This is a genomic window from Massilia sp. Root418 (assembly GCF_001425265.1).
GTDB lineage: Bacteria > Pseudomonadota > Gammaproteobacteria > Burkholderiales > Burkholderiaceae_D > Rugamonas.
In genome coordinates, this window is the sequence record NZ_LMEC01000022.1 from 1 (window position 1) to 57,671 (window position 57,671).

The 57,671-nt window shown below is 65.4% G+C and carries 47 protein-coding genes and 4 tRNA genes (1 of these 51 running past the window's edge); 22 read left to right on the forward strand and 29 right to left on the reverse strand.

Going from position 1 to position 57,671, the window contains the following annotated elements:
• The 9 genes from ASC94_RS20505 to ssb all read right to left on the reverse strand — a co-directional run.
• Positions 1-2,635: beta strand repeat-containing protein (locus ASC94_RS20505; RefSeq protein WP_373888130.1), on the reverse strand; the 2,635-nt coding region annotated here is incomplete at its 3' end.
• A 511-nt stretch (positions 2,636-3,146) separates the two neighbouring features.
• On the reverse strand, positions 3,147-4,286 hold the full coding sequence (locus ASC94_RS20510; protein WP_056399793.1) for a class I SAM-dependent methyltransferase: 1,140 nt from the start codon (positions 4,284-4,286) through the stop codon (positions 3,147-3,149).
• Between the two features lie 25 nt (positions 4,287-4,311).
• Positions 4,312-5,439, reverse strand: a complete 1,128-nt coding sequence (locus ASC94_RS20515) for a glycosyltransferase family 2 protein (protein ID WP_056399796.1) — start codon at positions 5,437-5,439, stop codon at positions 4,312-4,314.
• Between the two features lie 33 nt (positions 5,440-5,472).
• Entirely contained in the window at positions 5,473-7,041 is a 1,569-nt protein-coding gene (locus ASC94_RS20520) for a phosphotransferase (protein WP_200955799.1), read from the reverse strand.
• Positions 7,042-7,043: 2 nt separating this feature from the next.
• Positions 7,044-7,391 carry a cupin domain-containing protein gene (locus tag ASC94_RS20525; protein WP_056399801.1) on the reverse strand — a complete coding sequence of 116 codons (348 nt, stop codon included), beginning with the start codon at positions 7,389-7,391 and terminating at the stop codon, positions 7,044-7,046.
• 8 nt (positions 7,392-7,399) lie between these two features.
• Positions 7,400-8,224, reverse strand: coding sequence for a hypothetical protein (locus tag ASC94_RS20530; protein WP_056399804.1), 825 nt, complete (start codon positions 8,222-8,224; stop codon positions 7,400-7,402).
• Complete coding sequence (locus ASC94_RS20535; RefSeq protein ID WP_200955801.1) at positions 8,221-9,321, reverse strand: class II D-tagatose-bisphosphate aldolase non-catalytic subunit; 1,101 nt, start codon at positions 9,319-9,321, stop codon at positions 8,221-8,223. The genes ASC94_RS20530 and ASC94_RS20535 overlap by 4 nt, the downstream gene beginning before the upstream one ends.
• Positions 9,322-9,387: 66 nt before the next feature.
• Positions 9,388-9,909 carry a hypothetical protein gene (locus ASC94_RS20540; protein WP_056399809.1) on the reverse strand — a complete coding sequence of 174 codons (522 nt, stop codon included), beginning with the start codon at positions 9,907-9,909 and terminating at the stop codon, positions 9,388-9,390.
• A gap of 248 nt (positions 9,910-10,157) precedes the next feature.
• Positions 10,158-10,658: a single-stranded DNA-binding protein gene (ssb, locus tag ASC94_RS20545; protein ID WP_056399811.1), complete on the reverse strand. Its 501-nt coding sequence runs from the start codon at positions 10,656-10,658 to the stop codon at positions 10,158-10,160.
• Between the two features lie 257 nt (positions 10,659-10,915).
• Here ssb and uvrA point away from each other — a divergent pair, with 257 nt between their 5' ends.
• Both uvrA and ASC94_RS20555 read left to right on the forward strand, forming a co-directional pair.
• Positions 10,916-13,777, forward strand: coding sequence for an excinuclease ABC subunit UvrA (gene uvrA, locus ASC94_RS20550; RefSeq protein ID WP_056399813.1), 2,862 nt, complete (start codon positions 10,916-10,918; stop codon positions 13,775-13,777).
• Between the two features lie 6 nt (positions 13,778-13,783).
• The gene (locus ASC94_RS20555) at positions 13,784-14,719 is read left to right on the forward strand and encodes an AraC family transcriptional regulator (protein ID WP_200955802.1); all 936 of its coding nucleotides are present in this window, start codon (positions 13,784-13,786) and stop codon (positions 14,717-14,719) included.
• 78 nt (positions 14,720-14,797) lie between these two features.
• Here ASC94_RS20555 and ASC94_RS20560 read toward each other — a convergent pair whose 3' ends face one another.
• Positions 14,798-16,594 carry a DUF885 family protein gene (locus ASC94_RS20560; RefSeq protein ID WP_229417355.1) on the reverse strand — a complete coding sequence of 599 codons (1,797 nt, stop codon included), beginning with the start codon at positions 16,592-16,594 and terminating at the stop codon, positions 14,798-14,800.
• A gap of 229 nt (positions 16,595-16,823) precedes the next feature.
• Between ASC94_RS20560 and ASC94_RS20565 the strand changes: the two genes are divergently transcribed.
• Positions 16,824-18,257, forward strand: a complete 1,434-nt coding sequence (locus ASC94_RS20565) for an aldehyde dehydrogenase family protein (protein ID WP_056399815.1) — start codon at positions 16,824-16,826, stop codon at positions 18,255-18,257.
• 18 nt (positions 18,258-18,275) lie between these two features.
• On the opposite strand, the gene ASC94_RS20570 is transcribed toward ASC94_RS20565, so the two are convergent.
• From ASC94_RS20570 to ASC94_RS20580, 3 genes are all read right to left on the reverse strand, one after another.
• Entirely contained in the window at positions 18,276-18,953 is a 678-nt protein-coding gene (locus tag ASC94_RS20570) for a 2-hydroxychromene-2-carboxylate isomerase (RefSeq protein WP_157201536.1), read from the reverse strand.
• 199 nt (positions 18,954-19,152) lie between these two features.
• A complete protein-coding gene (locus ASC94_RS20575; protein ID WP_056399817.1) occupies positions 19,153-19,773 on the reverse strand; it encodes a TetR/AcrR family transcriptional regulator in 621 nt (206 codons plus the stop codon).
• 85 nt (positions 19,774-19,858) lie between these two features.
• On the reverse strand, positions 19,859-21,715 hold the full coding sequence (locus ASC94_RS20580; RefSeq protein WP_056399822.1) for a phosphoenolpyruvate carboxykinase (GTP): 1,857 nt from the start codon (positions 21,713-21,715) through the stop codon (positions 19,859-19,861).
• 343 nt (positions 21,716-22,058) lie between these two features.
• Here ASC94_RS20580 and ASC94_RS20585 point away from each other — a divergent pair, with 343 nt between their 5' ends.
• A complete protein-coding gene (locus ASC94_RS20585) occupies positions 22,059-23,063 on the forward strand; it encodes a D-2-hydroxyacid dehydrogenase family protein (protein WP_056399824.1) in 1,005 nt (334 codons plus the stop codon).
• 240 nt (positions 23,064-23,303) lie between these two features.
• Here the strand turns inward: ASC94_RS20585 and ASC94_RS20590 are convergent, their stop codons facing one another.
• Entirely contained in the window at positions 23,304-24,056 is a 753-nt protein-coding gene (locus ASC94_RS20590; protein WP_056399826.1) for a hypothetical protein, read from the reverse strand.
• Positions 24,057-24,186: 130 nt separating this feature from the next.
• Here ASC94_RS20590 and ASC94_RS20595 point away from each other — a divergent pair, with 130 nt between their 5' ends.
• Both ASC94_RS20595 and ASC94_RS20600 read left to right on the forward strand, forming a co-directional pair.
• Positions 24,187-24,672, forward strand: a complete 486-nt coding sequence (locus ASC94_RS20595) for an asparaginase domain-containing protein (protein ID WP_056399829.1) — start codon at positions 24,187-24,189, stop codon at positions 24,670-24,672.
• Positions 24,673-24,706: 34 nt separating this feature from the next.
• Positions 24,707-26,242: a class I SAM-dependent methyltransferase gene (locus ASC94_RS20600; RefSeq protein ID WP_056399831.1), complete on the forward strand. Its 1,536-nt coding sequence runs from the start codon at positions 24,707-24,709 to the stop codon at positions 26,240-26,242.
• A 45-nt stretch (positions 26,243-26,287) separates the two neighbouring features.
• Here the strand turns inward: ASC94_RS20600 and ASC94_RS20605 are convergent, their stop codons facing one another.
• The 6 genes from ASC94_RS20605 to ASC94_RS20630 all read right to left on the reverse strand — a co-directional run bounded on the left by ASC94_RS20605 (position 26,288) and on the right by ASC94_RS20630 (position 31,889).
• Positions 26,288-27,184: a recombination-associated protein RdgC gene (locus ASC94_RS20605; RefSeq protein ID WP_056399834.1), complete on the reverse strand. Its 897-nt coding sequence runs from the start codon at positions 27,182-27,184 to the stop codon at positions 26,288-26,290.
• A 59-nt stretch (positions 27,185-27,243) separates the two neighbouring features.
• Positions 27,244-28,410: a DNA polymerase IV gene (dinB, locus tag ASC94_RS20610; RefSeq protein WP_056399837.1), complete on the reverse strand. Its 1,167-nt coding sequence runs from the start codon at positions 28,408-28,410 to the stop codon at positions 27,244-27,246.
• A 45-nt stretch (positions 28,411-28,455) separates the two neighbouring features.
• Positions 28,456-29,295 carry a helix-turn-helix domain-containing protein gene (locus ASC94_RS20615; RefSeq protein WP_056399841.1) on the reverse strand — a complete coding sequence of 280 codons (840 nt, stop codon included), beginning with the start codon at positions 29,293-29,295 and terminating at the stop codon, positions 28,456-28,458.
• On the reverse strand, positions 29,292-30,140 hold the full coding sequence (locus tag ASC94_RS20620) for an alpha/beta fold hydrolase (RefSeq protein ID WP_056401413.1): 849 nt from the start codon (positions 30,138-30,140) through the stop codon (positions 29,292-29,294). The genes ASC94_RS20615 and ASC94_RS20620 overlap by 4 nt, the downstream gene beginning before the upstream one ends.
• A gap of 11 nt (positions 30,141-30,151) precedes the next feature.
• A complete protein-coding gene (locus ASC94_RS20625; RefSeq protein ID WP_056399844.1) occupies positions 30,152-30,520 on the reverse strand; it encodes a nuclear transport factor 2 family protein in 369 nt (122 codons plus the stop codon).
• 79 nt (positions 30,521-30,599) lie between these two features.
• Positions 30,600-31,889 carry an MFS transporter gene (locus ASC94_RS20630; RefSeq protein ID WP_229417356.1) on the reverse strand — a complete coding sequence of 430 codons (1,290 nt, stop codon included), beginning with the start codon at positions 31,887-31,889 and terminating at the stop codon, positions 30,600-30,602.
• 126 nt (positions 31,890-32,015) lie between these two features.
• Between ASC94_RS20630 and ASC94_RS20635 the strand changes: the two genes are divergently transcribed.
• From ASC94_RS20635 to ASC94_RS20695, 13 genes are all read left to right on the forward strand, one after another.
• Positions 32,016-33,107, forward strand: a complete 1,092-nt coding sequence (locus ASC94_RS20635) for an HAF repeat-containing PEP-CTERM protein (protein ID WP_082616712.1) — start codon at positions 32,016-32,018, stop codon at positions 33,105-33,107.
• Positions 33,108-33,165: 58 nt separating this feature from the next.
• On the forward strand, positions 33,166-34,278 hold the full coding sequence (locus ASC94_RS20640) for a DUF3466 family protein (protein WP_082616713.1): 1,113 nt from the start codon (positions 33,166-33,168) through the stop codon (positions 34,276-34,278).
• A 22-nt stretch (positions 34,279-34,300) separates the two neighbouring features.
• A complete protein-coding gene (locus ASC94_RS20645; protein ID WP_082616714.1) occupies positions 34,301-35,371 on the forward strand; it encodes a PEP-CTERM sorting domain-containing protein in 1,071 nt (356 codons plus the stop codon).
• 27 nt (positions 35,372-35,398) lie between these two features.
• A complete protein-coding gene (locus tag ASC94_RS20650) occupies positions 35,399-37,516 on the forward strand; it encodes a S9 family peptidase (protein ID WP_373888131.1) in 2,118 nt (705 codons plus the stop codon).
• A gap of 114 nt (positions 37,517-37,630) precedes the next feature.
• Complete coding sequence (locus tag ASC94_RS20655; protein ID WP_056399858.1) at positions 37,631-38,737, forward strand: HAF repeat-containing protein; 1,107 nt, start codon at positions 37,631-37,633, stop codon at positions 38,735-38,737.
• A 46-nt stretch (positions 38,738-38,783) separates the two neighbouring features.
• A tRNA-Val gene (locus ASC94_RS20660) sits at positions 38,784-38,859 on the forward strand.
• Between the two features lie 39 nt (positions 38,860-38,898).
• Positions 38,899-38,975 (forward strand) — tRNA-Asp (locus ASC94_RS20665).
• Between the two features lie 48 nt (positions 38,976-39,023).
• A tRNA-Val gene (locus tag ASC94_RS20670) sits at positions 39,024-39,099 on the forward strand.
• A 33-nt stretch (positions 39,100-39,132) separates the two neighbouring features.
• Positions 39,133-39,209, forward strand: a tRNA-Asp gene (locus ASC94_RS20675).
• A 55-nt stretch (positions 39,210-39,264) separates the two neighbouring features.
• The gene (locus ASC94_RS20680) at positions 39,265-40,473 is read left to right on the forward strand and encodes a hypothetical protein (protein ID WP_157201537.1); all 1,209 of its coding nucleotides are present in this window, start codon (positions 39,265-39,267) and stop codon (positions 40,471-40,473) included.
• Complete coding sequence (locus ASC94_RS20685) at positions 40,473-41,096, forward strand: ATP-binding cassette domain-containing protein (protein WP_056399864.1); 624 nt, start codon at positions 40,473-40,475, stop codon at positions 41,094-41,096. The genes ASC94_RS20680 and ASC94_RS20685 overlap by 1 nt, the downstream gene beginning before the upstream one ends.
• 95 nt (positions 41,097-41,191) lie before the next feature.
• Entirely contained in the window at positions 41,192-41,671 is a 480-nt protein-coding gene (locus ASC94_RS20690) for a cyclic nucleotide-binding domain-containing protein (RefSeq protein WP_056399868.1), read from the forward strand.
• The gene (locus ASC94_RS20695; RefSeq protein ID WP_056399871.1) at positions 41,671-42,804 is read left to right on the forward strand and encodes an AI-2E family transporter; all 1,134 of its coding nucleotides are present in this window, start codon (positions 41,671-41,673) and stop codon (positions 42,802-42,804) included. The genes ASC94_RS20690 and ASC94_RS20695 overlap by 1 nt, the downstream gene beginning before the upstream one ends.
• Positions 42,805-42,933: 129 nt before the next feature.
• On the opposite strand, the gene ahpF is transcribed toward ASC94_RS20695, so the two are convergent.
• The 5 genes from ahpF to ASC94_RS20720 form a co-directional block, all read right to left on the reverse strand.
• Positions 42,934-44,529 carry an alkyl hydroperoxide reductase subunit F gene (gene ahpF, locus ASC94_RS20700; RefSeq protein WP_056399873.1) on the reverse strand — a complete coding sequence of 532 codons (1,596 nt, stop codon included), beginning with the start codon at positions 44,527-44,529 and terminating at the stop codon, positions 42,934-42,936.
• An 83-nt stretch (positions 44,530-44,612) separates the two neighbouring features.
• Entirely contained in the window at positions 44,613-45,176 is a 564-nt protein-coding gene (ahpC, locus tag ASC94_RS20705; RefSeq protein WP_056399876.1) for an alkyl hydroperoxide reductase subunit C, read from the reverse strand.
• A gap of 189 nt (positions 45,177-45,365) precedes the next feature.
• The gene (locus ASC94_RS20710; RefSeq protein ID WP_157201538.1) at positions 45,366-45,971 is read right to left on the reverse strand and encodes a hypothetical protein; all 606 of its coding nucleotides are present in this window, start codon (positions 45,969-45,971) and stop codon (positions 45,366-45,368) included.
• A 115-nt stretch (positions 45,972-46,086) separates the two neighbouring features.
• Entirely contained in the window at positions 46,087-48,909 is a 2,823-nt protein-coding gene (locus ASC94_RS20715; protein ID WP_056399881.1) for an EAL domain-containing protein, read from the reverse strand.
• A gap of 88 nt (positions 48,910-48,997) precedes the next feature.
• Positions 48,998-51,295 (reverse strand): YgiQ family radical SAM protein, encoded by a 2,298-nt coding sequence (locus ASC94_RS20720; protein WP_056399884.1) that lies wholly within the window; start codon positions 51,293-51,295, stop codon positions 48,998-49,000.
• A gap of 262 nt (positions 51,296-51,557) precedes the next feature.
• On the opposite strand from ASC94_RS20720, the gene ASC94_RS20725 reads away from it, so the two are divergent.
• A complete protein-coding gene (locus ASC94_RS20725; RefSeq protein ID WP_229417358.1) occupies positions 51,558-52,070 on the forward strand; it encodes a DUF1269 domain-containing protein in 513 nt (170 codons plus the stop codon).
• Positions 52,071-52,167: 97 nt separating this feature from the next.
• On the opposite strand, the gene ASC94_RS20730 is transcribed toward ASC94_RS20725, so the two are convergent.
• The 3 genes from ASC94_RS20730 to ASC94_RS20740 form a co-directional block, all read right to left on the reverse strand.
• Positions 52,168-52,461: a DUF4404 family protein gene (locus ASC94_RS20730; RefSeq protein WP_056399887.1), complete on the reverse strand. Its 294-nt coding sequence runs from the start codon at positions 52,459-52,461 to the stop codon at positions 52,168-52,170.
• Between the two features lie 58 nt (positions 52,462-52,519).
• On the reverse strand, positions 52,520-53,140 hold the full coding sequence (locus ASC94_RS20735; protein WP_056399890.1) for a hypothetical protein: 621 nt from the start codon (positions 53,138-53,140) through the stop codon (positions 52,520-52,522).
• 104 nt (positions 53,141-53,244) lie between these two features.
• Positions 53,245-55,380: a M3 family metallopeptidase gene (locus ASC94_RS20740; RefSeq protein ID WP_056399891.1), complete on the reverse strand. Its 2,136-nt coding sequence runs from the start codon at positions 55,378-55,380 to the stop codon at positions 53,245-53,247.
• Positions 55,381-55,552: 172 nt separating this feature from the next.
• Between ASC94_RS20740 and ASC94_RS20745 the strand changes: the two genes are divergently transcribed.
• Positions 55,553-56,500, forward strand: coding sequence for a LysR family transcriptional regulator (locus tag ASC94_RS20745; protein ID WP_056401422.1), 948 nt, complete (start codon positions 55,553-55,555; stop codon positions 56,498-56,500).
• Positions 56,501-56,594: 94 nt separating this feature from the next.
• Here the strand turns inward: ASC94_RS20745 and ASC94_RS20750 are convergent, their stop codons facing one another.
• Positions 56,595-57,497, reverse strand: coding sequence for a LysR family transcriptional regulator (locus ASC94_RS20750; RefSeq protein WP_056399894.1), 903 nt, complete (start codon positions 57,495-57,497; stop codon positions 56,595-56,597).
• 105 nt (positions 57,498-57,602) lie between these two features.
• On the opposite strand from ASC94_RS20750, the gene ASC94_RS20755 reads away from it, so the two are divergent.
• Positions 57,603-57,671, forward strand: the 5' end (the start) of a protein-coding gene (locus tag ASC94_RS20755; RefSeq protein ID WP_056399900.1) for a pirin family protein. It continues 786 nt past the right edge of the window; the window shows 69 of its 855 coding nt (coding positions 1-69); its start codon is at positions 57,603-57,605; the stop codon falls past the right edge of the window.

Consider the following 57,671-nt stretch of genomic DNA (forward strand, 5'->3'; position numbering starts at 1 on the left):
GCGCGGCTACCTGGCTGGTGCCCAGCGCGGCGATCTGCGCGGTTTTCATGGCGGCCAGATCGGTGGTTTCGATGGCGATGATCTGGCTGGTGCCCAGCGCGCCGATCTGAGTGCTGTTCAGTGCGGTCACCTGGCCCGACTTCAGCGCGGCAACCTGGCTGGTGCCCAGCGCGATCAACTGGCTGGTGCCCAGCGCGGCGATGCCGGCGGTGCTGATTGCCTGCACCTGGCTGGTGCCCAGCGCGATCACGTCGGAGGTTTCCAGTGCGGCCACTTGTGCCGTTTTCAGCGCGGCCACATCGGCAGTTTCAATCGCGATGATCTGGCTGGTGCCCAGCGCCTGAATCTGGCTGGTGCTCAGCGAGGCCACCTGGCCCGAGGTCAGGCCAACGATCTGGCCGGTGGCCAGCGCGGCAACCTGGCTGGTGGTCAGCGCGCCGATCTGTGCCGTCTTCATGGCGGCCAGGTCGGTGGTTTCAATGGCGATGATCTGGCTGGTGCCCAGGGCAGCGATCTGGGTCGAGCCCAGTGCGGCGACCTGGCCCGACTTCAGCGCGGCAACCTGGCTGGTGCCCAGCGCGATGACCTGGCTGGTGCCCAGTGCGGCCACGCCGCCGGTGCTCAGCGCCTGCAGCTGGCTGGTGGTCAGCGCGGTCAGATCGGAGGTTTCCAGTGCGGCCACTTGCACGGTCTTCAGCGCGGCCACGTCGGCAGTTTCAATCGAGATGATCTGGCTGGTGCCCAGTGCCTGGATCTGGCTGGTGCCCAGGGAAGCCACCTGGGCGGTGCCCAGTGCTACCACTTGGCCGGTGGTCAGTGCGGCGACCTGGCTGGTGCCCATGGCGCCCAGTTGCGCGGTGCGCAGTGCCAGTACGTCGGAGGTTTCGATGGCGATGACTTGGCTGGTGCCCAGTGCAGCGATCTGGCTGGTGCCCAGTGCGGCAACCTGGCCCGACTTCAGGGCGGCGATCTGGCTGGTGCCCAGCGACACCACTTGGCTAGTGCCCAGTGCGGCCACGCCGCCGGTGCTCAGCGCCTGCACCTGGCTGGTGGTCAGCGCGGTCAGGTCGGACGTTTCCAGCGCGGCCACTTGCGCAGTCTTCAGCGAGGCAACGTCGGTGGTTTCAATGGCGATGATCTGGCTGGTGCCCAGCGCCTGGATCTGGCTGGTGCCCAGTGCGGCGACCTGGCCCGACTTCAGGGCGGCAATCTGGCTGGTGCCCAGGGCGATGATCTGGCTGGTGCCCAGCGCGGCGACGCCGCCGGTGGTCACAGCTTGCAACTGGCTGGTGGTCAGCGCCGACAGGTCGGACGTTTCCAGCGCGGCCACTTGCACGGTCTTCAGCGCAGCGATGTCAGCCGTTTCCAGCACGATGATCTGGCTGGTGCTCAGTGCCTGGATCGCGCTGGTGCCCAGCGAGGCCACTTGCGCGGTGCCCAGTGCCACGAGCTGGCCGGTGCTCAGTGCAGCGACCTGGCTGGTGCCCATGGCACCCAGCTGCGCGGTGCGCAGGGCCAGCACGTCGGAGGTTTCGATGGCGATGACCTGGCTGGTGCCCAGCGCGCTGATCTGGCTGGTGCCCAGTGCGGCAACCTGGCCCGACTTCAGGGCGGCGATCTGGCTGGTGCCCAGGGAGACCACCTGGGTGGTGCCCAGTGCGGCCACGCCGCCGGTGCTCAGCGCCTGCACCTGGCTGGTGGTCAACGCGGTCAGGTCGGACGTTTCCAGCGCGGCCACTTGCGCGGTCTTCAGCGAGGCGACGTCGGTGGTTTCGATGGCGATGATCTGGCTGGTGCCCAGCGCGACGATCTGGCTGGTGCCGAGGGCGGCAACCTGGCCCGATTTCAGCGCAGCAATCTGGCTGGTAGCCAGGGCGATGATCTGGCTGGTACCCAGGGCGGCGACAGCGCCGGTGCCCATGGCTTGCACCTGGCTGGTGGTGAGCGCCAGCACGTCGGAGGTTTCCAGCGCAGCCACCTGCGTGGTACGCAGGGCGGCAACGTCGGCGGTTTCGAATACGGCGATCTGGCTGGTGCCCAGGGCCTGGATCTGGCTGGTGCCCAGGGATGCGACTTGCGCGGTGCCCATGGCGACCACCTGGCCGGTGGTCAGCGCGACGACCTGGCTGGTGCCCAGCGCGGCGATCTGGGCCGTCTTCATGGCGGCCAGGTCGGCGGTTTCAATAGCGATGATCTGGCTGGTGCCGAGCGCGCCCATCTGCAGGGTGCTCAGTGCGGCGACCTGGGCCGTTTTGAGGGCGGCGAACTGGCTCGTGCCCAAGGCGGTGATCTGGGTGGTGCCCAGCGCAGAGACGGCGCCGGTGCCGAAAGCTTGAATCTGGCCGGTGGTCAGCGCGGCCACGTCGGACGTTTCCAGCGCGGCGATCTGCGAAGTTTTCAGTGCGGCCACGTCGCTCGTTTCCAAAGCGATGATCTGGCTCGTGCCCAGCGATTGGATCTGGCTGCTGCCCAGCGTCGCGATCTGTACCGTCTGCAACGCACCGATTTGCGACGTTAACAGCACCGAAATCTGAGTCGTGCTCAGCTCAGCGATCTCAGCCGTTGCAAGCGACGCAACCTGCGTAGTGGTCAGCGCGATGACCTGGCTGGTGGTAAGACTAGTGACGATGGTCATTTCCATTCTCCTTGGAACTACTATGTAGCGGAATATTCAGTGCAGCCGGACAGCACTTTTGGCATGCGGCGTGGTCTAGCATTGCTCCGGCTGTTCAAATCTTCCGCACCATAAAGCTTGCGAATCAGAGCGGCACGGCAAGAGCCTTCAACTTATTAACGACTGGCAATCTACGAACTTTAGACTGGGGGCAACAGTTTGGCGGGCTTCCAGCCCTGCCTTTTCCTCTGCCTGCCTACTGCAAGGCGACAGAAAAAGTTCCCGGATTAAATAAAAAAGTTGCCCACCGAAATCAGCGAGGCCGGGTGCGATGCGGCTGCGGGCCGGGCCTCTTTTCGTGTGGAAATTACTTTCCCAGAGTCATCAGTATAGCTCAACACTTGCCCGAGTGCATGATTTTTGCGCAGCGCCGTCGCCAAAAAACCGCAGTTAACTACTTGATCTCACAGGAAATTAGGGCTTTCCGGGGCGCAGGGGACGGTTGCCGTAAAGTAAACACAACACTTCGTGCTTATTCCCAGAATTCGACCGCGGGATGGATGTCGCGCAAGATGGCTTCCTTGATTTCCGCGTTGTAGACGCCGGCCTTGAGGATCACGCATGGGGATTGTTCATTTCGCAGCACCGCCGGCGACTGCACCGTCAGCCGAGTGCCGTACAGACGCTTGCCTTGCTTGCTGGCGTCATTGTCGAGCAGGCTGACGATGCGGCTTTGGTCCAGGCCATAGGCGATCAGCGACTGCGCGAAAATGTGGGCCCCGAACAGGTAGACCGGGCGCGAGCTGGCGCGCAGCTTGGCATTGAGCTCGGCAATCAGCCCGTCGTGGTAGGCGACGTAGTCCAGATAACTGCGCTTGTTTAGCTCGTACAGGGTGGCGGGCAGCGACGGGGCGGCCAGCGCAGCGGTAGAACGGACTGCGGCGTAGAAGATGCTGTGCTCTTCCATGAAATGCTGTTTCTTGACCAGTTCAAAGCCATGGGCGGCCAACATGTATTCCACGTAGTCCTCGGTGAGGAAGACGGTATGCTCGAAATTGATGCAGTTGGTGTAGCGGCGCGCCAGCCACGCTCGCAGGTTCGGCACGGAGAACAGCAGGTGCTGGCCCGGTTGCATATAGCCAGCCAGGTGACGCATGAACTTGGCCGGCTCGTACAAGTGCTCCCACAGGTGGGAATGGACCACGGTATCGGCCCGGCCGTCGAAACGGAAGTGGTCGTCGAAGAAGCCACGCACAAACGTGGCATTGCAGCCCTCGACCGGCGCGGGATTGGGCTCGACGATGGTCCACGGTATGGTGCCGAGCTGCTGGTAGGCGCGCGCCAGCAGCCCGCTCGCGCCGCCAACCTCCAGCACTGCGGACGGGGCGTACTGGTGCACGAACTCGGCGAAAGTGCTGTGGTGGCGGGCCCACAGACCGCCTACCGCACCGGCGTTGTGCGCGGCGGGATACAGAATCTCCAGCGGCAGCAGTTCGCGCAGCTGAATCAAGCCGGAGCTGCGGCTGATCCACCAGTTCATGTCGGCGTGCAGGTCTTCGCTCTCCGGATGATCGACGCAGCCCATGAAAATGGGGAAGCGGGGATGGTTGTACAGGGGCTCAAGGTCGGCTGCGCCCGTGACCGCACAGCGGTCGCGCACTATCATGTCCATAAGGTTTCCTCGTCGATTTGCGGAATTACAGTTTGGCGGGCAGCCAGGCCGGGATGGGTAGCCGGGGTTCGGCCAGCCGGACGGCGATCTCCTGACCGGAGTACTCCACCATCTTGTCCTGGCCCAGGCTTTGCAGCGTGCCGATCTGCTTGCAGACCGAGGTTTCGTTCTCGGTCTGGTCCATGCGCGACCATTTGTCGTTCTTGCTGTACAAGAAATTAATATCGAAGTATTTCAGATGTACCACGTAAAAGCCCGGCAGCGGTTCGCTGAACTCGGCGGCCATGTGGTTGCCGGCGGTCCAGGTGGTGGGCACGCGGCTGATGATGGGGCGCAGCAACAGGTCGGTGCCGCGGATGAAATGCTGGCGTTGAGCGAACACGCCCTGATCGAAGTCAAACTGGGGTTCGGCTTTCCAATCGTGCAGTACTTCCACTGCCACGTCTGGACGGTAAGTGGCGCCCGGCAGCGCGGCCAGTGTCTCAGCCATGTCGCCTTCGCACACGAGGAACTCGTCAGTATCGACCTTGACGACCCAGTCGTAGCGCATCAAGAGAAAACGCTGGAAGTGGCTCTGCGACTGCGCGAAATGCTCGTGGTCTACCGGTCCGGTGGGCATGTTGATGACGTTGGTTTTCGGATGCAGGCGCTCGCAACTGCCGTCGGTACTGCCATTGTTGAGCACGTACAGGTTTTCGTAGCCGACCAGCTTGCCGTAGTAACGCTCCCAGTACAGCAGCATCTCGCCTTCGTTGAAGGTTTGCGTCATGACGGCCAGGCGGGCGAACTTCTGCTCCATCTTGACGTAGCTGGTGTACAGCTTGAGGGGGTCGTACAGCCGGTTCAGCAACTCCGAGGAAAAAATGACGGGTTCGCCACAGACGAACTGGCCGTCCTCGACGAAGCCGACGCGGGTCCTGCCCGGATCGCGCATCACCAGCTCCACGAATTTCTCCGGGCGCACGCGCGGCACAATGCGGTCGCCCGCCTTTAACTTCACCCAGTCCTGGCCAAGCACCATATAAATGAACTCGCCGTGTTCGTTATTGGCCAGCAGGGTCACGCGCTCGGAGTGCAGCAGACGGTCCGGGATCACCTGGTCGAACAGCAGGGTGGGACGGCGGACATCGAAATCTACTTCTAGCAAAGCCATAGTCTATCCAGGAAAACGTTGGTTGTTCAATATTCAAGCTGGCTGGGCCAGCACGCCATGCAGCATGTCCTTGCCCAGCGCATACAGCAGGTGGCTGTAGGGGTCGTGGTGCAGGGCGGCGATGTTCAAGTAGATCAGTGCGGTCAGTGTGCGCACCTTGCGCACGCTGTAGCCCTGCTGCGCCAGCCACAGGTCGAAATGGCGCTCGCAGGCCACCAGCATCTGCTTGCGGTGGAAGTCGTAGCGGATGGCGCCGCCGGACCGTTCGCTATGGTAATGGCCATCGGCGATCAGCTCGTGGCTGACAATCAGGCCGTGCAGCAGCTTGGCCAGGTCGTAATAGATATCGCCCACGGTCAGCGAACCGCCGAAGTCCTGGCGCCAGTCAAGGAAGGTGAAGGCCTGTTCGCTGCCGTTCCACAGGATGTTCTCGAAGTGGAAATCGCCGTGGAAGCGGCCCGGCAAGCCTTGCGCCAGTTCATCCCAATCGACCTGCTGCAGCAGGGCGGCCAGGGTGGGCATGGCCACGCCATTGATGCTTTCGCAACCGTCCTCGGTGCCGAAGGTGCGGTAATACAGCGCTACCCGCTCCAACGTCTTGCGGTGGTAAAAGGTGCGGCACTGGGCCTGGAAGGCGTCGCGCGCGGCGTCGTCGAGCGCTGCTTCGCGCCAGAAGCCGCTGCAATGTTCGAGCAGGCGCGCGAACAGCGGCAGGTCCACCGCCTCCGACATCACCTCGCCCTGCACATTGCGGTAGCTGTACATGTTGGGACGCACGCCGGTCAAACGCGGCACATAGTCCTGGATCTCGGCGGCGCGCCTGGCGCGGTTGGCGATGAAGGACAGGTCGTCCGAAAACTTGACCACCTGCTCGCCGACAAACCAGATCGCCTCGTTGGCCTTGGGCAGGATGTTGGGCGCGCCCGCTTCGGCGTAGGCCGCGCGCGCCGCGTCCAGCGCGGGCGGGTTGCCAGTGTCGAACCAGGTGAAGGCGTGGGCGGCAACGTGGCCGGCCAGCAGCGGGCGCAGGCCGAAGGCTTCGCCGCCGTCGACGGCGGCGGCACCACCGGCTTCCATCGCATCCCAGAACTGCGCGTAATCGACGATGCCGGCCAGGCCGATATAGGGGAAGTGCGTGCCGGGGCGGCCCTCGCCTTTTTCGCACAGCGCGCCGGCGCGGCCGCCGGCCACCTGCAGCGTACGGTAGGCGGCCAGGTCGTCGCGCTCGGCGTAGGCCACCCAGTTGCCATCCAGCGCGGGCAGCGGCTCGCGCACCAGCGTGTCGCAAGACAGGAATATGAAGGGCTGCTGCAGGTGGGGCTTGCATTGCAGCAGGCTGTAGCCCAGGCCGGAGCCCGGGCCCTCGTAGCGGTCCACTTCCACGAAGATGAAGGTGCGCTCGGGATAAGCCAGTTCCAGGAACTGGCGCACCAGCGCGCCTTTATGGCCCAGCGCGATGACGAACTCGGCGTCCGCCGGGCACTGCTCGATCTGGTGCGACAAGGTGGGCCGGTTTGCAATGCTGACCAGCGACTTGTTCAGAAAGGCGGTCAGTTCCCCCAGCCGCGAGCCGGTGCCCGCGGTGGGTATGCAAACCCGCACCGTCACGCCTGGGCTCGCTGGTAGTCGTCCGACAGGCGCACCACGTCTTCCATCTCGGGCGTGCTCGCTTCCAGGTAGACACTGTCGGTTACCGCTTCCATGCGGTGCACCACGCCCGGTTCAATGGTGATGCTGTCGCCGGCCGTGTAGATGCGCGCCTCGACGGTTTCCTGGGTGGGGCCGGCGTAGATGCGCAGGTCGCCGCTCAGGACGTAGATGGTTTCGCGCTTGATGTTGTGGTACTGCATGCTGCAGCGGTGGCCCTGCCACATGGTGAGTTTCTTCATCATGTAGCGTTCGTTGATTTCGATGACTTCTTCTTTACCCCAGGGCTTGTCGATCACGCGCATGGCTGGCCTTAAATTTTGTAGGATTGATATTCCGGGTGGAAGTCGAAAAAGTGGTCATAAAACCCTTTGACGTACTGCTGCATCGACCAGCGGCTGTTGAAACCGTATTTTTTGCGCATCCAGCGGAGGCCCTCTGCCACGTAGAGGCGCAGGTTGTCCTCATAGGCCTCGGTCTTGATCAGGTCGGCCTTGGTCAGCAAGTGGGTTTCATTCTCCGACGCCAGCACCTTGGTGGTAATGGCCGCTGCCCAGTCATTGGCGTAGGCCTTGGCGATCAATTCGCTCTCGGCGCCGTAACCGCGGAAATTGTCCCCATCGAACAGGAAGCTCATGGCGTCGGCCTGCTCGCTGTCCATGATGGCTTCAACGAACTCGCGCCGCAGCAGGAAGGCGTTGTTATGGATGAACCAGAAATACTTGGTGGCTTCCTCGTTCAGCAGCAGCTTCTCGCCCCAGCGCTCCGAGCACGGCGACAAAATGCCCACGCGCGGATGCTCGTCCAGCACCGTCATCAGCGGCGCCACTACCGGCTGTTGCGGGAATTCGGTGTCGTTGGTGAGCAGGAAAAAAGCGTCGTACTGGGCGAATTTGCCTTCGCGCCACAGTTGGCTCAGGCCGAAGTTCATGCCGCGGCAATAGCGCAAGCCTTGCTGGCGCGCCTCCGGCCAGTCGGCGTGCCAACTCACGTCGCGCGCGAGCTGGTCGCGGTCGGAACCGGCCTCAACCACGAAAACATCGGTCAGTTCGCCGTCGTAGCGCCGCAGTTGGTCCACCAGGGCGTTGGTGATCTCGGGCAGGTTGCGGTTGAGGACGATGGTGGCGACGCGCTTCATGCGGTCACCAGGCGGAAATTGGTCAGATAGCGCAAGATGCTGCGCTTGACTTGATGCTTCAAATGTTCCTCCAGTTCTATCCCTTTGCGGCGCAGTATGCTGGCCGCCGTGGCCTTGATCTCATGGCATTCCGGCGTAGCGAACACGTAGTGGCCGGCAATCACTGCGCGGTCGCGGTCGCTTGCTTCGGTACCCCTGATCATCCATTTGTCCCACTTGCGCGAGCCGTAGGACAAGCGCATGAAATCGTCGGCGAGGTTGCCGCAGCCGTTCTGCTCCATCACATCCAGCAGCGCCACGGTTTCCGCCACGCCGAATTCGGGGGCCACATTGGCGGCGTGGATGCCGAGGCGCGGGTGCCATTGCAACGCTTCATCGGACACGTAGTCGGTGTTGTGCTCCTTCATGAAGATGCCGTAGCGATTGCAAATCTCGATCATCTTCGGCAGCTGGATTTCCGCCGGGATTTCTTCCGCAACGCGGATCGGGCTGTCGAAAGAACCCACGTTTCGCTTCTCCATCACGCGCGTACCGGCCTGGATCACCACGAAGGACGGCTGCGGCAGGCGGTTTTTGGTGCAGAACTGCTGCATCGCGTTCAACGTATAGTTGAGTTCTTCCTGCGAGTTGGTGCTGCCGCTTTGCTCTTCTGTGCCGATCTCGAAGATGACTTCCTGCCCCAGGCGCTGTGCCTGGCTCCAGCAATATTCATACAGTTCAAATACGCGGTTCAACACCTCGTCGACCGGAGGCTGGCCGTGGATGTCGACGCTGGGGTCGATGTGCAGCACCTGGAAGCCAGCCTCCAGGTCGGCCAAGTAGGAGGCCTTGGCTGAATCCATGGCGCGCCGCAAGCTCAGGCCCTGTTCTTTTTCGCGGGTGTTCTGCCAAGGACCACCATGGTCGCGCGCCAGCAGGACCTTGCCTTTTTTGTCATGGTCGATGACATAATCGGCAAATTGCGCGGTGGTCCAGTTGTTCACATAACCACCACCGAATTCCTCGGAGTCGATCTGGCGCCGGCTGGCGATCAGCATCATCGGGATTTCATGCTCATTGGCCAGTTCGATCGCCGCGTCCACACAGTTGACGCTCATGGGGCCGACACCCAGCAACGTGCAGCGCTTACTCTTTAGAAACGTGTCCAGGCGCTGATGTATCATTTAAGCCCAATCTCCTAACTGTTTGTTTTGCGCATCCGGACGGTGTTGCGGATTGAATGGGACAAAATAACGCTCCATCAAGTGCAGGCAGGCCTCGGCCACTGCGCGATCGCCACCGGCGCGTGCGGTCACGAAGTCCGCGCTCTGCGCAGCCAGCGCATCCGCATTGGCGGGGGCAATGGAATACGCTACCTGCTTCATCACGTAATGGTCGAAAATGCCGTCGCCCATATAAATGACACGCGACGTGTCATAGCGCTCGGCGATCCAGTCGATGCGCTTGTGGGTGCTGACCAGGTCGAGCGCAAAACCCATGTCTTCCACGATGCGCTTCTGGCTGATGGGGAAGCCCTTTTTATCGCCGGTGATGAAGCGGATTTCAATGTGGGGCTGCAACAGCCCGAGTGCGTCGTTGTCGTCGGGGCCGAAGACTTTCATCGCCTTGCCCTCGGCCGTATAGAGGAACTGACCGGTGGTCATGACACCGTCCACGTCCAGAATGAATACCAGAGGCTTTTCCATGTTTTAAACTGTTGAGTGCGCAATTAACAAAGCAACGGCGACCCTGGTGGCTGCTGAAAAATGGCAGGATATCCGATAACTTGCGCATCAGCAAATTTTGCACAAGGCAACTTTTACCGTAGTGTGATGGATTTTTTAGTTTTAGAATCTATCAAATAATCACTTTTCGGAAACTTTGCGTCTACGCAAGAAAAAAGCCCCGCAAATCGGGGATCTGCGGGGCTTTCATACAACAACTGACCGGGAACTCAGAACGGAATGTCGTCATCCATATCCGAGAAGTTCGGCGCCGGGCGCGGGGCCGGACGCGGCGCCGGGGCCGGCGCAGGGGCTGGACGCGGGGCCGGCGCCTGGCGCGGGGCCGGGGCGTCGTAGCCGCCGCCGTCGTCCATGCCGGCGTCGCCGCCCATGCCCTGGCGGCCGCCCAGCATTTGCATCTGCTCGGCGATGATGTCGGTGGCGTACTTCTCGACGCCGTCCTTGTCGGTGTACTTGCGGGTCTGCAGGCGGCCTTCCACGTAGACCGAGGAACCTTTTTTCAGGTACTGGCCAACGATTTCAGCCAGGCGGCCGAAGAAGGAAATACGGTGCCACTCGGTTTGCTCTTTCTGCTCGCCGGTGTTGCGGTCCTTCGACTTGTACGAGGTCGCAACGGCAATGTTGGCGATCGCATCACCGCTGGGCATGTAGCGAATTTCCGGATCGCGGCCCAGATTGCCCACGATGATGACTTTGTTGACTGATGCCATGTATAACTCCTGTTGAACTGCGGCCGCACGTAGCGGGCGGTTAGATCGAAACAGCGATTATATGCCAACAGCACCGCGCCAAGACGTCGTTTTTTTAGGCGGCAAGCTGAGCCTAAAAGCGCAGATACTGGTATTATATACAGTATTACTGTCCAGCCGTGTTGATCTGTCTCAAACAGCGCAAGGCGGCGCGGACCAAACCCCGCTATAGTAACGGGTTCACCCCGCTTTGCCCTCCTTTACCCAAGGCTCAGACAATGGAACAGATCCGCATCCGCGGCGCACGTACGCACAACCTCAAGAACATCAACCTCGATCTGCCGCGCAACAAGCTGATCGTGATTACCGGCCTGTCCGGTTCCGGCAAGTCCTCGCTGGCGTTCGACACGCTGTACGCCGAGGGCCAGCGCCGCTATGTGGAATCGCTGTCGGCCTACGCGCGCCAGTTCCTGCAACTGATGGAGAAGCCGGACGTCGACCTGATCGAAGGCCTGTCCCCCGCCATCTCCATCGAGCAGAAAGCCACCTCGCACAACCCGCGCTCCACGGTGGGCACGGTGACCGAGATTCACGATTACCTGCGACTGCTGTTCGCGCGCGTCGGCACGCCGTACTGCATCAACCACCCCACCCACGCGCTGGCCGCGCAGACCGTGTCGCAAATGGTGGACGCGGTGCTGGCCATGCCCGAGGGCACCAAACTGATGATTCTGGCGCCGGTGGTGGCCAACCGCAAGGGCGAGCACGTGGACCTGTTCGAGCAGATGCAGGCCCAGGGCTTCGTCAGGTTCCGCGTGCAAAGCGGTACGCATGACGCAAAAATCTACGAAGTGGACGACCTGCCCAAGCTGAAGAAGACGGAAAAGCACACCATCGACGTGGTGATCGACCGCGTGAAGGTAAACCCGGAGATCAAGCAGCGCCTGGCGGAGAGCTTCGAGACCGCGCTGCGCCTGGCCGACGGACGCGCCGTGGCCTATGAAATGGACACCGCCCAGGAGCATGTCTATTCCAACAAGTTTGCCTGCAACGAATGCGGCTACTCGCTGCAGGAACTGGAACCGCGCCTGTTCTCGTTCAACAATCCGATGGGCGCCTGTCCGGAGTGCGATGGCCTGGGCCATATCGAGTTCTTCGATCCGAAGCGCATCGTGGCCTTCCCCAACCTGTCGCTGGCCTCCGGCGCCGTGAAGGGCTGGGACCGCCGCAACCAGTTCTACTTCCAGATGCTGACCGCGCTGGCTGCCTACTACGGGTTCGACCTGGACACGCCGTTCGAGCAGCTGCCGAAAGCCGCGCAGGAAGCCGTGCTGCACGGCTCGGGCAAGCAGGCCATCCCCTTCGCCTATATCAATGAGCGCGGCCGCACCGTGGTCAAGGAGCACACCTTCGAAGGCGTGGTGAACAACCTGTCGCGCCGCTACCGCGAAACCGATTCGATGGCGGTGAAAGAGGAACTGGCCAAGTTCATCAACGAAAAAGAGTGCCCGTCCTGCGCCGGCGCGCGCCTGCGCACGGAAGCGCGCTACGTGAAGGTGGGCACCGGCAAGCAGCAGCGCGCGATCTTCGAGCTGTCGCGCAAGCCGCTGCGCGACTCGCTGGAATACTTCGAGACCCTGAAGCTGACCGGCGCCAAGCGCGAGATCGCCGACCGCGTGGTCAAGGAGATCATCTCGCGCCTGAAGTTCCTCAACAACGTGGGCCTGGACTACCTGTCGCTGGACCGCAGCGCCGACACCCTATCCGGCGGCGAGGCGCAGCGCATCCGCCTGGCTTCGCAGATCGGCTCCGGCCTGACCGGCGTGATGTACGTGCTGGACGAGCCGTCCATCGGCCTGCACCAGCGCGACAACGACCGCCTGATCGACACCCTGAAGCACCTGCGCGACATCGGCAACAGCGTGCTGGTGGTGGAGCACGACGAGGACGCGATCCGCACCGCCGACTATATTGTCGACATGGGCAAGGGCGCCGGCGTGCACGGCGGCGACGTGATCGCCTCCGGCTCGCTGAAGGACATCCTGAAGAACAAGGACTCGCTGACCTCGCAGTACCTGAGCGGCGCGAAGCGCATCGAAGTGCCGAAGCAGCGCCACCCCTTCGACGAGGAGCGCCAGCTGGTGATCACCGGCGCCACCGGCAACAACCTGAAGAACGTCACCCTGCAGCTGCCGGTCGGCCTGATGACCTGCATCACCGGCGTGTCCGGCTCCGGCAAGTCCTCGCTGATCAACGACACGCTCTACCCCGCCCTGTCGCGCCACCTGTACGGTTCGCAGACCGAACCGTCGCCGCACGACACCATCAGCGGCCTGGAACACTTCGACAAGGTGATCGCGGTGGACCAGGCGCCGATCGGCCGCACCCCGCGCTCGAATCCGGCCACCTACACCGGCCTGTTCACGCCGATCCGCGACCTGTTCGCCACCGTACCGACCGCGAAAGAGCGCGGCTACAGCGCCGGCCGTTTCTCCTTCAACGTGAAGGGCGGCCGCTGCGAAGCCTGCCAGGGCGACGGCGTGATCAAGGTGGAGATGCACTTCCTGCCGGACGTGTACGTGCCGTGCGACGTCTGCCACGGCAAGCGCTACAACCGCGAAACGCTGGAAGTGCACTACAAGGGCAAAAGCATCACCGAAGTGCTGGACATGACGGTGGAGGACGCGTACGAGTTCTTCAAGCCGGTGCCGGTGATCGCGCGCAAGCTGCACACCTTGCTGGACGTGGGCCTGGGCTACATCAAGCTGGGACAGAGCGCCACCACCCTGTCCGGCGGCGAGGCGCAGCGCGTGAAGCTGTCGCTGGAGCTGTCCAAGCGCGACACGGGCCGCACCTTGTACATCCTGGACGAGCCGACCACCGGCCTGCACTTCCACGACATCGACCTGCTGCTGAAGGTGATCCACCGCCTGCGCGACCAGGGCAATACGCTGGCCATCATCGAGCACAACCTGGACGTGATCAAGACTGCGGACTGGATCGTGGACCTGGGGCCGGAAGGCGGCGCGGGCGGCGGCCAGATCATCGCCGCCGGTTCGCCGGAAGACGTGGCGGCCAATCCGGCCAGCGTGACGGGCAAGTATTTGATCCCGCTGCTCAAGCCGGCGAAGAAAAAGTAAGACGCCATGCATGCGGACCAAGCGCCCGGCAGCGCCGCCGAGCCGCCGGCCCAGCCGGACCGGCTGGGCCGCATGGCAGCCGCCGTGGGGCGCCTGCTGCCGCACGACGGCAGGCTGGAGACAGCCGTGCCCTTCCTGTCGCTGCTGCGCGCATCGCAGCCCACGCCGGTCACGCGCGGCGTGCTCAAACCCTCGTGCTGCGTGATCCTGCAAGGGAACAAGCGGGTGCACCTGGCCAGCGAGGTGCTGGACTACGGGCCGGGCCAGTATCTGGCGGTGTCGGTGGACCTGCCGGCGTCGGGCCAGGTGGTCAACGCCACGCCGGCGCTGCCTTACCTGCTGCTGAACATTGAATTCGAGCCGGCGGAAATCGCCGCCGTGGTGGCGGAAGCGCGCATCGACCTGAACGACGGCGCGCAGCCGGTGCGCGGCGCGTTTGTCGGCAGCACCGATGCGTCTTTGCAGGAAGCCTTGTGCAAGCTGGTGGCGCTGCTGGATGCGCCGCCGCAGGAAGCGGTCTTCCTGGCGGTGGGGATCAAGCGGGAAATCATCTACCGCCTGCTGACCGGCCCGCACGGCCGCCAGCTGTACCAGAACGTGGTGCTGGACCAGCAGGACCGCGGCATCGGCAAGGCCATCGCGTGGCTGAAGGAACGCTACAACCAGCCGGTGCGGGTGGAGGAGCTGGCGCAGGCCACCAATATGAGCGTCTCCACCCTGCACCACCGCTTCAAGGCAGTAACCACGATGGGGCCGATGCAGTACCAGAAGCAGCTGCGCCTGCAGCAGGCGCGCGCCCTGCTGCTGAACGGCGGTACGGACGCCGCCACGGCGGCCTACCAGGTGGGCTACGAGAGCCAGTCGCAGTTCAGCCGCGAGTACCGGCGTCTGTTTGGGGCGCCGCCAATGCAGGATGTGAAGCGGCTGCGGGCGGCGGTGTGATGGCGGGTCGCGGGGCGGATCACGCAGCGGCGGGTTACGCGCTGGCGCGCTAACCCGCCCTACCGCCCTATCCGCCCCCTACCCGGCAACGCGGGTGGCGCCCTTCTTCTCGGTTTCCACCCATTGCTTGATGTGCGATTCCAGCACGTCCATCGGCAGGGCGCCCGCGCCCAGCACCTGGTCGTGGAATTTGCGGATGTCGAACTGGCTGCCCAGCTCCTTCTTCGCGTAGTCGCGCAGCGACAGGATCTTCAGCTGGCCGATCTTGTAGCCCAGCGCCTGGCCCGGCCACACGATATAGCGGTCGGTCTCGCTCTGCACGTCCACTTCCTCGATGCCGGAATGGTCGTGGAAGAAGTCCACCACCTGCTGGCGGCTCCACTTCTTGTAGTGCAGGCCGGTGTCCACCACCAGGCGGATGGCGCGCAGCATTTCATCCTGCAGGTGGCCGTAGTAGCTGTACGGGTCCTTGAAGAAGCCCAGCTCTTCGCCCAGGCGTTCCGAATACAGCGCCCAGCCTTCCACGTAGGCCGTGTAATGACCCTGCTGGCGGAAGCTCGGCAGCGCTTCGATTTCCTGCGCAATGGCGATCTGCATGTGGTGGCCCGGCACGCCTTCGTGCAGCGCCGTGGTTTCAATGCCAATGATGGAGCGCTTGGCAAAGTCGCCGGTGTTGACCATCACGCGGCCGGCGCGCTTGCCGTCCGGCGACCCCTGCATATAGGAAGCGGCCGCCTCGCCCTTCTCGCGGAATTGCTCCACCTGGCGGATTTCAACCGTGCCCTTGGGCAGCACGCCGAACTGCTGCGGCAGCTGGGCGTACATCTGGTCCGTGTATTTCTGGTACAGGTCCACGATCTCCTGGCGCGATTTCGGGTGCAGCTTGGGATTGGCGGCCAGCGCCTTGTTAAAGCTCTTCAGATCCTGGTAGCCCAGCTTTTGCGCCACGCCCAGCATCTGCGCTTCGATGCGCGCCACTTCCTTCAGGCCCAGCTGGTGGATCTCCTCCGGCGCCATCTCGGTGGTGGTGGAAGACTTGGCCTTGAAGCTGTAGCGCGCCGCGCCGTCCGGCAGTGACCACATGCCCACTTCGCTGCGGCCGTGCGGCTGGTAACGGGTCTTCACGTACACGGCCAGTTTCTTGTACGAGGGCGCCACGTCCTTCTGGATGGCGGCCAGGATCTCCTTGCTCAGGCGGGCCTTGTCGGCGGCGGAGAAGTCTTTCGGGAATTTCTTCAGCGGCTCGGCGAACGGCGAAGCGCCGGCCTTCATGGCTGCCACGGACTCGCACTGCTTGACGATTTTCGGGATCAGGAACTTGGGCGGCACCAGGCCGTCGCGCACGCCGTTTTCCATCTGCGCGCGGGTCTCGTCGAACAGCTTGGGCAGGGTGCGCAGGCGCTTGACGTAGTCCTCGTAATCCTTGACGGTGTCGAACGGCAGCGCCGACACGATTTGCGGCAGGTCGATGTGGACGCCGGAATTCTGCGCCAGCGGCATTTCCCAGTCCTTGAAGCGCGCCGCTTCGGCAGACTCGCGCAACTGGCGCAGCATCAGCTCATGATTCAGCTTCTCCTGCAGCGGGAAGCCGGAACTGTCGATGGCCTCGAAGCGCTTGAGGAAGTCCAGCGTGGCCATGGCGTCGGCATCGATGGCGGCCTGCGAGAAATCGGACCACTTGTCGTTGTAGCGCTTGTCGCCCAGCAGCGAAGCCCATTCCGGGCTGTTGCGCATGGTGTACTCCCATTGTTCCTTGATCAGGCTGTTCAGCGCGGCACGGCGCGCTTCCAGGTCGGGCGCCTGGGCGTGGACCGGGCCGAGGATCAGGGAAAACAGCAGCGCGCTGGCGGCGCCGAAGCGGGTCATTTTGGTCATGGTGGACTAGGATAAAAAAGGGTGAGCCTGCACTGTATGCGCGCGCGCGGCAGGGCGGGGCCGGATTGTGATGAAACGTTAAAACAAAGGCATGGATTGCGCAAGGGACGGACAAACGGATAGGCAGAATGAGGCAAACATCGGGCAGGAACAGCCCTGCCGCGCGCGGCCGGCGTTTCCTAGAATGGCTCTACACCATTCACCATTCACCATCCCAGGAGCGAACAGCATGCGCATCATCGACCAGATCTACATCAACGGCCAGTTCATCACCCCGCACGGCACCGAGCTGGCGGACCTCGTCAACCCGTCCACCGGCCAGCTGGCGGGCCAGGTCCGCCTGGGCGACGTGGAGGACACGCGGCGCGCCATCGCCGCCGCCAAGGCGGCATTCCCCGCCTACTCCCGCAGCAGCATCGCGCAGCGCGGCCTGTATCTGCAGCGCCTGCACGACGCGGTGCTGGCGCGCGCGGACGACGCGGCCGCCGCGCTGGTGGAGGAATACGGCGGCACCTGCGCCACCAGCGTAGCGCGCTCGCAATACACGGCCAGGATGTTCCTGGACGTGAAGCGGGTGATGGAGGAACACGCTTTCAGCAAGACCGTGGGCAAGTCCAGGGTGGTGCTGGAGCCGGTGGGGGTGGTGGGCGTGATCACGCCGTGGAATTCCAGCGCGTGGTTCGTGGCCAACAAGCTGGCCACGGCGCTGGCCGCCGGCTGCACGCTGGTGATCAAGCCCAGTGAACTGAGCGCGCTGCAGACGCAGATCCTGACCGAATGCCTGCACGAGGCTGGGCTGCCGCCGGGCGTGTTCAACATCGTCAACGGGCGCGGCGACGTGGTGGGCGCCGAGATCAGCGCGCACCCGGACATCAACAAGATTTCCTTCACCGGCTCCACCGCCGTGGGCAAGGCCATCGCGCGCACCGCCGTGGACACCATGAAGCGCGTGACGCTGGAACTGGGCGGCAAAAGCGCCAACCTGCTGCTGGACGACGCCGACTTCGAGAAGGCGGTGCCGACGGCGATCCAGGCCTGCTATATGAACAACGGCCAGGCCTGCATCGCCGGCTCGCGCCTGCTGGTGCCCGCGCACCGGCTGGCGCAGGTGAAGCAGCTGGCCAAGGCCGCCGCCGAGGCGGTGCTGGTGGGCGACCCGCGCGACCCCGCCGTGACGCTGGGGCCGATGGTCACGCGCAGGCAGTTCGAGCGCGTGCAGCACTACATCCGCACCGGCATCGAGGAAGGCGCCGAGCTGCTGACGGGCGGCCCGGGCCGGCCTGCGGGCCTGGAGCAAGGCTGGTTCGTCCAGCCCACGGTGTTCGCCGGCGTGACGCCCGGCATGACCATCGCGCGCGAAGAGATCTTCGGGCCGGTGCTGTCCATCCTCAGCTACGAAACCGAGGAGGAAGCCATCGCCATGGCCAACGACACGCCCTACGGCCTGCAAGCCTACGTCAGCTCCACCGACCTGGCGCGCGCCAACCGCGTGGCGTCGCAGCTGGTTGCAGGCCGGGTGCACATCAACGGCGTGCACGACGACCTGATCGCGCCGTTCGGCGGCTTCAAGCAGTCCGGCATCGGCCGCGAGTTCGGGCCGTACGGGCTGGAATCCTACCTGGAGCCCAAGGCCATCCTGGGCGGATCGGCGCAGTACGCCTGAAGCCAAGCGGCCGGCGCGTCAGGCCTGCACGCGCGGCGCGGTGCGGTGGCCCAGGCTGGACACGATCTTCGGCTTGCGCGCCCAGTAGCTCCAGGACACGCCGCCGCCGGCCAGCCACGCCTCCAGCTGGCCGAAGCGGTCGAAGCCCCAGAACGGCTCCTTGTCCGCGATGACGAAGGGCGACCCGAACACGCCGCGCGCCAGCGCCGCCGAGGTTTCCTGCTTGAGCAGTTCCTTCACTTCGCGGGTGCGGATGGCGGCCAGCAATGCCGCCGCCGGCACGCCCAGGCCGGCGGCGATCCCGCCCAGCACCTCGTCGTCCGCCAGGTCCACGCGGTCGGCGAAATAGGCGTGCAGGCAGCGCTTGGCAAACCGCACCGCCAGTTCCTCGCCGTATTCCTGCCGCAGCCACAGCATGGCGCGCGGGGCGCCCAGCAGCAGTTGCGGGAAGGTGGCCGGCTGGCGGTAGACGATGCCGTGCTGGCGCGCGGTGCGGTCGATATCGTGCAGCACATAGTTGCCCTTGACGGGCACCATGGGCAGCGGCATGCCGCCGGTGGTTTCAAACACCGCCGCCATCATGATGGGATGCCAGCGCACCGTGCGCCGGTGGCGCGCCGCCAGCTCATCGATGCAGGTGGCGGCGAAGTAGCCGTAGGGCGAGGCGAAGTCGAAGTAGAAATCGATCGGTTCCATGCCGGGCCTTTCAGCAGAGGCCGAATTCGTCGTTGCTGTCGGGCAGGGAGCGCAGGGTCTGCGCCAGGCGCGGACTCAGCAACAGCGTGCAGGCCAGCGCCAGCAGGAACAGTACTTTGGTCATGATAAACTCCTTTTCGCACAGGTGTGCGAAATTAGCGTCAAAAAAATGCCGCACGCGGCGGCGCCACTTCCCTTCCTAAGCCGGATACGTAAAGCTCTTGTACGTGGAAATCAGCCGGTTAAAGGCGATCTGCATGCGCTTGACCGAACTCGGGTCGCGCATGAAGCGCGCATCATGCAGCAGGCCCACGATCAGGCAGTAAATCTCGAACACCAGTTGCTCGGGGTCGGTATCGGGCCGCAGCTGGCCCAGTTCCAGCGCCTGCAGGACCGTCCTGCGCAGCGACGCGCGCCAGCGTCCGATGCCCTGCTGCAGGCGCTCGCGCAGCGGACTGTCGCCCAGGTCGTCATATTCGAAGGCGCCGGCCGTGTACAGGCAGCCGGTGCGCGGCCCCAGCGTACAGGAGCGCTGCAGCCACTGGTTCACTTGCGCCATCAGGCGCGGCAGGCCCGGCGGCAGCTTCAGCGACGGCATGAATACCTCGGCCGCGAAACGGCGGTCGTACTCGTCCAGCACCGCGCTCTGCAGCGCTTCCAGCGAGCCGACCCGCGAAAACACGCCGCTCTTGCTGAGCTCCAGCCGCTTGGCGATCTCGCCCAGCGACAGCTTGCCGATGCCGTCGGCCAGCGCCATGTCCAGCGCGGTCTCAATGATGGCGGCGTAGGTGGCTTCGCTTTTGGCGGTCAGGGTATCCATGAACAGAACTTTAGCACACCTGTGCGAAATGTCCATAAAAAAATGGCGCGTCCGCGACGCGCCATTTTTACCGGATGCTGCCTGCTCAGTTGGCCAGGCGCTTCTCGATCTCAGCCTTGGTGGCCACCAGTTCCTGCGGCAGGTGGTAGGCCAGCTTCTCGAACAGCTCGGCGTGCAGTGTCAGTTCTTCGGTCCAGGCAGCCTTGTCGATCGAGGTGATCTGCTGGAACTGCTCTTGCGTGAAGTTCAGGCCGTCCCAGTTCAGGTCCTTGAATTCCGGGGTCACGCCGAACACGTTTTCCACGCCGCCGGCCTGGCCGTCGATGCGTTCCAGCATCCACTTCAGCACGCGCATATTGTCGCCGAAGCCGGGCCACACGAACTTGCCTTCCGCGTCGGTGCGGAACCAGTTCACGCAGTAGATCTTCGGTGCCTGGGCGCCGACTTTTTGGCCCAGGTTGAGCCAGTGCTGGAAGTAGTCGCTCATGTTGTAGCCGATGAAGGGCAGCATGGCAAACGGGTCGCGGCGCACCACGCCCATCTGGCCGGCGGCGGCGGCGGTGGTTTCGGAGCCCATGGTCGCTGCCATGTAGACGCCTTCCACCCAGTTGCGCGCTTCAGTGACCAGCGGCACGGTGGTGGAGCGGCGGCCGCCGAAGATGAAGGCCGAGATCGGCACGCCGGCCGGGTCGTCCCAGGCCTGGTCGATGACCGGGTTCTGGGTGGCGGCCACGGTGAAGCGCGCGTTCGGGTGGGCGGCCTTGGTGCCGGACGCCGGGGTCCAGTCCTTGCCCTGCCAGTCGATCAGGTGCGCTGGCGCTTCCTTGGTCAGGCCTTCCCACCAGACATCGCCCTCGTCGGTCAGCGCGACGTTGGTGAAGATGGTGTTCTCGCCCAGGCAAGCCATGCAGTTCGAGTTGGTCTTGGTGTTGGTGCCCGGCGCCACGCCGAAGTAGCCCGCTTCCGGGTTGATGGCGTACAGGCGGCCGTCCGCGCCCGGCTTGATCCAGGCGATATCGTCGCCGATGGTGGTCACTTTCCAGCCGTTGAAGCTGGCCGGCGGAATCAGCATGGCGAAGTTGGTCTTGCCGCAGGCCGAGGGGAAGGCGGCTGCGACGTAGTGCTTCTTGCCTTCCGGCGATTCCACGCCCAGGATCAGCATGTGCTCGGCCAGCCAGCCGGCGCCCTGGCCGGACTGCGCTTCCTGGAAGCCCATGTTGGAGGCGATGCGCAGCGCGAAGCATTTCTTGCCCAGCAGCGCGTTGCCGCCGTAGCCGGAACCGTAGGACCAGATTTCGCGGGTTTCCGGGAAATGCACGATGTACTTGGTGGCGTTGCATGGCCAGGCCACGTCCTGCTGGCCTTCGGCCAGTGGCGCGCCCACGGTGTGGATGGCCGGCACGAAGTCGCCGTCGCTGCCCAGCACGTCGTACACGGCCTTGCCCATGCGCGTCATGATGCGCATGTTCACCGCCACGTAGGGCGAATCGGACAGTTCCACGCCGATGTGGGCGATCGGCGAGCCCAGCGGACCCATCGAGAACGGCACCACGTACAGCGTGCGGCCGGCCATGCAGCCGTCGAACAGGCCGTTCAGGGTGGTGCGCATTTCAGCCGGGGCCATCCAGTTGTTGGTCGGGCCGGCCTCTTCCTTGGTTTTCGAGCAGATGAAGGTGCGGTCTTCCACGCGTGCCACGTCGGTCGGGTCGGAGCAGGCCAGGTAGGAATTGGGACGCAATTCCTGGTTCAGCTTTTTCATCGTGCCGGCGGCCACCATTTCGCCGCACAGGCGGTCATACTCTTCCTGCGAACCGTCGCACCAGTAGATGCGGGCCGGACGGGTCAGCGCGGCAACTTCCGCCACCCAGTCGATGAGTTTCTGGTGTTTGATGTAAGCTGGGACGTTCAGTGCTGCAACGCCAGTCATAACGGGCTGATTCATAGTACCTCCAATGCCAATAAAGAATTCTTGTCTTGTCCCGGCACGGCAGATCGTCGTCAGCTTGTGGCTTGCGCTCGGAAAGGCATTCTTTAATGCTTCGGCGGTACGGCGGTCATGTCGGTGCACCCTACACGGGGCGCGCAGCACAATTATGTAGCTGTGCTGATGGAACGTATTGCGGGAACCCACTGTCGGGCCCCAAAGTGCTGGGGATTGTACACCCGAGCCCCCGCGATTCAGTCGAAATTGTAGGAAAATTGGTTGAGTAAAGTAGTAAGCTATTCCCGAAATTATCAAAGCCGTTATTTCGCTACGAAACCCTGTCAAAATCACTTGAACAAATATGAAAATAGCAATTCTTGACGATTACCAGGATGCAACTCGCAATCTGGACTGCTTCCGTTTGCTGGACGGCCATGAAGTCAAAGTGTTCACCAATTCCAGCCGCGGCGTGGGCCAGCTGGCGGCCCGGCTGGCGCCGTTCGAGGCCCTGGTGCTGATACGCGAACGCACGGAATTCCCGCGCGCGCTGCTGGCCAAGCTGCCGAACCTGAAGCTGATTTCGCAGACCGGCAAGGTTAGCGGCCACATCGACGTGGCCGCGGCAACCGAGCTGGGCATTGCGATTGCCGAAGGCGTCGGCTCGCCCACCGCTCCGGCCGAGCTGGCCTGGGCGCTGATCATGGCGGCGCAGCGCAAGATCGTGCCGTACGCGGCCAATTTGCGGGCCGGGCTATGGCAGACCGTGTCCAACCTGCCGGAATACAACACACTCGGCACGGTGCTGAAGGGCCGCACCCTGGCTATCTGGAGCTACGGCAAGATCGGCAAGCTGATCGCCGGCTACGGCAAGGCCTTCGGCATGAACGTGATGGTGTGGGGCGGGCAAGCCAGCCGCGAGGCGGCGGTGGCGGACGGCTACACGGCGGCCGCGTCGCGCGAGCAATTCTTTGCCGCAGCGGACGTGCTCAGCCTGCACCTGCGGCTGGCCGAGGGCACGCGCGGCATCGTCACGGCGGACGACCTGGCACGCATGAAGCCAAGTGCGCTGTTCGTCAACACCAGCCGTGCCGAGCTGGTGGCGGATGGCGCGCTGGAGGCGGCGCTGAAGCTGGGCGCACCGGGCGGCGCCGCGCTGGACGTGTTCCTGAACGAGCCGCTGCCGCAGGACAACCCGCTGCTGCGCCTGCCCAATGTGCTGGCCACGCCGCATCTCGGCTACGTGGAAAAAGACAGCTACGAGCTGTACTTCCGGCACGCCTTCCAGAACCTGGCCGATTTCGCCGCCGGCAACTGCCAAACCATCCTCAACCCCGGCTACGCCGCCCATCCCCGCCAAGCGAGCTAAGCCGCATTTTCACCACATCGGGGTCAGACCCCGATGTGGGGCAAATGCGGCTCAGGCTGCTTGTAGGGGACGGCTGATGGCTGTCAGGTTTTGGCATAGCTGTGAGAGCGGCTCAGCCAACCGTGCAGGGGCGCCAGGGGGCTGGGCGACCCCGACCGAACTGAGCCGCACCTTCGGGGTCAGACCCCGGGGTGGGGGGAAATGCGGCTCAGGCCGGTTGTGGGAATAGGCCGGGGGATGTCAGAGTTCGGGGATGCCGGTGAGCTTGGGACGGGGGGCGGGCAGGACGTGGACTTTGGTCCAAAGGCCGGCCCAGCCGGGCGGCCAGGCGAGGTCGGGGCCGCTGTACGGGGGCAAGGTGGCGCGCACCGGGATTACCGGCACCGGCGGCATGTCCGTCAGCGGGCCGCCGTCGGGACGCGCCATGTCCAGGCTGTACATATAGCCGGGCAGCAGCGCGTCGCACACCTGGGCGAACCAGGCGGCGTGGTCTTCGTCGCGCCCCAGCGCCTGCGCCAGGCCCTGCGGGTCGAAACGGGCCAGCGCGTCGATCAGCTCGTTGGTGCTGGCGCCGGGCGAGTCGCCCCAGCCCATCACGGGATTGACGTTGTAGTCCGCGCCCGAGCCATACCAGCCTTCGCGCCAGGAGCGCTGCATCCAGTCGCGCGGGCCCGTGAACAGATGCCAGCGCCAGTGCAGGCCGGACGGCTTGGGCCAGGAGTACAGGTAGAGCTTCTGGTAGCCGGCCCGGTGCAGCTCGCGCACCATGGCCATCAGCCGCGCGTGCGGCATGCGGTCCGGCGGCGCGCGCCGGAACAGGATGGCTTCGCCGTCGGCAAATTGCACCTCGTCGGTGGACAGGTTCAGGTCCAGCGTGCGCGACTCGCTGCCGAAACGCGCGGCAATCCAGCCGGTGAGCAGGTTGACGGCCGTGATTACGCCATAGCCGCGATGGCGGTGGAAAATAACAGTACCGGGTGCGAGCGCTTTCATGGGGAGCTACCAAACAAAAGAAACCAGTGTAGTCGCAGTATGCCGAAGTTTCCAGATGAGTGTCGATCAAGTTATCATGCGCCCATACTCTGGCCCCTACTCTCGCCTATAATCTTTTTTGGATTCCATCATGACCCTGCGCATCATCGCCACCGGCGGCACTTTCGACAAGCATTACAACGAACTGAACGGCACCCTGGCCTTCGCCGACAGCCACCTGCCGCAGGCCATCGCCCAGTCGCGCATGACGGTGGACGCCACCCTGGAGCAGCTGCCCCTGCTCGACTCCCTGGACATGCAGGACGAGGACCGCGCGCGCGTGCTGGCCTCCTGCCGCGCCGCTGCCGAAGCCGCCATCGTCATCGTGCACGGCACCGACACCATGAAGGAAACCGCCGCCGTGCTGGGCGCGGCCGCCCTGCAGCAGACCATCGTGCTGACCGGCGCCATGATCCCGTATGAAATCGCCAACTCGGACGCGCTGTTCAACCTCGGCTTTGCCTGCGGCGTGGCGCAAACCCTGCCGGCCGGCGTCTACGTGGCCATGAACGGCCGCATCTTCAGCTGGGACAACGTGCAGAAGAACCGTGCGGCCGGCGTGTTCCAGCCTCTGTAAAATACCCGTTATTACTCTATCACCAGGAACCCTAATGTCTGATTGGTCTTCCGGCTATGTGTCCAACATCGGCTATACCTATGGCCTGTACACGGAACTGAATCCGCTGCGCGTGAAGCTGGCCTTCCTCAACGCCGGCCTGGCCTTCCCCGAAGTGGGCACGGCGTGCGAACTGGGCTTCGGCCAGGGCGTCAGTATCAATATGCATGCCGCCGCTTCCGTCACCGAATGGCACGGCACCGACTTCAATCCCTCGCAGGCGGCCTTCGCGCAGGAGCTGGCCACCGCCTCCGACGCGCACGCCCAGCTGCACGACCAGTCCTTCGCCGAATTCTGCGCCCGCCCCAACCTGCCGGACTTCGATTTCATCGGCCTGCACGGCATCTGGAGCTGGATTTCGGAGGCGAACCGCGCCGTCATCGTGGACTTCGTGCGCCGCAAGCTCAAGCCGGGCGGCGTGCTCTACATCAGCTACAACACCCAGCCGGGCTGGGCAGCGATGGCGCCGGTGCGCGACCTGCTCACCGAGCACAGCCACGTGATGGGCAGCCTGGGCAAGGGCATCGTGCCGCGCATCGACGAATCCATCGCGTTTGTGGAAAAGCTGTTTGCCACCCAGCCCGGCTTCCTGCAGCAGAACCCCGGCGTGGCCGAGCGCATCACGCGCCTGAAGGGCATGAACCGCAACTATGTGGCGCACGAGTACTTCAACCGCGACTGGGTGCCGATGCCGTTTGCCGCCATGGCCGAGCAGCTGGAAGAAGCCAAGCTGAGTTTTGCCTGCTCGGCGCACTACCTGGACCACATGGACATGCTGAGCCTGACCGGCGAACAGCAAGCCTTCCTGAAGGACATTCCCGATCCGGTATTCCGCGAAACCGTGCGCGATTTCATGGTGAACCAGCAGTTCCGGCGCGACTACTGGGTGCGCGGCCCGCGCCGCCTGAGCGAGCCGGCCCGCATGGGGCTGCTGCGCGGGCAGCAGGTGCTGCTGACCGTGCCGCGCAAGGACGCCGCGCTCAAGGTGGCCGGCCCGCTGGGCGAGGTGGAGCTGCAGCAAAACGTGTACGGCCCGGTGCTGGACGTGCTGGCGGCGCACCAGCCGCGCTCGATTGCCGAGATTGAGGCGGCGTGCGCGCCGCAGGGGCTGAACATCGCGCAGATCACGCAGGCGGTGTTCATCCTGGCCGGCTACGGCTATGTGCAGGCGGTGCAGGACGAGGTGGCCATTGCCGGCGCGCGCCCGCAGACCGAGCGCCTGAACCGCCACCTGTGCATGCTGGCGGTGACCGGCACCGACGTCAACTTCCTGGCCGCGCCGGTGACCGGCGGCGGCTTTACCGTGGACCGCTTCGGCCAGCTGTTCCTGCTGGCCCGCCAGCACGGCCACTCCCAGCCGGGCGACTGGGTGACGTATGCCAACGAGATCCTGCTCAGCCAGAACCAGCGGCTGCAAAAGGACGGCGCGCCGATGACGGCGGACGAACAGGCTGCCGAACTGCGCCGCCTGGCCGACAAGTTCGCCGAGTACACCCTGCCCATCCTGCAGGGACTGGGCATCGCCGCGTAACCCGCAAGGCCAAAAAAAAGACCCGCAGCTGCGGGTCTTTTACCATCAGGCCTTGGCTTCGCCGCCCAGGGCTTCGACCACGTCGGCCATCATCTTGCTCAGTTCGCCGGTCATCAGCATGAAGTCGCCGTCGAAGCGTTCGTCGTCGTTGCGCGTGCTCGATTCGGTTTCCTTCAACACGTCCAGCGGCTTGATGCCTTTCAGCGCCAGCGACTCGGTCAGGGTGAAGGAGATCTTGCTTTCCCAGGTCATGGCCAGGCGGGTGCACTGCTTGCCGGCGGCGATGTGGCGGCGCACCTCGTCCGCTTCCAGCGTGTGGCGCACGTAGCGCACGGCGGCCTTGCTCTCGCCGGTGGCGCGCAGCTCGGTGTCCATGTCCACCGTGAAGCCCACCGGCGAATCGTCGGCCTGCAGCCATTCGGTCATCACGCCCACCGGCGAGCGCTGCACGCGCAGGCTTTCCAGCGGCATGCGGTCCACTGCTTTCAGCAGCAGCTTGATCACTTCATCGGCCTTGGCCGGGCTGGCCGCGTCCACCACCAGCCAGCCGTTGACCGGGTCGATCCAGGTCCACACATTGCCGCGGATGGAGAAGGCGCGCGGCAGCAGCTCGTCGGCCACGCGTTCCTTCAGTTCTTTCATGGCTTTCTTGCCTGGAGCAAAACCTTGCGCTTCTTCCATCTCAGCTGCGCGGGCCTTGGCCACCTGGTTGATGACGGTGGCCGGCAGCAGCTTTTTCTCGGTGCCCAGCAGGATCAGCATCTGGTTGTTGACCACGTGTACCAGGCCGCCGTTCGGACGCGGCTTGTCCCAGCCCTGGCGCAGCAATTCATTGCTGCTGGCCGGCGAAAACGCGTTGGTGCTCAGGGCGGCTTCGAGTTGTTCTGGAGTAAATGCCCAGGGCGCGGGCAGACGGTAGATTTGCAGATTCTTGAACCACATATGTGAGTTTGCCTTTGTTTCAACTAAATTCTGGGGGAACGACATTTTACACGCGTGCGTTACAGGTCCGCGAAAAGATCGCCTTGCTGCGGCTTGGGTGTTGCGGATTGGTCCGGCCCGGCCTCGTCCATGCTGGACAGGGCGCTCATCTTCACGCCCAGCAGGCGCAGGCGCTGGTCCAGCGGCACCCGCCGCAGGCATTCGCCGGCCGCGCGCCGGATGGCGGCCGCGTCCGCCGTGGGCGCCGGCAGGGTCACGTCGCGCGTGACGCGGCTGAAGTCCGAATAGCGCAGCTTGATGCCCACCGTGCGGCCCACGTAGCGCTTGCGCGCCAGGTCCTCGCCCAGGCGCTGGCACAGCCGGGTAAAGATTTCCGACAGCGCGTCCCGGTCGTGCCTGGCGTGCAGGTCGCGCTCGAAGGTGGTTTCGCGGCTGATGGACTTGGGCTCGTGGCTGGTGACCACGGCGCGCTCGTCCAGCCCGTGCGCGACGCGCTTGAGCCAGGTGGCGTAGTTCAGGCCGAAGTGCTCCTGCAGCAGCGCATCGTCGGCGGCCGCCACCTGGCCCACGGTGTCGATGCCGAGCGCGGCCAGCTTGGCGTCCGCCTTGGGGCCGATGCCGTTCACCTTGCGCACCGCCAGCGGCCAGATGCGGGTGGGCACGTCGTCGTGCGAGACGATGGTCAGGCCGTTGGGCTTTTCCAGGTCGGAACAGATCTTGGCCAGCAGCTTGTTGGGCGCGATGCCGATCGAGCAGGACAGGCCGGTGGCGTCCTTCACGGCCTGCTTGATGCGCAGCGCCAGCGCCCGCGTCTCTTCCTCGTGTTCGCTCAGGTCGATATAGATTTCATCGATGCCCCGGTCTTCGATGTGGGGCGCGATCTCCGCCACGGCGGCCTTGAACAGGCGCGACAGGCGGCGGTAGGAGTCGAAATCGGTGGGCAGCAGCACCGCGTCCGGCGCCAGCGCGGCCGCCTTCATGGTGCCCATGGCGGAAAACACGCCCAGCGCACGCGCCTCGTAGGTGGAGGTGGTGACCACGCCCCGGCCCACGTAGTCGCGCAGGCGCGAAAACTTGCGGGTGCCGTCCGGCTGCAGCACCGGCTGGTGGCGCGCGCCGCCGCCGATGACCACCGGCTGGCCGCGCAGTTCCGGATAGCGCAGCAGCTCCACGGACGCGTAGAACGCATCCATGTCGAGGTGGGCAATGCGGCGCGTTTCGGCCATGGCGGGACAGGACAGGTATTGTGATACTGTAATTATATACAGTAATCACCGCCCGCGAAACCACGCCGCGCTTGCTTCGTCGGCGGGGAAGAAGGCTTCCACCCGCAGTTCGTGCACGGTGACGTCGTGCGGGGTGCCCAGGGTGGTGATGGTGGTGAACAGGTTCAGTTCCACGCCGTCCTTGCGCACGGTGAGCGGCAGGAAGGGCAAGGCGCGGCGGTCGAGGTTGGGGGCCAGGCCGGCAGCCTCGGCACCGGCGCCCGGCAGGTCCGCCAGTGCGCGCAATTCGGCCAGCAGCGTGCTGGCCTCGCTGCCGGGGCCGTCGCTCATGGCTTCGCGCTGTATCCAGTGCAGCAGGTCGGCGCCCACCTCTTCCCAGTTGCGCAGATAGGGGCGCAGGCCGTCGGGCGCCAGGGTCAGCTTGATCACGTTGATGCTGCCGTCGCGCGGGATGGGCGCGTCCTCCGGCATGCCGAGCAGCCATTTGAAAAAGCGGTTGGCCGGCTCGTTGCTCATCACCAGGTTCCACAGGCGGTCCACCACCAGGGCCGGATAGGGCGCCTGCTGGGCCAGCATGAAATCGAGCGCCTGCTTGACGGCGCGCAGTTCGGGGTCGTCCATCTTGCGCTCCTGGTAGGCGGGCGCGAACCCGGCCGCCAGCAGCATCACATTGCGCTCGCGCAGCGGGATGTCGAGCGCCACGCCCAGCTTCAGTATCATCTCGCGGCTCGGCTGCGAACGCCCGCTTTCGAGAAAGCTGAGGTGGCGCTGCGAGATGCCGCTGTCCGTGGCCAGCCGCAGCTGGCTGTGGCCGCGCTTGCCGCGCCAGTAGCGCAGCGCGGCCGCAAAGTCGCTGAAGTACTGGCCGGGCATGGCGGCGCTCATGCGGGCTCCGAGATGAATTCGATCAGGTCGCCGTTCACCCGTCCCATGTGGGTGATGAACATGCCGTGCGGCGCGCCGGCGTAGACCTTCAGGCGCGCGTTCGGCAGCAGCGCCGCCGTGCGCCGCGCGGTCAGTTCCAGCGGCGCGCTGACGTCCATGTCGCCGGCGATCAGCAGCACCGGCAAGTCGATGCGGGCCAGCTCGGCGCGGAAATCCGTCTCGGTCACCGCGCGGTTGCATTCGCGTAGCGCCAGCGCCGAGGTGCCCAGCGCCAGCTGCTTGAGCCAGCCGGCGATGGCGGGCGAGGTTTCCGGCGTCAGGAAGGGGCCGGTATTGTCGTCCAGCCATTGCGGGAAGTCCTTGCCCAGCAGCTCGTTGCGGAAGTAGTCGAACAGGGCCGGGTCGAAGCCGTCCGGATTGTCCGGCAGGCGCTTGACTACCGGCGTCATGGTGCCCAGCAGGGCCACCCGGCGCACGCGGGCGCTGCCGTGGCGGCTCAGGCAGCGCACGATTTCATTGCAGCCCATCGAGTGTCCCACCAGGGTCACGCCGTGCAGGTCCAGCGCTTCCATGACGGCGGCGATGTCGTCGGCCAGGGTGTCGAAATCGTAGCCGCGTCCAGGATCGCTGGAGCGGCCGTGGCCGCGCCGGTCGAAGGCGATCACGCGCAGGCCCTGGTCGTGCAGCGCCAGCATCTGATAATTCCAGGCGTCGGACGGCAGCGACCAGCCGCCGACCAGCAGCACCGGCGCGCCGCCGGGCTGGTCCCAGTCGCGGTAGAACAGGTCCACGCCGTCGGCGGTGCGGATGAAGCCGGGTGCGGCGATATGGGGGGCGTGACGCATGATCATCTCCTTCAAGCCTGGTTCAGGAAGCCGGTCACTTTCACCAGCCGGCCGTCGTCGCTGACGGTGGCCACGTCGGTGCCGCGCGCTACCGGTTCCGCGCCGGGCAGGCCGAGCGACCACGAGAAGCGCACCACGTCGTTGTGGCCGTCGGGCGTACCGTCCAGCGCGAACTGCATGCCTGGGAAGTGGTCTTGCGCCGCGCCTATCATGGCGTCGATGCCGGTGTGGCCATTGCCGCGCATCATGGGATCGAGGTAGCTGGCGTCCAGCGTGAAGGTGCTGGCCACCTTGGCGCGGCGCACGGCGGCGTCGCGCTCGTTCCAGGTGGACAGGTATTGTTTGGCGATGCGGGTGGCGTCATGGGTAGCATTTTGCATGGTGATCTCCTGTGGCTTAGGTGGTTGTGTATGTCGTTGTCGACAGAACCATTGTCCCGAAAGCGCATGCGCGCGGCGATTACGTGCCAGGTAATCGTGGTGGAGATGGCGGCGGAGAGACCGCCAGCACCAGCAGCCCGCCCGCCGCCAGGCTGGCCGCCACCAGGTAGATGCCGATGGCGGGACTGCCGGTGGCGTCTTTCACCGCGCCCACCAGGTAGGGACTGACGAAGCCGGCCAGGTTGCCCACCGAGTTGATCAACGCAATGCCGGCCGCCGCCGCCGCGCCGCCCAGCATGCCGGTCGGCAGGCTCCAGAAGATGGGGAAGGTGCTCAGGATGCCGGCCGTGGCCAGGCTCAGCGCCAGCATGGCCAGCAGGGTGTCGTGGCCGTACCGGGTGCACAGCGCCAGCCCGGCCGCGCCGAGGAAGGCGGCAATGGCGGCGTGCCAGCGGCGCTCGCCGCTGCGGTCGGAATGGCGCGCGGCCAGCACCATGGCGACCGCCGCCACGCCGTAGGGAATGGCGGTGAGCAGGCCGACCTGGAACACGTCCTGCACGCCGGTGTTGCGCACCAGCTGCGGCAGCCAGAAGCTTACGCCGTACAAGCCCATCACGAACAGGAAGTAGACCAGCGCCAGCAGCCAGACCCTGGCGCTGGCGAACAGCCGGCCCAGCGGCAGGCGCGCCTTGCCGCTGGCGTCCTCGGCGATGGCGCGCTCCAGGTACTGCTTCTCAGCTTCGCCCAGCCAGCGCGCGCTGCGGACGCCGTCGTCCAGGTAGAACAGCGTCCACACGCCCAGCAGCACGGAAGGGATGCCCTCCAGCAGGAACAGCCACTGCCAGCCCTTCAGGCCCAGGTTGCCGTCGAAGGCGCGCATGATCCCGCCCGACAGCGGCCCGCCCACCACGCCCGCCACCGCCACCCCGCTCATGAACAGCGCCACGATGCGGGCGCGGCGGCCGGCCGGATACCAGTAGGTCAGGTACAGGATGATGCCGGGGAAAAAGCCGGCCTCGGCCACGCCGAGCAGGAAGCGCAGCACATAGAAGCTGGCCGGGCCGGCGGCGAACATCAGGGCCGCGGAAATCAGCCCCCAGCTGATCATGATGCGGGCGATCCAGATGCGCGCCCCCACCTTCGCCATCAGCAGGTTGGACGGCACCTCGAACAGGAAATAGCCGATGAAGAAGATGCCGGCGCCCAGGCCGTACACGGTGTCCGAATACTGCAGGTCGGCCTGCATGCCCAGCTTGGCGAAACCCACGTTCACGCGGTCCAGGTAGGCGGCCACGTAGCACAGGAACAGGAAGGGAACGAGGCGCAGGCTGACCTTGCGGTACAGGGCGTCGGGGGCGATTTTATCCATGAGCAATGATGGCATATTCCGCATGGTTGCGTTAAGTCAGCGTGGCGCTGGACAGCCGGATTCAGGTCTAGCATCAAGCTGCCGGGCGTCCGTCCGGCGCGAACTCCATCCGCCACGAGGCTTATCATGCAACTACCAAAAGGATTGCTACTGCTACTGCTTTGCCCGTTGTGCGCCGCGCCCGCCCTGGCCGCCGCGCCGCTCTACAAGATGACGCTGCTGGCCAGCGGCACCAGCGACACCCGCTACCTCATCAACACCCGCATCAACAACGACGGCCTGGTGGCCGGTGCGCAGTTCGATCCGGTCAGCAATGCGGTGCGCAGCTACCTGTGGAAAGACGGCGTCTACACCATGCTCGACACGCCCATCAACCACGTCAGCGCCATCAGCGCCAATGGCCGGATCGCCGGCGAGGTGATCGACTACAGCTCGGAAAGCTATTACGCGCAGCCGGCGGTGTATGCGAACGGCAGCACCACCGCGGTGCCGCCGCCCATCCTGCCGGCGGAGCAGCAGAACTACCTGAGCGGCATCAACAGCGCCGGCAAGGTGGCGGGCACCCAGTACGTCAACAACGAAGGCTATGCCTACACCTCGGTCAACGGCGTGACCACGCTGCTGGGCGCGCTGGGCGGCGTCCACAGTTATGTGGGCGGCATGAACGAGGCCGGCGTGGTGGTGGGCGCGGCGGAAACCGCCAGCGGCGACTGGCATATGTTCCGCCACGACGGCGGCGGCATGGTGGACCTGGGCGCCCTCAGCGACGGCCGCTACATTGCTGCCAGGGACATCAACGACGACGGCGTGGTGGTCGGCGGCGACCTGGCCGGCCCCGATTCAAACGGCTACTCGCGCGCGCTGATTTACCAGGACGGCGAGCTGCTGCCGCTGGGCACCTTCGCGCCCGGCGAGAACAGCTTTGCAGTCGGCATCAACAACCTGGGCCAGGTGATCGGCAACGGCAGTTACAGTTTCCTGGTGAGCGACGGCGTGACCTACAAGCTGAGCGACCTGCTGACGGCCAACAACGGTTTCCGCATCGACGCGGTGCACGACATCAATGACAGCGGCCAGATCACCGGCACCGCCTGCGCAGTGGGTGCCGGCTGCTTCGGCATGCTGCTCAGTCCGGTTCCCGAACCGGGCACCGCCCTGATGCTGCTGGCCGGGCTGGGCCTGCTGTTCCGCTTGCGCCGGCCTGCGCAAGACGTCTAGACGCACCGAGACTCCGCGCATCCGCCCGGCGTCAATCCCATCCGATACGAGACTGATCATGCAACGACCACATTTATTGCCGCTGCTCCTGCTGTGCCCCTTGTTTTGCGCGCCCGCCCTGGCCGCCGCGCCGCAATACAAACTGACGCTGCTTGGCAAAGCCAACAGCATCAACGCCATCAACACCCGCATCACCAACGACGGCCTGGTGGTTGGCGTGCTGGTGGATCCGGTCACCAATGCGCTGCGCACCTACCAGTGGAAAGACGGCGTGCACACCATGCTCGACACGCCTATCAACCGCGTGGGGGCGGTCAGCCGCAACGGCACGATTGCCGGCGAAGTGATCGACTTCGGCTACGAATACTACCTGGCGCAGCCGGCGATCTACGCCAACGGCGTGACCACCATGGTGCCGTCGCCGATTACGCCGGCCAGCAGATACAACTACCTGAGCGGCATCAACAACGCCGGCAAGGTAACGGGCACCCAGTATTTTAGCGGCGAGCCCTACGCCTACACCTCGGTCAACGGCGTCAGCACGCTGCTGGGCGCGCTGGGCGGCACCCACAGCTACGTGGGCGCGATGAACGAAGCCGGCGTGGTGGTGGGCGCGGCGCAAACCGCCGACGGCGACTACCACATGTTCCGCCACGACGGCAGCGGCATGGTGGACCTGGGCGTCCTCAGCGGCGGCCACTCCGGCGCCGCCAATGACATCAACGACGCCGGGGTGGTGGTTGGCTCCTACCTGACGGGCGAGGATGCGTCCGCGCTACAGCGCGCCGTCATCTACAAGGACGGGGTCGTGCAGCCCCTGGGCACCTTCGCGCCGGGCGTGCACAGCTGGGCGGTGGCCATCAACAATCACGACCAGGTGGTCGGCAACGGCAATTTCAGCTTCCTGGTCAGCGACGGCGTCACCTACAACCTGGACAAGCTGCTGCCGGCCAACAGCGGCCTGTACGTGAGTACGGTCTACGACATCGACGACCGCGCGCAGATCACCGGCACCGTCTGCGGCGCGGGCCAGGGCTGCTTCGGCATGCTGCTCAGTCCGGTTCCCGAGCCGGAAAGCGCCCTGATGCTGCTGGCCGGCCTCGGCTTGCTGTACCGCCTGCGCAAGCCGCTGCGGCCCGCCCGCGAGCGGTCCCGCCACGCGGCCATCTGACACCGGCATCGGGAGGCAGACCATGACACCATCCAGATGCGTGCTGGCGCTACTGTCTTGTCCGCTGCTGGCGGCGCCCGCGCTGGCCGAGGGCCCGCGCTACAGCATGACCAGGCTGAGCGCGGACGGCGGCTCCGCCAACGTGATCAACAACGCCGGCCAGGTGGCCGGCATGACGCGCGATCCGGCCAGCGGCGCCATGCGCGCCTATCTGTGGCGGGACGGCGTCCAGACCCTGCTCGACACGCCCATCAACGTGGTCCAGGCCCTCAGCGCGGACGGTAAAATCGCCGGCAATATCTCCAGCTTCGACCCCGAGGATTTCCAGACCCGGCCGGCGATCTACGCCCACGGCGCCACCACTTTCCTGCCGCCGCTGGCGGGCACGCCAATGAGCGGCTATGCGGAAGGCATCAATACCGCAGGCATGGTGGCCGGCAGCCAAACCATCAACGGCCACAGCATGGCCTACCTCTCGCACAATGGCGTCAGCACCGCGCTGGGCACGCTGGGCGGCGCCTACAGCTATGCCAGGGGCATGAACGAGGCCGGCATGGTGGTGGGCGGGTCGGCCCCGGCCAGCGGCAAGGCGCACGCCTTCCTGTACCACGGCGGCACCATGGTGGACCTGGGCACGCTGGACCCGGACGGCACCGCGGCGGCCGAGGCCGTCAACGCATCCGGGGTGGCGGTGGGCTATTCCTGGCTCACCTCGGTGGAGCGCTACCGCGCCACGATTTTCCAGAACGGCACGGCCGCGCCGCTAGGCGAATTCGGCGATTACGAGCACAGCCTGGCGCTGGACATCAACGATGCCGGGCAGGTGATCGGCGCGGGCGACAACGGCGACACCTTCCTGTACCAGGACGGGGTCACCTACGACCTGGCCACCCTGGTACCGGGCGATGCCGGCTACCGCCTGACCAGCGTGAGCAGCATCAACAACAGCGGCCAGATCGCCGGCACGGCATGCGGCAGCTCCGCGTGCTTCGGCGTGCTGCTCAGCCCGGTCCCCGAGCCGGGCAGCATCGCGCTGCTGCTGGCCGGCCTGGGCCTGCTGTACGGCTTACGCAGAAGGGCGCCGCCCGTGTAAAATCCTTGCACAAATAACCACAAAGGAGTGACCTTGAAACTGTCCCGCATCCTGCCGGCCTGCGCGCTTGCCGCCACCCCGGCTTTCGCAGCAGACGTGGCCCCCGTCGCCGCCAAAACCCCATGGCAGGAGACGCGCCACGGCGAAGTCGTGACCGACGACTACCGCTGGCTGCAGAAGAAAGAAGACCCGGCCGTCATCGCTTACCTGAACGCCGAGAACGGCTACACCGAGGCGGCCACCGCCGCCATCAAGCCGCTGACGGACAAGCTGTACGCGGAGATCAAGGGCAGGATGCAGGAAGTGGACCTGTCGGTGCCCACGCGGCGCGGCAATTACTACTACTACTCGCGCACCGAAGCGGGCAAGCAGTACCCCCTCAATTGCCGCCGCCGCGCGGGCGCCAACCTGGCCTACGACGACAAGGCGCCCGAAGAAATCCTGCTGGACCAGAACGACATGGCGCAGGGCAAAAAGTTCTTTGCCGTGGGCGCCATGGTGGTCAGCCCGGACGAGCGCCTGATGGCCTACACGACCGACGTGACCGGCTTCCGCCAGTACGAGATGCACGTGAAGGACTTGAAGACCGGCAAGCTGCTGCCGGCCAGCATGCCGCGCACCACCTCCATCGCCTGGGCCAGCGACAACAAGACCCTGTTCGTGACGCAGGAAGACGCCACCACCAAGCGTTCGGACCGCCTGTTCAGCCTGGCCGTGGACGGCGCAGCGCCGGTGCAGCGCTACCACGAGCCGGTGGAACAATTCGCCATCTACGTGAACCGCGACCGCGACGGCAAGCACTTGCTGCTGACGGCGCGTTCCACCGACACCAGCGAAGTGCGCCTGCTGGACGCGGCCAAGCCGAACGGCGTGTTCCGCGCCGTGCTGCCGCGCGAGCAGGGCCACCGCTACGGCGTGAGCCACCGCGACGGCCTGCTCTACATCCGCACCGACAAGGATGCGAAGAACTTCCGCATCGTGGTGGCCCCGCTGGCCGCGCCGCAGCCGAAGAACTGGGTCGAGCTGGTGCCGCACAACAAGGACGTGCTGATCAACGGCGCCGACCTGTTCAAGACCCACCTGGTGGTGACGGAAAAAACCCGTGCGCTGAACCGCGTCCGCCTGTACAGCTTTGCCAGCAAGACCTGGAAAACCGTGCAGTTCGACGACGCGGTCTACGCCGCCGAGGGCGCCGGCACGCCGGAATACACGGCCAGCCAGTTCCGCGTGTCCTACCAGTCGCCGCTGACGCCGCCGCAAGTGCTGGACGTGGACATGGACAGCGGCAAGCGCACCCTGCTCAAGCAGCAGGAAGTGGTGGGCGGCTTCGATTTCAGCCAGTATGAGAGCCGCCGCCTGTGGGTGCCGGCGCGCGACGGCGCGCAAGTGCCGCTGTGGATCGTCTACAAGAAGGGCACGCCGCTGGACGGCAAGGCCCCGCTGCTGCTGTACGGCTACGGTTCCTACGGCGTGCCCAACGACGCGCGCTTCTCGCTGGCGCGCCTGAGCCTGCTCGAACGCGGCGTGATCTACGCCGGCGCGCAAATCCGCGGCGGCAACGACATGGGCGAGGAATGGCACAAGGACGGCATGCTGATGAAGAAGAAGAACACCTTCACCGACTTCATCGACAGCGCCGACTACCTGGTGCGCGAGAAATGGACCAGCCCGGAGCGCCTGGTGATCGACGGCCGCAGCGCCGGCGGCTTGCTGATGGGCGCGGTGCTCAATATGCGCCCCGAGCTGTTCCGCGCCGCCCACGTGGGCGTGCCCTTCGTGGACGTGATGAACACCATGATGGACGCCAGCCTGCCGCTGACCACCGGCGAATACCTGGAATGGGGCGACCCGAACCAGAAGGCGGCCTACGACTACATGCGCAGCTACTCGCCGTACGACAATATCGAGCGCAAGGCCTACCCGTCCATGCTGGTGACCACCGGCCTGAACGACAGCCAGGTGATGTACTGGGAGCCGGCCAAGTACGTGGCCAAGCTGCGCGCGCACAAGACCGACGCCAACCCGCTGCTGCTCAAGACTAATATGGGCGCCGGCCACGGCGGCGCGTCGGGCCGCTACAACGCCATCGGCGAAACCGCATTCCTGCAAGCCTGGATGCTGTCGCAATGGGGCATCACGCAATAACGCCGGGCACGCTCGCTTGCACCCGGGCTAGGTGGCGCTGCTGAGCTGCCAGCCAGCCTAGCATGGGAGGTCCGGTCAGCGGACCGGACTTCCCATTCTACGTTGAGGTGCATCATGCAAGTATCGAAATGCCTGCTTGTGCTTTGCCCGCTGTTCCTTCCCGCTGCCGCGCTGGCCGACGTGCCAGCCGGCTATACGATCACCGTACTTGGCGGCGTTGGCACGACTGCCAGCGCGCTGAACCAGGCCGGCCAGGTGGCCGGCGTCATCCCCGATCCCGTCAGCGGCGCGCTGCGCGCCTACATCTGGCACAATGGCACGCGCTCGCTGCTGGACACACCCATCAACCAGGTGGCCGGCATCAGCAACGACGGCAAGGTAGCCGGCGCCATTGTCGGCAGCGACGCCGACGGCCTGCTGTCGAGCGCGGCCTACTACGCCAACGGCACCACCACCGTGCTGCCGGCGCTGCCGGGCACGGCGCCGCGCGTGAGCTACCTGAGCGGCATCAACAGCGCGGGCACCGTTGTCGGCACCCAGCTCAACGATACCCGGCCCTACGGCTTTACCTATGGCGGCGGCGTGCTGACCGCGCTGGGCGGGCTGGGCATGGGCAGCTGGTCGTACGGCAGCGCCATCAGCGAAAACGGCATCATCATTGCCAGCGGCGAAACCGGGGAGGGCTATTTCCACGCCGCCGAGTTCATCGGCACCACGCTGGCGGACTTCGGCACGCTGGACGCCACCGGGTCCGGCTATGCGCTGGACGTCAACGAGCATGGCACCATGGTCGGCTATTCGGAAATCATGTACGACCCCATGTTCGACAAAGCCTGGGTCATGCAGAACCACGTCATGCAGCCCTTCGGCAATTTCCCCACGTACACCGACAGCCGGGCGCTGGGCCTGAACAACCTGGGCCAGATCGTCGGCGAATCCGAGGGCGCCTTCCTGTACAGCGATGGCGTGGTGTACGACCTGAACACGCTGGCGGCGCACGACGCCAGCTTTACGCTGACCTCCGCCAGGGACATCAACGACCGCGGCGACATCATCGCCACCGCCTGCGGCACGGACGGCGGCTGCTACGGCGTGCTGCTCAGTCCGGTGCCCGAACCTGCCCCGGCAGCCATGCTGCTTGCCGGGCTGGGGCTGGCCGGCGGACTGCGTTATCGGCTGCGCCGCAAAAAAACTTGCCTATCTCAAAAAGCTTGTCTATAATTCGGCCTCCTTCAGACGTAGTGACACACGTCGGAGTGTTCCAGATGGGCGCTTAGCTCAGTTGGTAGAGCGGAGCCCTTACAAGGCTTAGGTCGGGAGTTCGAGCCTCTCAGCGCCCACCATCTACAGAACACGGAAATGAAGCCCAGTTGCGAAAGCACGGAGCGGTAGTTCAGTTGGTTAGAATACCGGCCTGTCACGCCGGGGGTCGCGGGTTCGAGTCCCGTCCGCTCCGCCAGTTGAGTAATAAAACGATATGCTGACACATATCGAGCATGGTCCAGATGGGCGCTTAGCTCAGTTGGTAGAGCGGAGCCCTTACAAGGCTTAGGTCGGGAGTTCGAGCCTCTCAGCGCCCACCATCCCGGACATGCACCACCAGTTGCGCAAGCAACGGAGCGGTAGTTCAGTTGGTTAGAATACCGGCCTGTCACGCCGGGGGTCGCGGGTTCGAGTCCCGTCCGCTCCGCCAGCTATACTGAGAAAGGCCTGATTCGTCAGGCCTTTTTCTATTTCGGAAGCAAACCATGGTTCATCCCTATTTGCAATTCCGCCTGCGCATGGCGCGCCACGGCTTGCGGCAATTCCTTGCCAGCCTGGCCAATTCCCTTGAAATCACCGTGCTCGGCTTCGGCCCCGTGCTGCTCGGCCTGGCCGCTGCCATTGCCCTGCCGGGCATGCTGGCGGTCACCCTGCACTGGCCGGCCATGCTGGCCATCCTGGCGGGGCAAGCGGCGTTTGCCGCGCTGCCCGCCGTGCTGCTGCGCCAGCGCCTGCATCCGGCAGACGCGGTGGCCTGGGCCCGCCCGCTGCCGGTGCCGCCCGCGCTGGGCTGGGCCGCCGATGCGCTGGCCGCCGGGCTGATCGCTGGGCCGCTGACCGGACTGTACATGGTGTCTGCCACGATCTGGCTGTTCCAGCGGCCGGACTGGCTGCGCCCGGTGGTGCCGCAAGCGCTTGCCGCCACAGTGCTGTCGCTTCTGCTGGGCTGGGCGCTCGCCACGCTGGCCCTGGCCCGCCGCCGCCTGCGCCCTGCCCACCCCGCCCGCCGCCGCAGCCGTGCCGCCAGCCAACCCGCTCTTGCGCAGGCCGGTGCGGCGCGCACCAGCGCCGGCCAGGACGCGTCCGATGCTGGTGCTGGTGCTGGTGCTGGGGCTGGTGCTGAGGCTATGACTGAGGCTAGGGCTGGCGCACGGCCTGCCGCGCCCGCGTCGTCCTACGTGCCACGCGCTTTGCGGCCACTGCTGCCGGCCCTGTGGCACCGCCTGTTCTGGTTGCCTTTCTGGCGCGCCGAGAACCGCGTCGGCCTCCAGCAATACCTGCTGCTGGCCGGCGCGCTGGGCTGCACGGCCGCCTGGCTGCTCGGCCTGTTGCCGCTGCCCGGCGCGGCCATGGGCGGCCTGGCCTCCGCCATGCTGATCCTGCTGACCGATCGCGGCGACAAGGCTGTGCGCGAGCAGACCGCGCTGCTGCGCCCAGTGCTGGCGCCGTGGCCGCTGGACGCAGCGCGCCTGCTGCTGTGCGCCCGCCTGTTCAGCCTGCTGCCGGCCGCCGCCGTGCTGGCGGCCTTTGCCGCGCTGGTCCTCCGCCACGGCGGCAGAGCCCCGCTGGTGTGGCTGGCTTGCGCCGCCGCAGCCTGCGGCGCCATCGTGGCGCTCAACCTGGCGCCGCGCGGCCGGGTGGTGCTGGTGGTGCTGTCCATCCTGATCCTGACCGCCATAGGAAGCGAATTCTGATGCTGCACATCGACTGCCTGGACTTTGAATACGCCGCCCGCCCCCTGTTCCGCCAGTTCAGCCTGCAGCTGGGCGCCGGCATCACCTGGCTGCGCGGCGAGAACGGCGCCGGCAAGACCACGCTGCTCAAGCTGGTGGCCGGCGCGCTGCAGCCGCACGCGGGCACGATCGCTCTGGTTCCGGCAGGCGGCGGCAGCGGCGGCATCGACAGCGCAGCGCAGCCGCTGGCCTACCGCCTGCAAAGCTATTACTGCGGCGGCGACACGCCCCAGCTGCCCTGGCTTACCGTGCGCGAAGTGCTGGACCTGCACGTTGCGCTCTACCCCGCCACCGATGCCGCCCTGCTGGACGCCGAACTGCGCGCCTTCCGCCTGGCGGGCGCGCTGGACCAGCCGGTCACCACCCTGTCCCTGGGCCAGCACAAAAAGATGCAGCTCAGCCTGGCCCTGGCGCTGCCGGTGTCGCTGCTGCTGATCGACGAGCCCTTCAACGGGCTGGATGCCGCCGCCGTGGACTACCTGCGCGCCCGGCTGGCCGACCCGGCGCGGCGCGCGCGCCAATGCATCGTGCTCACCAGCCACCTGGAACCGGCGCTGCCGCTGGCGCAAACAGTCCAGTTGTGATGCCGTAGCAACAAGGCGGCCGACAGAATGCGCCGCCGGCCGGGAAACCGGCGACAATGATCTTGCATTGCACAAATTCCACGGAGCACTTCCCGATGTTCGGCTTTCTGAAAACGCACACCATGTCCCCGCGCCTGCACCGGCTCAAGCAGTCGGCGCTGTTCGCCTCGCTCACCCCGCTGGAGCTGAAGATCGTCGACGGCATGCTGCACGAGCGGCGCTACCTGGCTGGCGAAATCATCTTCGACCAGGGCGAGGAAGGCCAGGCGCTGTATCTGGTGACATCGGGCAGCGTGATCATCACCCGCGCGCAAGACTGCAGCACGGAAGTTGTGGCCGAAGTGGGCCCCGGTTCCTTCTTCGGCGACCTGGCCCTGCTCGACAACTCGCCGCGCAACGCCCAGGCGCGCGCGCACGACAATTGCGAGCTGGCGGTGTTCTTCCGCGCCGACTTCATGGGGCTGATGGAAACGGACGCGGTGGTGGGCTACAAGATTTCGCTCGCGCTGGCGCGCCACATCGCGCACCGGCTGCGCGAATGGATGTCCGGCCGGCCGCAGATCGAGGCCTTGTGATGCGCAACGACGAGGCCGGCGCGCAGCCGTCGTCCGGGCCGGTGGTCTGGAGCGGCATCATTGCCGCCACCTGCGGCCTGCTGCTGGTGCTGCAGCACATGCTGTGGCTGGCGATTCCCTTCCTGCTGGCCATTATCCTGTACTACCTGCTGCTGCCGCCCATGCAGCGCCTGTTGCGCCTGGGCATGAGCCAGGGCGCGGCCGCGCTGCTGGTGGGTGCCTGCTTCCTGGTGGCCGTGGCGCTGGGCGCGCTGGCGCTCAACTTGTGGATCTCGGCGCCGTCCGTGTCCTGGCAGGACATGCTGGCGCGCTACGTGGCGGGCGGACTGGACTTCGTGCGCGGCCTGCTGCGCGCGCTGGAGGACAAATTCCCCATCCTGCGCGACATGCACCTGAGCCAGGTGGTCAACGCCCAGTTCACCGCCTACAGCGAAGACTTCATGCAAAGCCACCTGACCGCCATCGTGGTGTCGGTGGCGGGCTGGCTGCCGTCGCTGTTGCTGGCGCCGTTCCTGACCTTCTTCTTCCTGCGCGACGGCCACCTGTTCAAGAAATTCCTCGCGCACGCCGTGCCCAATGCCTTCTTCGAGCGCACGCTGTGCCTGCTGCACGAGGTGGACCAGACCGCGCACCGCTATTTCCAGGGCATGCTCAAGCTCACCGTGCTGGACACGGCGGTGCTGGCTTTCGGGCTGTGGGCCATCGGCGTCTCCTCGCCGGTGCTGCTGGGGCTGATTGCCGCCATGCTGGCGTGGGTGCCGTACGTGGGCTCCATCGTGGGCTGCTGCATGGTGGTGATGGTGGCGTCCACCGACGCGGCGGGCGATCCGCTGGTGGCCTACAGCGCCATCGGTGTGTTCATCCTGGTGCGGCTGCTGGACGATTTCGTGTTCATGCCGCTGACCCTGGGGCGCAGCCTGCACATCCACCCGCTGATCACGGTGCTGATGATTTTTGTCGGCGGCTCGGTGGCCGGGGTGGCGGGGCTGATGCTGGTGCTGCCCTTGCTGGGCGTGGTGATGGTGGTGGGCGAGACGCTGGGCCGGCTGATCACCAACCCGCGCCTGCGCGCCCGCCACCGCAACGCCAGGGCGCTGCGGGAGAAACAGGCCAGCGCGGATTTGATGGCGTGACGCTGGCGGCAGCGGCGGGTTACGGCGTTCCGCCTAACCCGCCCTACGGGCCGCCGCGATGCCGGGTTCAGCAGCGATGCCGGGTTCACGTAGGGCGGGTTAGGCGCGCAGCGCCGTAACCCGCCAGTCTCACGCGGCTACAGCTGCGGCTGCGGCCGGCGCCGCCACTTCCTCATCATCGCCCGAGCGGATCAGGTGGTCGAAGGCCGACAGCGCCGCCTTCGCGCCTTCGCCGGTGGCGATGATGATCTGCTTGTACGGCACGGTGGTCACGTCGCCGGCCGCGAAGACGCCAGGAATCGAGGTCTGACCGCGCGCGTCCACTTCGATCTCGCCATGCTTGGACAAGCTCACCGTGCCTTTCAGCCACTCGGTGTTGGGCACCAGGCCGATCTGCACGAACACGCCTTCCAGCTCCACTTTCTTGGCTGCGCCGCTGACGCGGTCGTTGTAGCTCAGGCCGTTGACGATCTTGCCGTCGCCGTGGATCTCGGTGGTCTGCGCCGAGACAATCACGGTCACGTTCGGCAAGCTGCGCAGCTTGCGCTGCAGCACCGCGTCGGCGCGCAGTTCGGCGCCGAACTCGATCAGGGTCACGTGCTTGACCAGGCCGGCCAGGTCGATCGCCGCTTCCACGCCGGAGTTGCCGCCGCCGATCACCGCCACGCGCTTGCCCTTGAACAACGGGCCGTCGCAGTGCGGGCAGTAGGCCACGCCGTGGTTGCGGTATTCCTTCTCGCCCGGCACGTTGATCTCGCGCCAGCGCGCGCCGGTGGCCAGAATCACGGTTTTACTCTTGAGCACGGCGCCGCTGGCGGTGGTCACTTCCACCACCTTGCCCGCTTTCAGCTGGGCGGCGCGCTGGGTGTTCATGATGTCCACGTCGTAGGCTTTCACGTGCTGCTCCAGCGCCACGGCGAATTTCGGGCCGTCCGTTTCGGTGACCGATATGAAGTTCTCGATCGCCAGGGTGTCGAGCACCTGGCCGCCGAAGCGTTCCGACACTACGCCGGTCTTGATGCCTTTGCGGGCCGCATAGATGGCCGCTGCCGCGCCGGCGGGGCCGCCGCCGACGATCAGCACGTCGAACACGTCTTTCTTGCTCAGTTCAGCTGCCTGGCGGGCGCCGGCGTTGGTGTCCAGCTTGGCGAGGATCTCTTCCACGCTGCTGCGGCCCTGGCCGAAGTGCTCGCCGTTCAGGAACATCATCGGCACGGCCATGATCTGGCGTTCCTCGACTTCTTTCGGGAACACGCCGCCGTCGATGGTGGTGACCTTGATGCGCGGGTTGATGACCGACATGGCGTTCAGCGCCTGCACCACCTCGGGGCAGTTGTGGCAGGTGAGCGAGATGAAGGTCTCGAAGTGGAAATCGCCGTCCAGGTTGCGGATCTGTTCGATGACCGCGTCGTCGAACTTGATGGTGTGGCCGCCCACTTGCAGCAGCGCCAGCACCAGCGAGGTGAATTCATGGCCCATCGGGATGCCGGCAAACGTCACGGCGATATCGGTCCCGGGGCGGGTAATGGCGAACGACGGTTTGCGCACGTTGCCTTCGGTCTTTTCGACCAGGGTGATCTTGTCGCTCAGCACGACGATGTCGGCGAGCAGGGCCTGCATTTCGCGGGCTTTGGCGGAATCATCCAGCGTCGCAACGATCTCAATCGGCTGCACGACCTTTTCCAAATAGGTTTTCAACTGGGTTTTGAGGGTTGCGTCCAACATGGTGTTTTCCTTTTTTTCGGTTGGGCGCCGGGCAAATGCGCCGGCGCCTTACTACTCAGTACTTCACTACTTCAAGCTGATGCTTAGATCTTGCCAACCAGGTCCAGCGATGGGGTCAGGGTGGCAGCGCCTTCGGTCCACTTGGCAGGGCACACCTGGCCTGGGTGCTCGGCCACGTATTTGGCGGCTTTGACTTTGCGCAGCAGTTCGGAAGCGTCGCGGCCGATGCCGTTGTCGTGCACTTCCATCACTTTGATCTGGCCTTCCGGATTGATGACGAAGGTGCCGCGCAGTGCCAGGCCTTCTTCTTCGATCATCACTTCGAAGTTGCGGGACAGGGTGCCGGTCGGGTCGCCGATCAGCGGGTAGTTCACTTTCTTGATGGCATCCGAGGTGTCGTGCCATGCTTTGTGGGCGAAGTGGGTGTCGGTCGAAATGCCGTACACGTCCACGCCCAGTTTGGCGAATTCAGGCTGGAAATCAGCCAGGTCTTCCAGTTCGGTTGGGCACACGAAGGTGAAGTCGGCTGGGTAGAACATGAAGACGGACCACTTGCCCTTCAGCGACTCTTCGCTCAGGTCAATGAACTTGCCATTGTGGTAAGCGGTTGCTTTGAATGGTTTTACTTGGGTGTTAATGAGAGACATTGTGGTTTCCTCGTGAGGTTGTGTATCAATGAGATGCCAGTTTAAAGCCTTCATGACCATTTGAAAAATTGATTGTTCCAATTGTTTCAATTGGCTTTGACTATCGGCAGACGAACGCCGAACTCGTATTATCCCCGTTCCGGGGAAGTCGCGTTGTCGCTTCGGCAGGGTTACGCGTTGCTTACGACGTCAGGTGGGAGAACGCAGCGCGGCCAGGAAATCGGCCAGCTGTTCGGCAAGCGGCTGGCCGGGAGTGAATTCGCCGATACGCCGGCAGCGGTACTTTTCAGTCTGGACATCCAGCACCTCGGCGCTGAACGCCCCGCTCTCCCAGCATACCAGTGAAGCAATCGCGTCCGGAGAGTCCACCTGAAGCCGCAAGGCCGGATTGGCGGAAGGCTCGCACGTGATCAGCTCCGCCGTTACGTCAGGGGGAAGCGCTGCCTGTAAAGTATTGGCCCAGTCCCGGAATCCGTTTAGCATGATGCTCTCCCTCAAGGCCAGCGGCTGGCAAGCAAGGTGATGTTCCCTGCCGGCGGCATTTGTGGCACGGTCCTGCCCTTTGCAGCGGCCAACCGCCCCTCCACAGAATTCGGCCCGACTATCTTTTGCCCACCCAGCCCCGGTCACGACCAGCGACATGGCGGGCACGTCGAATTCAACGTACACCGATCGACGCGGAGTCTGCCGGACAAAGGCTAGCCAATCGGGCGGAAACGCCACATGCGTGGTCCCGCTATAGCTTTCTTGCACCCTGCCCGTCCGCGTCATGTCGAGGTATTCAGCCAGCGACATCCACCGCCCGACCCTCGTGCACTGGATTGTAGTCCTGATTGCCATGTCAAGCATACGCCGCTAGCTGCACAAGCCTTGAACCTACGCTGTTGCCCAACCCAGGCCATGAGATAACTCAAGCTTGGGCCGTTGCGGATCGCGCGCGCAGCAGGGTGTCGAACTCGGTGGCGGGCATGGGGCGGGCGAACAGGTAGCCCTGGCCGTAGTCGCAGCCCGCGGCGGCCAGCAGGTCGCGCTGCTCGGGGGTTTCCACGCCTTCGGCGATCACGCGCAGGCCCAGCTTGTGGGCCATCACGATGATGGCGTCCGACAGTGCCATGTCGCTGGAATCGGGCGCCAGGTTGCGGGTGAAGCTGCGGTCTATCTTCAGGTAGTCGATGTCGAACTTCTTCAGGTAGGACAGCGAGGAATAGCCGGTGCCGAAGTCGTCCAGCGCCACCTGGATGCCGCCGTCGCGCAGCTGCAGCAGCTTGTCGGCCACGGTGCTGCTGGCGTCCAGCAGCAGGCCCTCGGTGATCTCGATCACCACGGCCTGGCCGGGCAACCCCAGCTCGCCCAGCCGCGCCAGCCAGCTGTCGTAGCCGCCTTCGCGCTGGAATTCCAGCGGCGACTGGTTGATGCTGAGCTGGAATTCGGGATGCACCTCGCTGCGCCAGCGCTGCAGCCAGCGCACCGATTCGCGGAACACCCAGCTGCCGATTTCAATGATCAGGCCGCTCGATTCAGCCAGCGGGATGAATTCCATCGGGCTGACCAGGCCGCGTACCGGGTGGCGCCAGCGTATCAGCGCCTCGGCCTTGTGGATGCGGCCCGTCGCCAGGTGCACGATGGGCTGGAAGTACAGTTCCAGCTGCTGGCCCTTGACGGCGCCACGCAAGTCGTTGGTCAGGCGCATGCGGTTCAGCGCGGCCACCTGCAGGGCCGGCGTGAAATAACTGAAACGGTTGCGGCCGGCGTCCTTGGCCGCGTACATGGCCTGGTCGGCGTGCTTGAGCAGGTCTTCGATGGACGCCGCGTCGTCCGGGTACAGGGTGATGCCGATGCTGGCCGAGACGAAAGCCTGCTCCTGTCCCAGCGGGAACGGCGCCAGCAGGCTGTCCAGGATGGTCTGGGCGATGGTTTCCACGCGCTCCAGGCCCACCGCGTCCAGCTCGCTGAGGATGACGGTGAATTCGTCGCCGCCCAGGCGTGCCACGGTGTCGCACTCGCGCACGCAGGCGCTGATGCGGTGCGCCGCGTCCACCAGCAGCACGTCGCCCTGGTGGTGGCCCAGGGTGTCGTTGACTTCCTTGAAGTGGTCCAGGTCGATGAACAGGATGGCCACGCGGCTGCCGTCGCGCCGGCTCTTGACGATGGCCTGCTCCAGCCGGTTCTGGAACATGCGCCGGTTGGGCAGCTGGGTCAGGGTGTCGAAATTGGCCTGCTGCCAGACCAGCGCCTCGGTCTGCTTCTTGTCGGTGATGTCCTCGATCATGCACAGGTGGTGCAGCTGGCCCTGGCCCTGGCTGCCCCCGGGGCCGGCGGTGACCGCGTCCAGCGCGGTGATGGAGGCGTCCACCCACACCACGGTGCCGTCCGGCCGCAGCAGGCGCTTGGCCAGCTTGAAGCCGGCAATGTGCTGCGCCTGCAGCTGCGCCACCTGCTCCTGCTCGGCCGCCACGTCCTCCGGGTGGCTGATGTCGCGCCAGCTGCTGGCCTTCATCTCTTCCAGCGAGCGGCCGGCAATCTCCAGGTAGCGCGGATTGATGTCGCGGAAGTTGCCGCTGGCGGTATCGATCAGGGCGATGCCCATGGGCGCCGCCTCGAACATGGTGCGGAAGCGCGCCTCGCCCTTGCGGATGGCTTCCTGCGCGCGGCGCCGCTCGCGCGCCAGCAGGGCTGTGTGCACGCCCGCCCCCAGCACCAGCAGCACGCCGCCGGCCGCCAGCACGCGGTACAGCCAGGCCAGCGCGCGGCCGCCTTCGGGCTGGTACAGGAAGCCCTCGAAGCTGGCGCCGCGCGGCAGCATGCCCAGGTCGGTATACACGTCGGCGATGTGCTGCCAGCGGTCCGGGTTCATATAGCCCACTTCCACCAGCACCGGCTGCACCAGCGGCACCATGGCGCGCGCCTCGTACAGCAGGTGGCGGCGGTCGTTGCGGCGCGAGTACCGGTTCAGGATCAGGTCGGCCACTTCCTCGTGGTGGGTCATGGCGTACTGCCAGCCGCGCATGCTGGCGGCCCGGAAGGCCTTGACCCGTTCCGGGTGGTCGCGGATTTCCTGTTCGCTGGTGAACAAGTTGTCGCCGTAGAAGTCGATGCCGGCGTTGCGCGGCGTGTAGATGTCGTAGGGGAAGCCGGCGCGGTCCAGCAGGTCCGGTTCGTTGGTGGTGTAGATGGACATGGCGTCCACCTTGCCGGAAATCAGGTCGTCGACATTGAAGCTGTGCTCCAGGCGCTGCAGGCTGGACGGCGCGATGCCCTCCTTGCGCAGGTAGGCCAGCATTTCGTCGGCCTGGCGCAGGTCGTCGGTCAGGCGGCCTATCATCACGCGCTTGCCGGCTATGCGGTGCACGTCGGGCGCGGCGCTGCCCTGCGCCATCACCAGCGCGTAGGGCGAATGCTGGAACACCACGCCCAGCACCACCAGGGGCTTGCCGGCCAGGCGCGCCAGCAGCAGGTTGCTGGCGCCGACCCCGTACTGGACTTTGCCGGCAAGCACGTTGCGCTCCGGCTCGTTGCCGTCCTTGCCCTCCAGGATCTGCACGTCCAGCCCGGCTTCGCGGTAATAGCCCTGCTCCAGGGCCGCATAGTAGCCGGCGAACTGGAACTGGTGGCTATGCTTGAGCTGCAGCACCACCTTTTCCTGCGCCAGCGCCGGCCGGCATGCCATGGCTGCGGCGATGCTGGCCAGCGTGAGCAGGCGGATCAGGGCGGAGAGAAAACGTTTGCATGGCATCACGCAATTATCCATGCTTATGGAAAAGATGAGCAATGAAAACAACAATACCGCCCTGAAGCGGTGTTGTTGACGACACAAAGCTGCCTTATTTGCGGCCGCGCGGGGCGCCGCCGGCCGGCCGGCCGCCCTTGGCCGGGGCGGGCGCCGCCTTGGCCTTGACCTTGATGGTGTCCAGGATGGAGGCGCGCACCTTGGTGTCCACGCTTTCGCGCGCGGTCAGTGAACCGGTGAGCGCGTTGGCGCGGCCGCCGCGGCCCACGGCCGGCGCCGCCACGGCGGCACGGCCGCCGCGCGTGCCGGGCACCCCGGGCACGCCTGCCGCGCGCGGCTTGGCGCCCGGCGCGGCCATCGGCATGGCGCGCTTGCCTTCCGGCGCCGCCTTCAGGTTTTCCTCGCCCGGCGTCCAGGACGGGATCAGGTGCTTCTCGCCGTTGCCGATCAGGTCGCCGCGCCCCATCTTCACCAGCGTCTCGCGCAGGATGGGCCAGTTCTCCGGATCATAGTAGCGCAGGAAGGCCTTGTGCGCCTTGCGCACCTTGCCGCTGCGCGCGGTTTCCACCGCCTCCGAATCCGCGGTGACCTTCTTCAGCGGGTTCTTGCGCGAGTGGTACATGGTGGTGGCCATGGCCATCGGGGTCGGCATGAAGGTCTGCACCTGGTCCAGCTTGAAGTTGTTCTTTTTCAGCCACAACGCCAGGTTCAGCATGTCCTCGTCGGTGGTGCCCGGGTGGGCCGCGATGAAGTAGGGAATCAGATACTGCTTCTTGCCGGCCTCCAGCGAGAACTTCTCGAACATGGCCTTGAACTCGTCGTAGGCGCCGATGCCCGGCTTCATCATCTTGCTCAGCACGTTCGATTCGGTGTGCTCGGGCGCGATCTTGAGCAGGCCGCCCACGTGGTGGGTCACCAGTTCCTTCACGTACTCGGGCGAGCGCACGGCCAGGTCGTAGCGCAGGCCGGAACCGATCAGGATCTTCTTCACGCCGGGAATGGCGCGCGCCTTGCGGTACAGCTGGATCAGCTTGCTGTGGTCGGTGCCCAGGTTGACGCAGATGGACGGGTAGACGCACGACAGGCGGCGGCACGATTCCTCGATCTTCTTGTCCTTGCATGCCAGCCGGTACATATTCGCGGTGGGGCCGCCCAGGTCGGAAATGGTGCCGGTGAAACCCTTGGTCTTGTCACGGATGTGCTCGATCTCGCGCAGGATGGACGGCTCGGAACGGCTCTGGATGATGCGGCCCTCGTGCTCGGTGATCGAGCAGAAGGTGCAGCCGCCGAAGCAGCCGCGCATGATGTTGACCGAGAAACGGATCATTTCCCAGGCCGGGATGTGGGCCTTGCCATAGCTCGGGTGCGGCGCGCGCGCGTAGTTCATGTCGTACACGCCGTCCATCTCGTCCATGGCCAGCGGCAGCGGCGGCGGGTTGATCCACACGTCGCGCTCGCCGTGCGCCTGCACCAGCGCGCGCGCATTGCCGGGGTTCGATTCCAGGTGGAATACGCGCGAGGCGTGCGCGTACATCACCGGGTCGTCCTTCACCACGTCATAGGACGGCAGGCGCACCACGGTGCGCATGTGCTGCTCGCGCAGCATCTGCTGGCGCTCTTCGCGCGTCATGATGCGGATCGGCTTCACCACTTCCGGCGCGCTGGCGGCATTGTCGGTGGCGCAGGCGGTCTTGTCTTCCTTCGCCATGGCGTAGGGGTCCGGGTGGGCGTCCACCTTGCCGGGCACGTCCACGCGGGTGCTGTTCTGCACGCCCCAGTCCTCGCCGGGCAGCCAGCCGGACGGCACCATGAAGGCGGTGCCGCGCAAATCCTTGATGTCCTTGATGTGCTCGCCTGCGTTGAGGCGGTGCGTCAGGTCCACCAGCGCGCGTTCGGCGTTGCCGAAGATGAGCAGGTCGGCCTTCGAGTCCGGCAGCACCGAGCGGCGCACCTTGTCCGACCAGTAGTCGTAGTGCGCAATGCGGCGCAGCGAGGCTTCGATGCTGCCGATGACCACCGGCACATCCGGGAAGGCCTCGCGCGCGCGCTGCGAGTACACGGTGACGGCGCGGTCGGGACGCTTGTTCGGTTCGGCATTCGCGGTGTAGGCGTCGTCCGAGCGGATCTTGCGGTCCGAGGTGTAGCGGTTGACCATGGAGTCCATATTGCCGGCCGTGATGCCCCAGTACAGGCGCGGCTTGCCCAGCACGCGAAAGGCGTCCGCCGAGTGCCAGTCCGGCTGGCTGATGATGCCGACCTTGTAGCCCTGCGCTTCCAGCAGGCGGCCGACCAGGGCCATGCCGAAACTCGGATGGTCGATATAGGCGTCGCCCGTGACGAGGATGACGTCGCACTGATCCCAGCCCAGGGCGTCCATTTCGGCGCGGGACATGGGCAGGAAAGGCGCAGTGGCAGCGCGGGCAGACCGCTTGGGGACGGTCGCAAATAAATTGGTGGGGGTCATAGGGACGCGATTGTACCGGAAATGCGCGCGCCATGCTCAAGCGATAGGCACAATCAATTGGAAATTCTTTTAGTTTTCAATAACTTGTGAATGATGTGCAAGCATGGCGGCCCGATAAAAAAGATGGCGCCGACATTGCCTTTGCTGTCATGTTTGCTATAACTAGAAGAACAACCTTTGGGAGAACACCATGCGCCGCCGTCTTTACTTCATGCTACCCGATGTTCCCAGTGCCCGCGCCATGCTGGACGAAATGCTGCTGGCCCGGGTTGAAGAACGCCACATGAAATTCATGGCCAAGGAGGGCACCCTGCCCGACGACATGCCCGATTGCAGCTTCCTGGTGCGCACCGACCTGATCCACGGCGCCCAGCTGGGCATGGTGATCGGCGGCATCGTGGGCCTGGGCGCGGCCGTGTTCCTCACCCTGTTCCCGCCCGACGGGCTGACCTTGCGCACTGCGGCCATCCTGCTGGTGGCGCTGGGCGGCGCCGTGTTCGGCGGCTGGGCTTCCGGCATGAACGCGGCAGCCGTGCCGAACAAGAAGCTGGAACAGTTCGCGCCCGCCATCGAACGCGGCCAGGTATTGATGATCGTGGATGTGCCACCCCGGCGCGTGCAGGAAATCGAGGACATGATCGCGCGGCGCCATCCCGAAGTCAGCTTTGGCGGTATTGAACCGCCTATGCTAGCGTTTCCGTAACGCTGGCTGCCCGGGAGCCGGTCTTAGCACGGCCGGCGGCCCCGGGTCCGGATTGCGACGGCGGCGCTGCGGCGCCGCCGTTGTTTTCGTCGTCCTTTTATATGCCCATATTGCCCAGGATGCGGCCCAGCTCGCGCAGCGCCGGCTCCAGCGTGGGGTGCTTGACTGCGAACTTGGCCGAGATTTCCTGGGTGCGCTCGGCCAGGCCATACGTGGTGGTGTCGCCGCCACCGGCGCCGGCGTCCTGCTGCGCCACACGGCGCTCCAGCAATTGCTTGATATCGCCGTCCAGCTGCGCCAGCAGATCCAGCAGCTCCTCGTCCACCGGGCCCGGTGCGCTGGCCAGTTCGGTGTGCAGGGTCTTCAACGATGCCTTCAGATTGCTGTCCATAGTCCCGTTCCTTAAGTGATGGCCATACCGGATTTATACACCCAAATGCCGCAGCCAGCTATGACCTGGATCCACGCAGCCATTCGGCGTAGGCGCAGGCTGGAAAGGCGTCCGCAAAGCCAGCGCGCAGCGTGGCCAGCGACGGCCAGTCGCGCGACAGGGCCTCGATCTGCTCCACGCTGACCGAATTGACGTGGTCCATCATGTTCAGTTCGCCCAGCTCGCCCTGGGCGAAGATTTCCGCCAGTTCTTCCAGCTCGGCCTGGCCCAGCTGGCGCAGCGGGCCGGGCGGAATGCCGACCACCAGGTCCACCATGTCGTCGCTGGCGCGCATCTGCCAGCCCATCAGTTCGCCGTCGATGGCCAGCACCTCGTCGCCGGCCTGCGCTTCCAGGTAGATGGGGCCGTTGCGCGGCGGTACGCCCAGGCCGATCTCCCAGCCATCGCCGACCAGCGGCAGCAGGCCGGAGGCGGCCGCACGCTCGCGGAACTCGGGCGCGTTGCGCACGGCCAGGCTCAGGCGCAAGCGCTGGTCGTCCACCGGGTCCGGCCCCAGTTCCCAGCCCAGGTCCGGATAGTCCTCCAGCGCCTCGCCCACCAGTGCGACGAACTCTTCCTGGCCGAGGTGGTCTAGCTGGCCCATGGCCTGGGCCAGTTTGTCTAGCAATTGCTTCATCATGTCTCTCCGTCAAGGCTCATGGCAACATGATACCGCTGCGCAAGCCGAACCGGAGCCTGGTTCAGCCTGCTTGTGGCGGCTGGTGGCGGCTTGTGGCCGCCTGCTTACTTCGCGCTCAGGCCGCGGCGGTCCAGCAGCGGCTCGATGCGGGCGTCGCGGCCGCGGAAATTGCGGAACAGTTCCAGCGCGTCCGCCGTGCCGCCGCGCGAGAGCAGGGTCTTGCGGAACCAGTCGCCATTCTTGCGCTGCAGGCCGCCGCTTTCCTTGAACCATTCGACGGTGTCGGCGTCCAGCTTTTCGCTCCACAGGTAGGCGTAGTAGCCGGCCGCGTAGCCGCCCTGGAAGGTGTGCGAGAAGTAGGTGGTGCGGTAGCGCGGCGGCACCGGCGCGTAGTCGACGCCGGCGTCCTTCAGCGCGGCCGCCTCGAAGCCCAGCACGTCGGCCGGGATTTGCGCGGCGGTCAGCTGGTGCCAGCGCTGGTCCAGCAGCGACGAGGCCAGGTATTCGGTGGTGGCGAAGCCCTGGTTGAACTTCTTGGAGGCGGCCACTTTCTCCAGCAGCTCCTTCGGCATCGGCTCGCCGGTCTTGTAGTGGCGCGCGTAGTTGGCCAGCACTTCAGGCTGCACCATCCACATTTCGTTCACCTGCGACGGGTACTCCACGAAGTCGCGCGGCACGTTGGTGCCGGAGAAGCGCGGGTACTTCACATTGGAGAACATGCCGTGCAGCGCGTGGCCGAATTCGTGGAAGGCGGTTTTCACTTCGTCCACCGTCAGCAGGGTCGGTTCGCCGGCCGGGGGCTTGGGAATGTTGAGGTGGTTGGCCACCACGGACTGCGTGCCCATCAGCTTGGACTGCGACACGTACTCGTTCATCCACGCGCCGCCCTGCTTCGACGGACGCGCATACATATCGGCCAGGAAGATGGCCAGCTGCTTGCCGTCGGCATCGAACACGTCGTACACCTTGACGTCGGGATGGTAGACCGGCAAGTCCTTGCGCTCCTTGAACGACAGGCCGTACAGCTTGCCCGCCGCGAAGAACACGCCCTTCTCCAGCACATTGGTCAGCTCGAAATACGGCTTGAGCTGGTTGCCGTCAAAACTGAAGCGCTGCGCGCGCACCTTCTCGGTGTAATAGGACCAGTCGGCCGCGCCGATCTGCAGGCCAGCCTTCTCCGCGTCGGCCACCGCCTGCAGGTCGGCCGCTTCCTTGCGTGCATTGTTCACGGCAGGCTTGGCCAGCTCGGCCAGCAGAGTGTTGACGGCGCCGGTGGTCTTGGCGGTCTGGTCTTCCAGCGAATAGGCCGCGTAGTTCGGGTAGCCCAGCAGCACGGCCTTGTCGGCGCGCAGCTTGGCGATCTTCAGCACATTGGCGCGGTTGTCGAACTCGCCGCCGTGGCTGCCGCGCGCCAGCGACAGGTCCATCATGCGCTTGCGGGTGGCGGGATCGGTCAGTACCGCCAGCGGCGCCTGGCCGGTGGTGTTGGTGAGCGCAACGGCGAACTTGCCGTCCAGGCCGCGCGCCTTGGCGGCGGCGGCCGCCGCGTCGATGGCGGCTTCGGACATGCCGGCCAGCTCGGCGCGGGTGTCCACCACCAGCGCGCTGGCGTTGATTTCCTTGAGCACGTTTTGCTGGAAGGCGGTCTGCAGACCGGCCAGTTCGCCGTTCAGCACTTTCAGCTTGTCCTTGTCGGCGGCCGACAGTTTGGCGCCGGCGCGCACGAAATCGGTGTGGTAGCGTTCCAGCAGGTGCAGCGATTCGGCGTCCAGGCCCAGCTTGGCGCGCTTGTCGTACAGCGATTTCACGCGCGCGTACAGCTTGGCGTTCAGGAAGATGGCGTCGCTGTGGGCAGCCAGCTTGGGCGACATTTCGGTGTCGATCTCGTCCAGCTTGGAATTGGTGTTAGCGCCCTGCAGGTTGCTGAAGGTGGTGGACACGCGCGTCAGCAGCTGGCCGGCGCGTTCCATGGCCACGATGGTGTTCTCGAAGGTGGCGGGCTTGGCGCTGTTGGCGATGGCCTCGATTTCCTTCAGGTTCTGCGCCATGCCTTCGGCGAACGCGGGCGCGAAATGCTCATCCTTGATCAGGTCGAACTGCGGGTAGTGGAAAGGCAGCGGGCTGAGCTTGAAGAAAGGGTTGCCCGCCTGGACTGCGGCGGTAGCGGCAGCCGGGACTGCGGCGGCGGCGTGGGCGAACGGGGTCAGCGCCAGGCCGAGGCTGGCTGCGAGTACAAGCATCTGAGGACGGGACATAGCATCTTTCAAAGTGGGCCAAGGACTGCCCTGCAACTGGCTGCACAGCGGCGGCAGGACGGAAGCCGATGATGATAGCAGGCAGTCTATACAACGTCACTTGCATTCCATGCTGCACTGCACGCTACAATTCCGCAAACTGAACGAAAGGGGAACCGTGGACTATTTCACCGCAGTGCGGGCGTTTGTGCGGGTGGTTGAAACCGGCAGCTTCGCCAGGGCGGCCGACACGCTGCAATTCCCGCGCAATACCGTCACCAAGCTGGTGCAATCGCTGGAAGCGCACCTGCAGGTCAAGCTGCTGCACCGGACCACGCGCAAAGTGTCGCCCACCAACGACGGCGCGGCCTATTTCCAGCGCATGACGCGCCTGCTGGACGAATGGCAGGAGGCTGAAGCCGAAGTGGCGCAGGCGCGCACCGCGCCGCGCGGCCGGCTGCGGGTGGACATGGGCACGGCGCTCGCTGCGCTGTTGGTCATCCCCTCGCTGGCCGGCTTCCGCGCGCGCTACCCGGACATGCAGCTCGATTTCGGCGTGAGCGACCGCCCGGCCGACCTGGTGGGCGAAGGCATCGATTGCGTGGTGCGCGCCGGCGCGATCAGCGACCCGTCGCTGATCGCACGCCACATCGGCAGCCTGCCCATGGCCACCTGCGCCTCCCCGGCCTACCTGGCGCAACATGGCGTGCCGCAGCACCCGGCCGAGCTGGCCAGCGGGCACACGCTGATACGCCACTTTTTCGCCGGCACCGCGCGCCAGGCGCAAGTGGTGCTGACGCACCCGTCCGACCCGGCCAGCCCGGTGACCGTGAGCGGCCATTATTTCCTCGGCCTGAACGACAGCAACGCCATGCTGGCCGCTGCGATGGCGGGCCTGGGCGTGCTGCACTGCCCGGCCTTCATCACAGGGCCGCAGACGGCGGCAGGCATGCTGCAGCCCCTGCTGGCGGACTGGAGCGCGCCAGCCATCCCCATCCACGTGGTGTATCCCGCCAACCGCCACCTGAGCGCGCGCACCCGCGCATTCGTGGCGTGGATGATGGAGCTGTTCAGCAACAGCCCCTACGCGCTGCCGCCGGGGCCGCAGCGCGCGCCCGCCGCCTAGCCTCCGCCGCAGGCGTCTGCCGCCTGGCCTCCGACGCGCGACCCTCTACCGCGCTGCCGGCCTCCCGGCCTGCCTGCAGGCTTGCCGCTGCCCGCTATCCGGCCTGCACGCCGTGCTTGAGGTGCTCGACGAACCAGCGTCCAGCCGGCCCCGGCGGATGGTCGCGCAGGTGGATGGCATGCATCGAAAAGCCGGCGCCCGCGCCGGTCATGCCTTCCAGCGGGATGCGCACCAGGCGGCCCGCATCCAGGTCTTCCTGCACCATGTGCAGCGGCATGTGGCCCCAGCCCAGGCCTGCCTTCAGGAAGGCGTGCTTGGCGCCCATGTCCGCCAGGCGCCATGCCTGCGCCGCCAGTACGCCGAAGTTGCGGCCCTCGGTGAGCGGCGAGCGGTCGGTCAGCACCAGCTGGATGTGGCGGGCCGCTTCCGCGCGCAGCACCATGCCCTCGACGGCCGCCAGCGGATGGTCCGGCGCCGTCACCGTCACGGCCGGCACGCTGAGCAGGTATTGCGATGCGCAGCCGGGCGGCACTTCCGGCAGCGAGCCGATCACGGCAATGCGGCACTGCCCCGCCAACAGCGGCTGCACCACGGCGCCCAGCGCTTCCACGAACAGCCGCAGCGGCGTGCCGGGGAACTGGCGGTGGAAGGCCTGCACCGCCGCCGTCAGCGTGGCGATGGGATACATCACATCCACCGCCACCGCCAGCTCGGGCTCCAGCCCTTCCGCCAAGGTGCGCGCCTTGGCCTTGAAGCCGTCCATGGCCAACACGGCCGAGCGCGCCTGGTCCAGCAGGGCGCTGCCCTCTTCCGTCAGCCTGGGATAGCGGCCGCTGCGGTCGAACAAGGCGAAGCCCACCTGCAGCTCCAGGTTGGCCAGCGTGGTGCTGACCACCGACTGCGCGCGGCGCAGCTTGCGGCCGGCGGCCGAGAAACTGCCTTCATCCGCTGCGGCGATGAAGGTGCGCAACTGGTCCAGCGACATGGCATCCAACATCCATCTACTCCTTAGATAGTATCCATCCAATTATATAGGCTTCCACGATGGATGGGCCGGGCCTAAGATGCGTCCATATCAACCGAACATTGAAAGGAGCAGCAGATGAACCAGGCAATCCAGCCGGCGCACCTGGCCCCGGCCAGCCAGCGCGACATCGTAGCCCGCACCCAG

Coding starts and splice junctions, on each gene's coding strand:
- ASC94_RS20680 (WP_157201537.1), top strand. CDS start 39,265: ATGGTTCATCCCTATTTGCAATTCCGCCTGCGCATGGCGCGCCACGGC.
- ASC94_RS20630 (WP_229417356.1), bottom strand. CDS start 31,889: ATGGATAAAATCGCCCCCGACGCCCTGTACCGCAAGGTCAGCCTGCGC.
- ahpC (WP_056399876.1), bottom strand. CDS start 45,176: ATGTCTCTCATTAACACCCAAGTAAAACCATTCAAAGCAACCGCTTAC.
- ASC94_RS20720 (WP_056399884.1), bottom strand. CDS start 51,295: ATGTCCCGCGCCGAAATGGACGCCCTGGGCTGGGATCAGTGCGACGTC.
- ASC94_RS20525 (WP_056399801.1), bottom strand. CDS start 7,391: ATGCGCGTGATCGACAAGCCCTGGGGTAAAGAAGAAGTCATCGAAATC.
- ASC94_RS20715 (WP_056399881.1), bottom strand. CDS start 48,909: ATGCCATGCAAACGTTTTCTCTCCGCCCTGATCCGCCTGCTCACGCTG.
- ASC94_RS20640 (WP_082616713.1), top strand. CDS start 33,166: ATGCAACGACCACATTTATTGCCGCTGCTCCTGCTGTGCCCCTTGTTT.
- ASC94_RS20730 (WP_056399887.1), bottom strand. CDS start 52,461: ATGGACAGCAATCTGAAGGCATCGTTGAAGACCCTGCACACCGAACTG.
- ASC94_RS20570 (WP_157201536.1), bottom strand. CDS start 18,953: ATGGAACCGATCGATTTCTACTTCGACTTCGCCTCGCCCTACGGCTAC.
- ASC94_RS20740 (WP_056399891.1), bottom strand. CDS start 55,380: ATGCTTGTACTCGCAGCCAGCCTCGGCCTGGCGCTGACCCCGTTCGCC.
- ASC94_RS20695 (WP_056399871.1), top strand. CDS start 41,671: ATGCGCAACGACGAGGCCGGCGCGCAGCCGTCGTCCGGGCCGGTGGTC.
- ASC94_RS20535 (WP_200955801.1), bottom strand. CDS start 9,321: ATGAGCGTCAACTGTGTGGACGCGGCGATCGAACTGGCCAATGAGCAT.
- ASC94_RS20615 (WP_056399841.1), bottom strand. CDS start 29,295: ATGAGCGCCGCCATGCCCGGCCAGTACTTCAGCGACTTTGCGGCCGCG.
- ASC94_RS20540 (WP_056399809.1), bottom strand. CDS start 9,909: ATGGAAAAGCCTCTGGTATTCATTCTGGACGTGGACGGTGTCATGACC.
- ASC94_RS20585 (WP_056399824.1), top strand. CDS start 22,059: ATGAAAATAGCAATTCTTGACGATTACCAGGATGCAACTCGCAATCTG.
- ASC94_RS20595 (WP_056399829.1), top strand. CDS start 24,187: ATGACCCTGCGCATCATCGCCACCGGCGGCACTTTCGACAAGCATTAC.
- ahpF (WP_056399873.1), bottom strand. CDS start 44,529: ATGTTGGACGCAACCCTCAAAACCCAGTTGAAAACCTATTTGGAAAAG.
- dinB (WP_056399837.1), bottom strand. CDS start 28,410: ATGGCCGAAACGCGCCGCATTGCCCACCTCGACATGGATGCGTTCTAC.
- ASC94_RS20620 (WP_056401413.1), bottom strand. CDS start 30,140: ATGCGTCACGCCCCCCATATCGCCGCACCCGGCTTCATCCGCACCGCC.
- ASC94_RS20555 (WP_200955802.1), top strand. CDS start 13,784: ATGCATGCGGACCAAGCGCCCGGCAGCGCCGCCGAGCCGCCGGCCCAG.
- ASC94_RS20565 (WP_056399815.1), top strand. CDS start 16,824: ATGCGCATCATCGACCAGATCTACATCAACGGCCAGTTCATCACCCCG.
- ASC94_RS20510 (WP_056399793.1), bottom strand. CDS start 4,286: ATGGACATGATAGTGCGCGACCGCTGTGCGGTCACGGGCGCAGCCGAC.
- ASC94_RS20600 (WP_056399831.1), top strand. CDS start 24,707: ATGTCTGATTGGTCTTCCGGCTATGTGTCCAACATCGGCTATACCTAT.
- ASC94_RS20575 (WP_056399817.1), bottom strand. CDS start 19,773: ATGGATACCCTGACCGCCAAAAGCGAAGCCACCTACGCCGCCATCATT.
- ASC94_RS20710 (WP_157201538.1), bottom strand. CDS start 45,971: ATGTCGCTGGCTGAATACCTCGACATGACGCGGACGGGCAGGGTGCAA.
- ASC94_RS20735 (WP_056399890.1), bottom strand. CDS start 53,140: ATGATGAAGCAATTGCTAGACAAACTGGCCCAGGCCATGGGCCAGCTA.
- ASC94_RS20750 (WP_056399894.1), bottom strand. CDS start 57,497: ATGTTGGATGCCATGTCGCTGGACCAGTTGCGCACCTTCATCGCCGCA.
- ASC94_RS20690 (WP_056399868.1), top strand. CDS start 41,192: ATGTTCGGCTTTCTGAAAACGCACACCATGTCCCCGCGCCTGCACCGG.
- ASC94_RS20530 (WP_056399804.1), bottom strand. CDS start 8,224: ATGAAGCGCGTCGCCACCATCGTCCTCAACCGCAACCTGCCCGAGATC.
- ASC94_RS20725 (WP_229417358.1), top strand. CDS start 51,558: ATGCGCCGCCGTCTTTACTTCATGCTACCCGATGTTCCCAGTGCCCGC.
- ASC94_RS20605 (WP_056399834.1), bottom strand. CDS start 27,184: ATGTGGTTCAAGAATCTGCAAATCTACCGTCTGCCCGCGCCCTGGGCA.
- uvrA (WP_056399813.1), top strand. CDS start 10,916: ATGGAACAGATCCGCATCCGCGGCGCACGTACGCACAACCTCAAGAAC.
- ASC94_RS20580 (WP_056399822.1), bottom strand. CDS start 21,715: ATGAATCAGCCCGTTATGACTGGCGTTGCAGCACTGAACGTCCCAGCT.
- ASC94_RS20685 (WP_056399864.1), top strand. CDS start 40,473: ATGCTGCACATCGACTGCCTGGACTTTGAATACGCCGCCCGCCCCCTG.
- ASC94_RS20645 (WP_082616714.1), top strand. CDS start 34,301: ATGACACCATCCAGATGCGTGCTGGCGCTACTGTCTTGTCCGCTGCTG.
- ASC94_RS20590 (WP_056399826.1), bottom strand. CDS start 24,056: ATGAAAGCGCTCGCACCCGGTACTGTTATTTTCCACCGCCATCGCGGC.
- ASC94_RS20655 (WP_056399858.1), top strand. CDS start 37,631: ATGCAAGTATCGAAATGCCTGCTTGTGCTTTGCCCGCTGTTCCTTCCC.
- ASC94_RS20515 (WP_056399796.1), bottom strand. CDS start 5,439: ATGGCTTTGCTAGAAGTAGATTTCGATGTCCGCCGTCCCACCCTGCTG.
- ssb (WP_056399811.1), bottom strand. CDS start 10,658: ATGGCATCAGTCAACAAAGTCATCATCGTGGGCAATCTGGGCCGCGAT.
- ASC94_RS20625 (WP_056399844.1), bottom strand. CDS start 30,520: ATGCAAAATGCTACCCATGACGCCACCCGCATCGCCAAACAATACCTG.
- ASC94_RS20560 (WP_229417355.1), bottom strand. CDS start 16,594: ATGACCAAAATGACCCGCTTCGGCGCCGCCAGCGCGCTGCTGTTTTCC.
- ASC94_RS20635 (WP_082616712.1), top strand. CDS start 32,016: ATGCAACTACCAAAAGGATTGCTACTGCTACTGCTTTGCCCGTTGTGC.